The following is a 56,460-nucleotide window of genomic DNA, read 5'->3' as shown; positions in this document are numbered from 1 at the left end:
CGCTCCTGGAATCGTTGCGCTCGTCGCTGGACGCGGAGATTATCACGCGGCGAGGACAGACCGCGGCCGAGTACGTGTACGAACTCGGACCGACCATCGACTGCGCCGTCGCCCTCGACGGCGACGAGGAGATTCTCGACGTTCTCGTCGACGTGAGCGACGGTCTCCCGGTGTTGGTGTACGGAGAGACCACCGCCGAGGGTGTCTCCGAGGTCATCTCGCCTTCCGAGGGGGAGTCGAAACTCCTTCGTATTCTCTCGACGGTCGTCGAGTCCGACCGCGAACAGAACGAACTGCAGGAGGTGAACGCGAAACTCACCGCGCTGAGTCGGCACGCGAGCGCCATCACCGGATGCCAGACCGTCTCGGACGTCTGCGAAGAGACGCTCCGGGCCGCCGTCGACGCCCTCGCGTTCACCTTCTGTGTGGTCGCACTCGTCGAGGGCGACAGAATCGTCCCGCAAGCGACGACGCTCCGCCCCGAAGACCAACAGAGCTGTCACGTCAGCGAAGGGGTGGGGGGGCGAACGTACCGGACGGGCGAGACGCAGATAGTCGACGACGTTCACGCCGACGAGGACGCGTTGTTCCGAGAGCAGCGTCGTTCCGCGGTGAGCGTTCCGATCGGTTCCCACGGCATCATTCAGGTCGTCTCCGACTCGAAATGCGCGTTCACCGAACGCGACGCCGACTTCCTCGAGATACTCGCGGGCTACACGACGGAAGCGCTCTCTCGACTCGACCGCGAAGCGGCGTTACGAGGGGAACGCGACCGGTTGCACGCCTTCTTCGACAACCTTCCCGTACCGGCGGTGTACGTCGAAGAGCAACACTCCGGCGACATCGACTGCGAGGTCAACCACGCGTACGACGCGACGTTCGGTTCGACTCCGGACCGACACTGTTCGTCGCTCGAAGCGGCGTTTCCGACGGACGCCGAACGCGACCTGTTCGCCGAGCATCTCCGGGCCGACGAACCCGTCGTCGTAACCCTCGACCGGGAGACGGCGACGGGCGAGCGTCGACGGGTCGAACTGACGCTCGTCCCCATCCCCGGAACGGGTCCGACCGGGGCCGCATACGGCGTCTACAGTTGCGACGAAGCGAGACTCTCCGCGCGGAGCGAACTATCCTGAACTTCCGTTAGAGTCAAACGGGGCGGCGGCGAACCCACGGGCATGAGCGCCGACACGGACCGCGGCCAGCAACAGCGAAACATCCGTTGTCTCATCGCGAAGGTCGGATTAGATGGACACGACAGAGGGGCGCACGTCATCGCTCGCGCCTTCCGAGACGCCGGTTTCGAGGTGGTGTACTCCGGGCTCCACCGCGCGCCCGACGAAATCGTCCAGGCGGCCGTCCAAGAGGACGTCGACGTACTGGGAATCTCTATCCTCTCGGGAGCGCACAACACGCTCGTTCCGAAGATTATCGACGGTCTCAAAGAGTACGGCGCGTTCGAGGACACACTCATCCTCGTCGGCGGTATCGTCCCCGACGAGGACCGCGCGGAACTGAAAGAGATGGGCGTCTCCGAGGTGTTCGGCCCCGGCACGCCGATGAAAGAGACCATCGAGTTCGTCAGACAGAACGCGCCAGACCGCGACTGATGAGCCACGCCGAAGATACGACGTACGAAGACCGAAACCGCGAACTCGTCTCTGACCTGTTGGCGGGCGAGCACCGCGCACTCGCGAGAGTCATCACGAAGATAGAAAACCGTAGTCCAGGCTACCGTGACCTCATCTCCAGACTCCACGAACACACCGGTCACGCGGACGTCGTCGGCATCACGGGGAGTCCCGGCGCGGGGAAGTCCACGCTCGTCGACAAGGTGGCGAAGACCTACCGCGACGCCGGACTCACCGTCGGCGTCATCGCCGTCGACCCCTCTTCGCCGTACACCGGCGGGGCCGTCCTCGGCGACCGAATCCGGATGGCGTCGAACGTCGGCGACATGGACGTGTTCTTCCGGTCGATGAGCGCGCGCGGCCAACTCGGCGGCCTCTCCACCGCCACGGCGGACGCGGTGAAAGCGCTCGACGCGTTCGGCAAGGACGTGATACTCATCGAGACGGTGGGCGCGGGACAGAACGAGATAGATATCGTTCGCACCGCCGACACCGTCACCGTCCTCGTCCAACCGGGAAGCGGCGACGACGTGCAGATGCTGAAGGCGGGCATCCTCGAAATCGGCGACGTGTTCGTCGTCAACAAAGCCGACATGGACGGCGTGAACCGTACCGTCGCGGAGTTAGAGGAGATGATACACCTCCGAGACAACCCCGGTGCGAACCTCGACGTGGGCCACCACGGCGTCGACACGAGTCTCCCGGAGGGCGTCTCCGGCGGCAACGGGCGGGACCACGGCGACGACGCCGCGGACGACGACGGAGACGACGACGCCCCCGACTGGAAACCGACCATCGTCGAGACGGTGGCGACGACGGGCGACGGCGTGGACGAACTCGTCGAGACGCTCGCGGACCACGCGGACTACCTCGACGACTCCGGGATGCGCGCGGAGAAGGCGCGGATGCGCTACGCCGAGGAGATTCGACAACTGCTCCGGAGCGACGCGAACGAGTTGGTGAAAGCGGAACTGGACCGCCGCGGTGGCGTCGACGGCCTCGCGGCGGCCGTCGCCGACAGAGAGACCGACCCCTACGCCGTCGCCGAAGAGATACTCGAACCCATCCGCGAGTGCGTCGAAGACCGCGACGAGACCTGACTCGGCGACGGTTCGACCGCCCCCTCCGAAATCCCTGCCAGCCAACAGGATATAATATCGTCGCGGTCTTTCCTTCCGGTATGAAGCTCCGAACTCTCGCCGGTGGATTCGCCGTCGGTGCCGGTATCGTCGCCGCCGCGAACGCCGCCCTCTCCCGCCGGGCATCGCCGCTCGACCCCGCACTCTCCGGCGACCAGCGGACCTACCGCTGGCGCGGGATGGACGTCCAGTACACCGAGGCGGGCGACGCGGACGACCCGACGCTGATTCTCCTGCACGGCATCAACGCCGCCGGGTCCAGCGGCGAGTTCCGCGAGGTGTTCTCCGAACTCGCCGAGGACTACCACGTCGTCGCGCCCGACCTGCCGGGGTTCGGCACCTCCGACAGACCGCAACTGCGCTACTCGGCGGCGCTCTACGAGGACTTCGTCGGCGACTTCGTGAGCGAGTTCGACGACCCGGCCGTCGTCGCCTCTTCGCTCACGGCCGCCTACCTCGTCGCGGCCGACCCGGACGTCTCGCGGATGATTCTCGTCTGTCCGACCGAACGCGGCGGCCCCGAACCGAAGCAGTGGCTCCGCGAACTCCTCCGCTCGCCGTTCCTCGGCGAAGCGCTCTTCAACCTCGTCGGGTCGAAGCGCTCCATCCGCTACTTCAACGCCGACCACGGCTACGCGGACCCGAGTCGCGCGGGCGAGGAGTGGATGGAGTACGAGTGGCAGACCGCCCACCAAGAGAACGCTCGCTTCGCGCCCGCGTCGTTCGTCAGCGGCTACCTCAACTCCGAGATAGACCTCGCGTCGGCGCTGAGTGACGTCGACGTGCCCGTCACACTCGTCTGGGGTCGGGAGTCGGACCTCGTTCCGCTCAAACGCGGCCGCGAACTCGCCGAGGAGGCCGACTGCAAACTCGTCGTCTTCGACGACGCGAAACTCCTGCCGCACGTGGAGTTCCCCGACCAGTTCCTCTCGACGGTGCGCGAGGACCTGGGCGTGCCCGCGTAAGAAGGAGACGAGCGAAGGGGAGAACTAAACTACCGCGGTCGGAACACGAGCATCGTGTCGCCGGTGTCCGGGTTCTCCGCGGTCCCGACGTCAACCGAGTCGCCGACCGACGGATTCGGTCTCTCGTCGTCCGTCGCCCCGCGGAGGACGCCCGTGAGGCGGACCCGACCGAACGACGCGATGGCCGTGACGTACGGCGCTTGACTGGCGAAGTCGGGGCCGGCGACGTGGACTTCGGTGAACGTCTCGACGGTTCCGGAGTCGGGCAGTGGCTGTTCTTCTAACTCCATCGCGCCGCAGTGCGGACAGGTCCGCCGCGGCGGGAGCGACCCGTGACCGTCGGGGCAGGCGAGGTAGAACCCCTCGCCGTCGCCGACGGCCGAGAGCCACTCGTCGTAGCCGGCGTCCGTCATCGGTCCACCTCCAACACGTGGACGACGGCGCTGGCGACGGTGCCACCCGCGTTGTGCGTGACGCCGACCTTCGGGTTCGACAGGGCGTCGCTGTTGGCGTGGTCCCCGCGCAGCAGTTTCGTCATCTCGACTATCTGCGCGCCGCCCGTCGCGCCGACGGGATGTCCCTTCGCCTTCAGCCCACCGGAGAGGTTCACCGGGAGGCGTCCGTCCCGCGTCGTCACCCCCTCGCGGGCCGCGGAGATGGCCGCTCCCGGTTCGAAGAGACCGAGTCCTTCCAGCGCGAGCACTTCTGCGATGGTGAAACAGTCGTGGACTTCGGCGACGTCCACGTCGTCGGGGCCGATTCCGGCGTCGTCGTAGGCCGCCGTCGCCGCCTTCTCCGCCGCGGGCGTCTGCGAGAGCGACTCGCGGTCCTGTAGGGCGAGGTTGTCGCCGCCCTGTCCCGTCCCGGTGATGGAGACGGGGGCGTCGAGTCCGTGTTCGTCCGCGTAGTCGCCGCTGACGAGGACGACGGCGCTCGCGCCGTCCGTGATGGGGCAGGCGTCGAACAGGTGGAGTGGCGTGGCGATGGGTTGGCTGTTCAGGGCGTCCTCGACGGTCACCTCGCGGCGGTACTGCGCGTACTCGTTCGGGACGGCGTTGGCGTGGTTCTTCACCGCGATGTGCGCCAAATCCTCTCGAGAGCCGCCGTACTCCTCGAAGTAGGCGCGAGCCATGAGCGCGTACGCGCCGGGGAACGTCATCCCCGCGCGCACCTCGAACAGTTCGTCGGCGGCGATGGCGAGCGACTCGGTCACCTCCGTCGTCGGGAGGTTCGTCATACGCTCCATCCCGCCCGCGAGGAGGACGTCCTGTTCGCCCGCGCGGATGGCGTGGACGGCCTCTCTGACGGCCACGCCCGCGGAGGCGCAGGCGGACTCGTGGCGCGTGGCCGGGCAGTCGAGTCCGGCCGCCTCGGCCATCAGGGGCCCTTGGTGGCCCTGTCGCTCCGCGAGTGCGCCCATGAAGTTGCCGTAGTGGATTCCCTCGTACGCGTCGCGCGCGACGCCTGCTTCCTCACGGGCCGCGAGTGCGGCCTCCGCGAAGAGGTCACGGCCCGTTCGCTCCGGATGCCGTCCGAAGTGGGTGAGGCCGACGCCGGCGACTCGAACGTCGTTCATACACAAACGTACGTTACAAACAGTGTAATAACCTGCCGGAATCGGGAACCGGGTGCGCACGAACCGCACGGCGTGTGAACCACGCTCTGATGGGTGTGCGTGTCGATTCGTGCGTACGACCGGTCTGTCAGTCGTACCGGCCGGTCTCTTCGCCGCACTCGGCGCAGTAGAACACGACTTCCGTCGCACCCTCTTCGACCCTGACGGGCGTCCGTTCGTCGCAAGACGAGCACTCGCGACGGAGGTCCGTCGGTCCCGTCTCCCGAGGTGCCCCGAGTGCGAGGACGACGAGACGGTCGGCACCCCGGTTCCAGCCCTGTTGCCACTCTCCGGGAGCGAATCGGACGCACTCTCCCGACTCGACGACGACGGGACCGTCTTCGGTGTCGAACGTGGCCGTTCCAGAGAGCACGACGAACAGTTCCTCCTGTTCGTGGTGTCTGTGGTAGCAGTCGCCGATGCTCTCTCCCGGCGCGCGCTCGAAGTAGTTCAGCGCCACGTTCTCGGTTTCGAGGGGGTCGGAGAGTCCACGGAACACGCGGGCTTCGGTCTCATCGTCGGGGCTTGCTAACGGTACTTTTCTCATATGCCGTGTCGTTCGTTTGCACGACACATAGACGCACCGCACGCGCGTCCTCGGTCGCTCGGCGACATCGCGGGAGGGAGGAATTTCGACGTCGAAGAACCGGTGGACGGCGGGGGGCACCGTAACGGTTAGTGACCGGACGGTGGACGTTGGCACATGACCGATTGGATCGGTGAGACGTTCACCAGCGACTTCGGATGGGACCACCTCGAATCGCTCGTCGATATCGGCGACCGGATGGCCGGGTCGCCCGGCGAACGCGAGGCGATGGAACTGACGCGCGACGCCCTCGCCGAGGCGGGCGCGCGCGACGCCCGTATCGACACCTTCGACATCCAGGGCTGGGTTCGCGGCGACAGCACCGTCTACGCGGGCGACACCACGCAGGACTGCATCGCCCTCCCGCGCAGTCCCGCGGACACCGCCGCCGGCGAACTCGTGGACCTCGGGTACGGCCTCCCCGAAGACTTCGCAGAGGACCTCTCGGGGAAGGTCGTGATGGTCTCGTCGACGGTTCCGGACCACTACGAGCGGTTCATCCACCGCCGCGAGAAGTACTACCACGCCGTCGAGGCGGGCGCGGAGGCGTTCGTGTTCGCGAACCACGTCGAAGGCTGTCTCCCGCCGACGGGGAGCGTCGGCACCGAGGCGTCCCCGGTGGGCGACGTCCCGGCCGTCGGCGTCAGCAAAGAGGTCGGCGCCCGACTCGCTCGCCGATGCGAGAGCGAGGAGGTGACCGTCGAGGTGGACTGCGAGACGCCCGACGCCGAGAGCGGAAACGTGCACGCCGAACTCGGCCCCGACACGGAGGAAGAGGTACTCGTCACCAGCCACCTCGACGCGCACGACATCGCCGAGGGCGCGTGGGACAACGGGTCCGGCACCGCGATGGTCGTCGAACTCGCGCGCATCCTCGCCGAACGGGAGGACGAACTCGACACGCGCATCCGGTTCGTCGCGTTCGGGGCCGAAGAGGTCGGACTCGTCGGTTCCGCCCACGAGTCCGAGCGTCTCGGCGACGACAGAGCGAACGTGCGGGCCGTCGTGAACAACGACGCCGTCGTCTTCGGACGGACGCTGACGTTCCACACCCACGGCTTCGACGAACTCGGCGACGCCGTCGACGACGTGGCCGAGGCGTTCGACCACCCCGTCACGACCGTTCCCGAACTCGTGCCGCACAGCGACCACTGGCCGTTCACTCGCTGGGGCGTCCCCGGCTACATGGTCTCTGCGAGCGGTGAGGGCCGCGGACGCGGGTGGGGCCACACGTTCGCGGACACGCTCGACAAACTCGAAGTCCGCAACCTCCGCGAACAGGCCATCCTCTTGGCCGAACTGGTCGTCACGCTCGCCGACGCCGACACCGACGTCCCCCACAAGGACGAAGCCGAGATAATCGAGGCGCTGGAGGCCGAAGACCTGGCGGCCGGGATGAAGATAACCGGCGACTGGCCGTACTGAGTCCGACACGGTAACGGACGAGCCATCGACACGTCACCGACGCGAGAACCGCCCGACGCCGAACCGCCGGGTCTTTTACTGGTCCACGGCGTACCGAGAGACGATGTTCCGAAGAGGCGCGCCGGAGGCGAAATCGTGAGCGACGACGCGCCCGCCGTCGCCGTTCGCGGCGACGACGCCGGGGGAGTCGCCGAGTCGGTGGTCACCGCCGGCGGCGTCGTCGCCGACGCGCTCACCGACGCCGACGCCGTGTTCGCCGTCGGCGAGGACGCGCTCTTCTCGTTCGCCGAGGCGTCCTCACCCGCGCCGATTCTCCCCGTCGGTTGCAGCGTCGGCCACGACTCCATCGCTCCCGTCGCCGTCGGCGAGGCGGTGCGCGCTCTCGCGACGGGAGACACGAGGACCGTCTCCCACCCCGTTCTCACCGTCTCCGTGGGCGGCGAGCCTGTCGGGAACGCGCTGGCCGACGTGACGCTCATGACCGAGGAACCGGCGCGCATCTCGGAGTACGCCGTCGCCACGCCGACGGAACGCGTCGGTTCGTTCCGCGCCGACGGCGTCGTCGTCGCCACCCCACTCGGGAGCACCGGCTACGCCCGCGCCGTCGGTGGCTCCGTACTCGCACCGGGGACGGGCGTCGTCGCCGTTCCCATCTCGCCGTACACGACGCTTTCGAACTCGTGGGTGCTCGGGCTTCCGGTGACGCTCTCGGTCGAACGCGACGAGGCGGCCGTCTCGCTCGTCCTCGACGACGAGGTACGTCGAACCGTCCCGGCGGACGCGCCGGTGGAACTCGCCGTCGGCGGGTCGCGGTCGTTCCTTCGAATCCGCGGCGACGAGGGCGAGTCGACGCTGTAACGGCTTTTCTTCGGGTCTACGTCTTTCTCCGAGTCGTCGCTGGCGCGCGCGCACCGACCAGATAGCGGACGGTAACGGTCGGTAACGGTCGATAACAGACGGCAACAGACGAGAACGGACGATAGCGGCGTCGCTCGAAGCGGGGACGAGCGCGGCAAAAAAGTCGTAGAGAGGCGTTAGACGACGAGGTTCCAGTAGCCTTCGACGAGGAAGAACAGACTCTGGTAGGCGGCGTACATGAGGACGAGGACGGACGCGCCGAGCGCCGCCTTCGGGTACTCCAGTTCCAGGCCCTTCGAGCGCGCTTCGACGCGGCGAGACTCGTACTCGAAGACGTCGGCCAGGAAGAGACCGATGACGAGCGTCGAGAGCACCGTCCCCGCGTGCGGTTCGAAGACGAGCAGGAGGAACGACGCCAGGACGAGAAGCACCGTGGTGATGGAGTGCGGAAGGAACCGCGAGAGCGACTCGTCGCCGTCTCCGTCGCGAGCCTGTTTGACGTGCGAGCGGTGAGCGAGCAGTCGCGTCACCATGTTGACGAGGACGAGCGCCAAGATAACGTACTTGAGCACCGGTTCGATCCCCGCGAAGGCGTCGAGTGGGACGAGGAACTGTAGGGGTTGCATATGCTGTCTTGGGTGTAGCAGTCTTTAGAGTTTTTCCAATCCGCCGCGCCGTGGCCGGGCCTCGTCACCGACTCGGTGAGTTCGGAGAGACCGCAGAGAAGAGCCGAGTTACTGCGCGCGTCGGTCGCGGAGTGCGCCGCGGGCCTGTCGGCCCATCGGGATGAGGACCCAGAACGTGAGCGCGCCGAGAATCGTGAACCAGAACAGCCCGTTCATGAGCATCACGCCGAGAGCGTCGAACAGCGTGTCGCCCGCGGAGACGCTTTCTATGAGCTGTTGGCTGCTCTCGAAACTGCTCGTCCGGTACCAGGACGCCAGTACCATCCAGCCGAGACCGCCGGCGGTGAAGATACCGAGCCCCTTGATGAACTCGTCAGCCATTGTTGTCGGAGAGTTCGTCGGAGTCCTCTTGAGACTTTCCCATTCCCTGAGCGCGAAACCGGGTGCCGATAGTGTAGACGCCCGCTCCGAAACCGATGAGCGCGAGACCGAGGACGGCCAGCGCGGTGTTGACGATGCCGTCGGCGACGGAGACGCCGAGGGCCGCGAGCAGTCCCGTCACCAGCGCTCCGAGGAAACTGACGTTCAGGGTCGCCGCGTCCAAGAACATGAACCCGACGACGACGCCGACGACGGCGATGAGCGTCGAGAACACCGTCACTGTCTTGTACAACCGCATCGGGACGACGTGTTCACGGCGGCCGCCTCGCTCCGTACTCTCGGTCGTCTGTGTGGCGTCGGCGCTCGCCGTGCCGTCTCCGTCGGTCATCGTCGGCAGTTAGGGTGCGAAGGAAAAGGGCCTTTCCGTGTCGGCCGTCGGTTCGGGTCGGTTCGAGAGACGACCGACCGGGGTGGCAGTCGCGGTTACTTCGGCGGTCGGAGCCGGTAGTACCGCTTGTTCAGGTCGTACATGTACCCCTCACGCATCGTCTTCAGCACCGCGTAGGTGACGAAGCCGCCGACGATGGGTGCGAGGAACGTCAGGTCGAACAGGATGTCCGGGTTCCCCGGGTAGAGGTTCTTGACCGCCAGGATGCTGATGGTGAACGCAAACAGCACGCCCATCACACCGACGGCGGCCCAGAACGGTTGTTCGACCGGTCTGCGTGCGGACCCCTTGTTGAGGAACGGCACCATCGCGATGATGCCGACGACGACGCCGTTCGCGAGGACGCCGTACGTCCGGTCGGCCATCAGTTTCTGTCCGCCGAGGATGGCCAGTTCGGGGTTCAGCGGGTTGAGTTTGAGCAGGCCGAACGACCAGTAGAGATACCAGTCGGGCAGGATGATGGCCGGCGTGGAACTCGGGTTCGCGGGCGCGCCGATGTGCGGCGGCAGCGTCGCCGAGAGGAACAGGATCATCCCAGTGAAGAAACTCGCGATAGCGAGGTTTCGAATTATCTCGTGGGGCCACGTCGGGAAGGCGAGCACGTCGCGTTCGACGTAGTCGGACTCCTGCCGAAGGTCCTGGTCCTCGCGGCGGGAGCGCTCGAAGTACTCGTAGGTGAGTCGCGAGAGGCCCACCGAGCGCTCTTTACGCTCGCGCCACGTCGGTGTCTCGTCGTCCGGTGCGACGATACCGCTGCCGTCCGTCTGCACGTCTTCTGTGTTGGTGTCTTTGCTCATTGTACTAGTGTGGCTCCGCGATTCCCTGCACCCACACGATACCGATGTGGATGGCGATGAGCGTCGTCACGACGAACGGCAGCAGGAACACGTGGAGGATGTACATCCGCTGCAGCGTCGCTTGACTCAGGGTGAATCCGCCGAACAGGAGCTGTGCCACCCACTCGCCGATGAGGGGGACCGACAGCGACATCTCGACGCCGATTTGGCCGGCCCAGAAGGCCAGTTGGTCCCACGGGAGCAGGTAGCCGGTGTACCCGAACACCATCGTCAGGCTGATGAGGACGATGCCGAGCAGCCAGTTGAGTTCGCGCGGTTCCTTGTACGAACCGGTGAAGTAGACGCGGAGCATGTGGAGGAACACCGCGGCCACCATCACCTGCGCGGACCATCGGTGGATGGACCGGAGCATGAACCCGAACTGGAGTTCGGTCATGATGAACGTGATGGAACTGTACGCCGTCGTCGGGTCGCCCGTCGTCGCGGGCGAGTAGTAGAACCCGAGTAGCGCGCCGCTGATGGCGGCGACGACGTACGCGAGCGTCGAGAACAGTCCCAGCGTGTACAGGGGGTACCAGTACCAGAACTTGTTGTCGAGGTTGTACTGTTCGGTGTGGCTCTTCGGCATCTGGAGGTTGACCCGGTAGTAGAGGGTCTCCATCAGTTCCAGATAGTCGACGATGCGGAGTCGCTTGTCGAGCCAGATGAGCGTGACGAGGAACGTGGACTCCACCGGCGTGAGGTCCTTCTCCTTCATCCAGCCCTTGTGGTCGTATTCGTCTTTGCGTTCTAAGCTCATTGTTACCTCTTGTAGTACGGGTAGACGGCGCGTTTGACCTGGTCCCACGCGCCCGTCCCGAGTGTGACGCCGTCGACGTCCTCTTCACGGATGTAGAGGTCTTCCCACTTGCGACGGCGTTTCTTTACGATCATCACGTCCGGGAGGAACTCCTTGCGATAGAGCGCGAGGATGAACGCGAGGTCGACGAAGATGACGGCGAGGACGGCGCCGAGGAACATGTTCCCCGTGTCGGTCAGTCCCCACCCGGAGACGAGTCCGTAGCTGAACAGGAACACGAACACGACTTCGATAATCGTCAGGAGGACGATGGCTATCGCGGCCGCCGTGCTCTCTCGGGCCGGTTCGTACCGGTGGATGTCGCCGTACGTGTTGCCGCTAGAGGACATTATCCGTTCCTCCCCGTACCTGTGTGTGCGGACTCACCGTACTTCAAGATGTAGAACGTGAAGATGACCGTCACGATGATTCCGAGGATGGTCGCGGCGCCGACCCAGTGGGCCTGAATCGGAACGCCGAGTTCGTGGAGTTCCTTCTCGCCGCCGCCCCCGCCGGCGCCGGGATTCTCGGTGACGACGATGGTCGCCTCCATCCCGGCCGACTGGTGCGGTTGGCAGTAGTACGCGTACTCGCCGAGGGTCTCGAACGTGTAGCTGTACGTGAATCCGGTGTTTTCGAGGGGCTCGTGCCCTTCCCAGCCTCCGCCGTCGGGTTGACTGTCGACGACGATGTTGTGGTTGTCCGACTCCCAGACGAACTCGACCGTGGTGCCGGGGGCGATTTCGAGTGGTTCCTCGGTGCCCGGAGTGAACACGAGCGAGCCACCGGGGCCGACCTCGACCGTCTCGGTCGCGCCGCCGCCACCGCCGCCACCGCCGGACGTTCCCGTCCCGGTGCCGGTTCCTGTTCCTGCGCCCGTTCCGGTGGCGGTGCCAGTCCCGCCAGACGTGGAGGTGCCCGTCTCTTGGGCGGCGCCCACACCGGCGGCGGCAGAAGCCGTCGCGGTCGCGGCAGGGACGCTTGCCGCTCTCAGAAAGTCCCGCCTTTTCATACACGGAATTCTCAGGATGGAACGCGCTTAAACCCACCGACTCCCCCGCACCGGGCCGCTGTCGCCGTCTCAGGAACTGTCGGGACGACGCTCTCTCGCGGCGTCGTCGTCGCCCGCGCGAGATTCGAGTCGCGAACCACTCACCTCGTCCAACGGGATGAAGTCGGGCCGCCCGCCGTCGCGGACCGCACGGAGTCTCTCGCGGTACTCTTCGGCGCGGAACCGGTCCGAGAGACGGGCGTTCGCGACGACCACGAAGAGGAAGAAGCCGATGACGAGGAAAAAGCCCGCCGCGACGGGCGGGACGATGTTCACGTCCCCGTTCGAGGCGAACGGAATCAGGTCCGTCAGCAACCACAGACCGAGGAGGGTGAGGCCCCCGAGAATCTGCCCGGCGGCGATGACTTGCAGCATCGTGTTGCCGAGTTCGCTCGACTGTTCGACGACATCGTCGGGGTCCGGGAGCGCGAAGTTCTCCGGCGGTTCCTGCACCTCGAAGTCCTCCATCGAACAGAGGACGAGCGAGGGTTTCACGTCGCGGTAGACGGTGCCCTCGCCTTCGAGGTCACCGTCCGGCGAGACGAGCGCGTACCCCTCGTCGGAGTAGACGAGGACGTGCGGGACGCCGTCGACGGTGACGCGTTCGACGACGCCGAAAATCTCCCGTCTGGCGACCCTGCTCTTGAGTTCCTTCTCCAGTCGGGTGAGCAGTTCCTCGCCGACGACCCACGAGTCGGGGTCGAACGCCGCTTCCCACTCGTCGACGGTCATCTCCGCCATCTCTGCCGGCCCGAAGTTGTCGAAGTCGTACTTCTCTTCGACTTCGCGCCGCAGTGCCTCCAGTTCCGCGTCCTCGGCGTCGGAAACGTCGGCGGAATCCGGCTGGCGGTCGGGGGGTTCTTCCGAGGCGTCGGCCATCACCGGATATTCCGCCGCGACGCTGTTAAGCCCTCCGACAGGGACGCTCGACCGCTCGGAGGGGGCGTTCCGCACCGCGTCGGAGTCGGGCCATTTAGGCCCCCTCGCTCCCTAGCCTCGGCGATGGTATCCGAGACGGCCATCGCGACGGGTGCCGCGTTGATGGTCACGGTCAGCTTTCCGTTCTACCTCTACGGCGCGTGGATCATGATAGACGCCGAGACGGTGACGTGGGACGTCCTCGTCTACCACCTGAAGTTCATCGTCCCCGGCCTCGCGCTCAACACGATTCCGGTCGTCTTCTGGATGGCGCCGCGCCTCCTCCAGCAACTGGGCGGTCTCTCGGCCCTCCACGCGGTGCTCGGTCTGCAGGCGTACGCGATGCTCGTGTTCGCGCTCTCGGGAATCGTCCGTATCTTCCAGGCCAAGCGGAACGCCGACCTCTACCACAACCCCGACCGCGACGTGGACTTAGACGACTTACACGAGAACATGAGCGCGTGGCGCGGCCGCCTCCGAATCGGCGTCTTCGGCTACGTCGTCTTCTGGATACTCGCGTGGTTCCTCGGCGCGTACCAGTACGTCTCGTCGTACGTGCTGTAGTCGGCCGCTACCACGCCTCGCCGCTCGCTAAGTCCACGTCGTGGTCCGCCTTCGACGACGGACAGATATCTTCTAACACGCACGCAGAACAGTCCGGGTTGCGCGCGTCGCAGACGGCGCGGCCGTGGCTGATGAACAGGTGCGTCAGTTGCTGCCAGTCCTCCTCGGGGACGACGGGCATCAGGTCCGTCTCTATCTGCTCCGGGTACTCCTCGTCCGTGATTCCGAGGCGTTGCGAGAGGCGTTGGACGTGCGTGTCGACGACGATGCCCTCGACCACGTCGTGACCGTGTTGGAGGACGACGTTCGCCGTCTTCCGGCCGACGCCCGCCAGGTCGGTGAGTTCGCTCATCGTGTCGGGAACCTCGCCGTCGTGCGTCTCGACGATGTCCGAACAGGCCGACCGGATGTACTTCGCTTTGTTGTTGTAATAGGTGATAGAGGAGATGTCGTCCGCGAGTTCGTCTTGGTCGGCGGCGGCGAACTCCTCGGCCGAGCGGTACTTCTCGAACAGGTCGGCGGTCACTTTGTTCACCCGTTCGTCCGTGCACTGCGCGGACAGCACGACCGCGACGAGCAGTTCGAGTCGGGTCGAGAAGTTCAGAGAGATGGTCGTGTCCGGATACTCCTCGTAGAGTCTGTCGAGTATCTCTCGCACCTGCTCCTCGCGCGAATCGAGAGGGGTTCCCATGTCGATGCGATGGGACGACGGCGTGTTGAGTGATTCGGAGTCGGCGGGCTAACGTGTCGGAAAATTATTCTGTAGGGGCTTACTCCAAATCGGTCCCCAATATTGACAAATGTTTATCATAAGTGGGGCCGTTCCCCGAACGAGAGGCAGTATCTGGCTGTCGATTACGGAGAGCGACTGCTATGGACGACACACACACATCGACGGACCGAACCGGACTCACACGACGAACGTATCTGCGGGCACTCGTCGCCGGCGGGGTGCTCACCGGGAGCGGTGCGCTTACCGCGAGCGCGGCCGAAGACGCGGCCATCGAACAGATTGGCGCGGGCAGCATCGCACACGTCAAACCCGAGGCGGCGGGTGCACCGCCGCGGACGGTGTACGCGACGGACGACCTCGACGCACCGTACCCCTCGAACGACTGGTGGACGACGCTGCTGTGGCGTCCGCTGTCGGAGAACCTCTGGGTCCACCCGTTGGCGGCGCGGGTGACGGAGACCGGACTCGCCCTGAGCTATCCCGACGAGTGGCAGGTCCGCGACGCACCCTTCACGTCGGGGCCGCGCACCGACGACTTCGCCGAGATGGGGCCGAGCGACGAGCGACCCATCGACGCCGACCTCACGCTCTCTCACCCCGGCGTGAGCGACGGCACCGCGGCGCGGGTCGCCGACTACGGTGACTGGTCTGTCACTTATCGGCGGGCCGACGGCGCGGCCGGAATCGACGTGACCCTGACGCAGGGGTCGCCGTTCGTCTACTGTGAGACGGCGAACGGCGGCGTCGAGGTGGGTCTCGACGGCGACGCCTCGGTCTGGCACGAACGCGACCACGTGCTCGGTGTGACGGTGGACGGACACCACTACGGCTTGTTCGCGCCGCCGGGTGGCTCGTGGGACGTCGGCGACGACGGCACCGTCGCGTCCGACCTCGGCGGCGAGGGCTACGCGTCGGTCGCGCTCTTACCCGAGGCGTCGCCGAAGGTGCTCAACGAGTTCCGACGCCGAGCCTACGCGTTCGTCACCGACACGACTGTCACGTGGGAGTACGACGCCGACCGGTCGGTCGTCGTCACCGAGTACGACTTCGAGGTGGACGCAAAGCACGGCGACGCCGAGGAGACGCTGACGGCGCTCTATCCCCACCAGTCGCGGTGGGTCCGCGAGGACCTCACGGACTGGTCGTACGTCTCTCCGCGCGGTGAGATGTCCGTCCGCGCCGGGTCGGGATTCACGACGGAACATCCCTTCCGCGGCCTCCTGCCGTTCCTACCCGACGTGGCGGACGTCCCGAACCTCGCGGCCCACGTCGACGCCGTGGAGTCCGAGGAGACGCTCATCCGCGACTGGCAGGGCGAAGGCACCTACTGGACGGGGAAGAACTACGAGCGACTGCTCCAACTCGCCCCGATTGCCGAGCAGGTGGGCGACGCCGCCGCGGCCGAGACCTTCCGCGACGCGATGCGCGACGAACTGGAGACGTGGTTCTCCGCCGGAAGCGATGGGACGGTCGACGAGACGGACCTCTTCTGGTACGACGACGTGTGGGGCACGCTGAACGGGACGCCGATGGGGTTCGGCGCGGACGCCGACCTGAACGACCACCACTTCCACTACGGCTACTGGGTGAAGGCGGCGGCCGAACTCGCTCGCGTCGACCCCGAGTGGGCGGCCGAAGGGCAGTACGGCGGCGTCGTGAACCACCTCGTCCGCGACTACGCGAACCCGGACCGAAACGACGACCGGTATCCGTTCTTCCGGAACTTCAGCCCCTACGCCGGTCACTCGTGGGCGTCGGGAAGCGGCGAACTCCCGGCGGGGTGCAACCAAGAGTCCTCCTCGGAGGCCATCAACGCCTACGCCGCGCTTCTCCTCTGGGCGGAGGCGACGGGTGACGAAGAACTCCGCGACGCCGCCGTCTACCTCTACACGCACGAGATTCACGCCGCCCTGGAGTACTGGTTCGACGTCGCGGACGAGAACATCCCCGACGACTGGGGGTACGACTACGCCGCCATCGTGTGGGGGTCCGGCTACAAGTACGCCACGTGGTTCAATCAGGATGCCGAGTCCGTCCACGCCATCAACTACCTCCCGGTCGGCGGCCACTCGCTCTACCTCGGGTGGAACCGCGAGGCCGCGGCCGCGAACTGGCGGGAACTCGTAGAGAACGACGGCGGCGACGGCGAGTTCGACCTCGGCTGGTACACGGACGTGCTCTGGGAGTTCCGCGCGCTCTCGGACCCCGACGAGGCGCTGTCGTGGTACGAGAACGACTACACCGGCGGCGACTTCGCGGAATCGCGCGCGCACACGGCGCACTGGCTCTACACCCTCGACACCGCGGGGACGCCCGACGCGACCGTCTCGGCGAACACGCCGCTGTACGCCGTGTTCAACGACGGTCAGCGGCGCACCTACGTCGCCTACAACTTCGGCGACGACAGCGAGGCGGTGACGTTCTCCGACGGCGCGGAACTCGACGTGGGGCCGAACAGCATCGCGACGACGACTCGCCCCGTCGAGTCGAACCCGACGTTGTCGGGGGCGTTCCCGACAGTCGACGCCGAGGCGGGGGGAGGCAACGGCGAGAGCGACGACGACGAGAACGGCCGCGGGCAGAGGGGCGGTCGGGGCGACTGAGACGCGTCGGGTGCCAACAGTTAAGCGCGGCGCGCGGAATGCTGAGACTATGAACCTCCCCGGCACGTTCGACCACGACGCGTGGCGCACCGTCGCCGCCACCGGCGTCGGTTACGGTCTGCTACTCCTCGCGATGACGGTGGTCCTGTTCGTACTCCCGTACCTCGTCGTCTCGTCGTTCGCGTAGGGCGTTCCGCCGTTCGCGTCGCACGCTTCGTCGCTCTCGGCGGGTTCCGGAACGGAGCGGTTTCGGGCCGAAAGCCCGAATTCGGGGTCAGGACCCGGCGCCGTGGACCCACTACCTCTTATACTCCAGTTGCATAGAGGCGGCTAATGGAGCGGAGTCCCGTCGGGGGAGACGACGTCGGTTCCACCAACCCCGTCTTCGCCGAACCGGTGGAGATACTCGAGCGTATCTCCGACGCGTTCTACGCACTCGACGAGGAGTGGCAGTTCAGATACGTGAACGAGCGAGCGGAGACGCTCCTTCAGCGGTCCGAAGAGCGTCTCCTCGGACAGTCCATCTGGGACGCGTTTCCGGAGGCCAGAGACACCGCCGTCTGGGAGCGCTACCACGAGGCGATGCGGACCCAGGAGTCGGTCAGTTTCGAACTCTACTACGAACCGCTGGGCGGCCGATTCGAGGTCAACGCGCACCCGTCCGAGACCGGACTGTCGGTGTACTTCCGCGACGTGACCGAAGAGCGAGAACGGGAGCGACGCCTGAGAGAGTCGCAGCGACGGTACCAGACGCTCGTCGACAACGTCCCGAACGGTGCCGTCGTCCTCTTCGACCACGACCTTCGTTTTCTCGTCTCCGGCGGCGACGCGGACGACCTGGACGTTACCGAGACGGACACGCTGGAAGGACAGACGCTCACGGAGGCGCTGAGCGACGACGTCGCGGCCCTCGCGAAACCGCACTACGAAGCCGCCCTCCGCGGGGAGACTCGCGAGTTCCAACACACGCTCGACGGTCGAATCAGGCACGTCCACGTCGTTCCCGTTCGCGCCGAAGACGGCACGGTTCTCGCCGGGTTGGCCATCTCGCAGGACGTCACCGACCGCGTCCGTCCGCAGCGCGAACTGGAGAGTCGGACGCGACAACAGGAGATTATCGCCGAACTCGGACGGCTCGCGCTGAACAACCCACCCCTCGACGACCTGTTCGGCCAGACGACCGAAACCGTCGCCGAGGCGCTCGACGCCGACTACTGCGAACTCTTGGCGTTCGACCCCGAGGCGGGACGGTTCCACCTCCGGTCCGGCGTCGGATGGCGACCCGGGGCCGTCGGAGAGGCAACCGTTCCGGACGACGAACGTTCGCAGGCGGGCTACACGCTCCTCTCGTCGGACCCCGTCGTCGTCGAGAACCTCGGCGAAGAGACGCGCTTTTCGGATTTCGGACTGCTCGCAGACCACGACGTATCGAGCGGAATCACCACCATCGTCGGCCCCGTGGACGACCCGTGGGGTATCCTCGGCGTCCACGACACCGAACCGCGGTCGTTCACCGAACGCGACGTCGACTTCGTCCAGAGCGTCGCGAACGTCCTCGCGACCGCCATCGACCGGCACGAACGCGAGCGAGAACTGCGGTCGCAGCGCGAACGACTCCGCGCGTTGAACGACGTGAACTCGCTCGTCCAGCAGATATCCGAGTCGGTCGTCAAGGAGTCGAGCCGAGCGGAGATAGAGCGACTCGTCTGCGAGGAACTGGCCGCGTCGGACTCCTACGTCTTCGCGTGGGTCGGCGAAGCGGACGAGGAACGGGGCGAAGTCGTGCTCCGCGCGGAGGCGGGCGTCGAAGACTACCTGTCGGACATACATCTCGCCCTCGGCGAGGGTCCCGGAGAGTCCGGACCGACCGTTCGGGCACTTCGGACCGGGGAGATGCAGTCGGTCACGGACGTCCAGACGCACGAGGACTACGCACCGTGGCGCGACCACGCCGCCCGGTACGGCTACCGTTCTTCGGCCGCGATTCCCATCGCGTTCGACGGCACGCAGTACGGCGTGTTGAACGTCTACTCGGCGCGCCCGGCCGCGTTCGGCAGCGAGGAGCGGACGGCGTTCTCGCGACTCGGAACCATCGTCGGTCACGCGCTTCGGTCGGTCGAGCGAGACCGACAACTCCGCGACAGCGAGCGTCGTTACCGGACGCTCGCGGAGAACATCCCGAACGGCGCGGTGACGCTTCTCGACCGAGACCTCCGGTACGTCCTCGCGGCGGGTTCGAGTTTCGACAGCGTCGACCTCCAACCCGCGGACGTCGTCGGACGGCGCGTCGGCGAGTTGAACGCCGTGCCGAAACCGGTTCTCGACCAGGTCGAGGACGCTCTCCAACGAGCGCTCGACGGCGAGACGAACACCGTCGAGGTGGCGTACGACGGTCGCGTGTTCGAGTACCGGGCCGTGCCCGTGCGAGACGACGACGGAGTCTCCGCCGCGATGTCGCTCTCGCAGGACATCACAGACCGCGTCCGCCACGAAGAAGAACTCGAACACGAGCGCGAACGGCTCGAACTGATGAACCGACTCGTCCGCCACAACCTCCTGAACAGCCTCAACGTCGTCGACGCTCGATTGGAAATCGTCGCCGACGGCGTCGACGACGCCGTCGCGGGCCACCTCGAGACGGCCCGACGGCGGACCGACTCGATGGTCGAACTGGTCGAGACGATGCGCTCTCTGATGAAAGCGCTCGTCGAGACGGACGACGTCGTCCTCGAACCCGTCTCGCTCGACGGCGTCGTTCGGCGCGAACTGGCCGACGCGCGCGACGCGTTCCCCGAGGCGGTGTTCTCCTACGAGGAGTCGACGGACGCCACGGTCGAGGCGAACGAACTACTGGACGAACTCGTCGAGAATCTGTTGACGAACGCCGTCCAGCACAACGACGCCTCGACGCCCCGCGTGGTCGTCAGCGTCGACGCGGACGAGGACACGGTCACGCTTCGCGTCGCGGACAACGGCCCCGGCGTCGACCCCGAACAGGGGACGAAGATATTCGACAAGGGGACGAAAGGCTTCGAGAGCCCCGGTACCGGGTTCGGTCTCCACCTCGTCAGAGAGATTGCCGAGGCGTACGGCGGTGACGTCAGCGTCGAGAACGACGCGTCTTCGGACGGGCCGTCGGGCGCGACGTTCCGCGTCACACTGCCGCGGGCGCCGGACGAGTAGTTCGAGTCGAACACCCGACGCCGGCCGTCGCCGCCGTGACACCGCTCGTCGGGCGTCGTCGAAATCAAAAGGGTCGCGCGTCGTCCCGGAGAGACGGGACCGTCAGGCGAACGCGCGGGACGCGTCGCCTTCGTCTTCGGCCTCGGCCTGAATCTTCTCCCACGCGGAGACGAAGTCGTTCATGTATATCTCCGTGCGGTCGTCGCGGATGGCGAACATCCCGGCCTCGGTGCAGATAGCCTTCACGTCGGCACCGGACGCCTCGTCGGCCATCTCGGCGAGTGCGGCGAAGTCCACGTCGTCGGCGACGTTCATGTTGCGCGTGTGGATCTGGAAGATGATCTCGCGACCGTCTTCGTTGGGCTTCGGCACCTCGATGAGGCGGTCGAACCGGCCGGGGCGCAGGATGGCGGGGTCGAGCATGTCGAAGCGGTTCGTCGCCGCGATGATGCGGATGTCTCCGCGTTCGTCGAAGCCGTCCATCTCGGAGAGCAGTTGCATCATCGTCCGCTGGACCTCGGCGTCGCCGGACGTCTTCGAGTCCGTGCGCTTCGAGGCGATGGCGTCTATCTCGTCGATGAAGATGACGGCGGGTTCGTTCTCGCGGGCCACCTCGAACAGGTCGCGGACGAGTTTCGCCCCCTCGCCGATGAACTTGTGGACGAGTTCGGAGCCGGCCATCTTGATGAACGTCGCGTTCGTCTGGTTGGCGACGGCCTTCGCGAGCATCGTCTTCCCAGTGCCCGGCGGGCCGTAGAGGAGGACGCCGGACGGGGGTTGGATGCCCACTTGCTCGAACATCTCGGGCGCTTCGAGCGGCATCTCGACCGTCTCGCGCACTTCGTTCATCTGCTCTTCGAGTCCGCCGATGTCGGCGTAGGTCACGTCGGGACTGTGCTCGACTTGCATGACCCGCGCGCGAACGTCCGTCTCGTTGTCGAGACGCTTGACGATAGAGAGTGAGTTGTTGACGGCCACGCGAGCGTCGGGTTCTAAGTCCTCGCGTAGTTCGTCGGTGACCTCCGTGAGCGCTTCCTGGTTGTTGCCGTGCTGTTTGATGATGACGCCCTCGTCCGTAATCTCTTGGACGGTGGCGACGAACAGCGGCGACTGCTTGAGTTTCTTGTTCTCGTGTGTCAGTCGCTCTAGTTTCTGCTGATACTTGTTGTTCTCCGCGTTCGCATCCAGCAACTTGTCCCGCATCTCCTCGTTCTGGTTCTCGAGGATATCGAGGCGCTCTTGGAGTGCCTGTATTTTCTCCTGCTGCGACGCCGCATCCTCGTCGTACGGAAGGTCGACGTCGTCCACAGTGTCGGTCATCACCCGTCGTAGGGTAGCGTTTCATAAGAGGCTTCGGGTAAGCGGCCCATCTCACCGTCTCGCGGGGGATACCGTTCTGTCGCATCGACTGACAGTGGTGAACGGAAAATGTTTGAAAGTAATATTTTGATACAGCAAATATTATCACTCTACATCCTCCACGTAGGAGTACGAATGAGCACCACCGAGGTAGTCGGACGCGAAGAGGAGACCGTTGACCGTTGGGAACCCATCCGAGAGATGCCGCCGAGCGCCAAACTCGTCGCGAAGGTCCTCGACTACAACGAGACGCTGACGCAGAGCCAACTCGCGGAGGAGACGCTCCTCCCGCCTCGGACGGTTCGGTACGCGCTCTCGCGTCTCGAAGAAGCCGACGCCGTCGACTCGCGGTTCTCCTTCTCCGACGCCCGCAAGCGCCTCTACAAACTGAGCATTTAACTACGGTGACGGGGCCAGACGCTCCGTGACCGACGCACCGCCCACCGCCGACGCGGCACCGAACTCGGACGCACCAGCGAACGCCGACGCACCAGCGAACGCCGGCGCACCACCGCGCTCGGACGCGCCGCCGAACCCGGACGCCGTCCGCGACGCCCTCAGAGCGCTGGCGACGGGGTCGGCGTCAGCACAGACGGCGACGTTTCGAGTGACCATCGCCGACGCGGTGGCGGCGACAGCGTGCGCGGGAGACGCCGTCGCCTATCTCCGGCGCGGAGGGATTCCCGTCCTCGCACGGGCCGTCGCCGACGCGCGGGCGGCAGACGCGGCGGCAGTCGCTCGCGAGGGGACGGACGCGCTCGGGACGCTTCGACGACTCGACGCGGCTCTCGAGTCTCGTCGAGACGTCGACGCGGCCGCCGAGGAGGAACCCGACCACTTTCACCCCGCTCGCGGAACCGTTTTACCGGCGAGTGGCAAAACTCCGGGCAGATGACACGGGTGATACACACCGGCGACACCCACCTCGGGTACCAACAGTACCACTCGCCGGACCGACGCCGAGACTTCCTCGACGCGTTCGAACAGGTCGTCGACGACGCGGTGACCGACGGCGTCGACGCCGTCGTCCACGCGGGCGACCTGTTCCACGACCGACGACCGGAACTGCGCGACTTGCTCGGGACCATCTCGGTCCTCCGCGAGTTGGACGACGCGGGCATCCCCTTCCTCGCCGTCGTCGGCAACCACGAGTCAACGCGCGGCGGGCAGTGGTTGGATCTCTTCGAGAACCTCGGACTCGCCGAACGACTCGGCGACGAACCGCGCGTCGTCGGCGACACCGCGTTCTACGGACTCGACCACGTGCCGAAGTCGAAGCGCGAATCCCTAACGTACGACTTCGAACCGCACGACTGCGCCCACGCCGCCCTCGTCGGCCACGGCCTGTTCACGCCGTTCGCCCACGCCGACTGGGAGACGGAGACGGTCCTCGGCGAGTCGAACGTCGACTTCGACGCGTTCCTCGTCGGCGACAACCACGCGCCGGGGACCGAACGAGTGCTTGAGACGTGGGTGACCTACTGCGGGTCGACCGAACGCGCGAGCGCGGCGGAGGAGGACGCCCGCGGCTACAACCTCGTCACGTTCGACGGGGAGGTGGACATCCGCCGGCGGTCGCTCGACACGCGACCGTTCGTGTTCGTCTCCGTCGAACTCGCAGACGGGGAGGGCGCAGAACGCGTCCGCGAACAGGTCCGCCAACGCGACGTCACCGACGCCGTCGCCATCGTCGAGATGACGGGCGAGGGCGACCCCGTGACGCCCGCGTCGATAGAGGAGTTCCTCACAGAACGCGGCGCACTCGTCGCCCGCGTCACCGACCGCCGCGAGATGGCGACCGACGTGGAGATAGACGTGTCGTTCGCCGACCCCGACGACGCGGTGCGCGAACGCGTGTCCGGTCTCGGTCTGTCCGCGGCGGCCCTCGACGTGGACGAGACGGTCCGCGCGAGCAAGACCGCCGACTCGAACGTCCGCGAGGAGGTGAAGACGCGCGTCCAGTCGCTCCTCGACTCGGGCGACGTCGCGGCGTTCGACCCCGCCGGAAGCGACGGCGACGAACCCGCGTCCGAGGACGGGGCGGCGGACGCCCCGGCGACGAACGGGCGGACGAACGAGACGGCAGGCGAGGAGGCGACGAACACAGAGGCTACCGAGACGACCGCAGACGAGGAGGCGACGGACGGACCGACGACAGACGAGGAGGCGACTGCCGAGGCGACGAACGGTGCGTCCGACGAGAACGACCAGTTCACGATGGAGGACTTCTAGATGCGCTTCGACCGAATCAGACTCTCGAACTTCAAACCCTACGCGGAGACGGACCTCGAACTCACCGACGGCGTGACCGTCATCCACGGCCTGAACGGCAGCGGGAAGTCTTCGCTCCTCGAAGCCTGCTTCTTCGCGCTCTACGGGTCACACGCGTTGGACGAGAACCTCGGCGACGTGATGACGACCGGTGCGGAGGAGGCCGAGATAGAACTCTGGTTCACCCACGACGGCGCGTCCTACCACATCGAGCGTCGCCTCCGGAAGTCGGGCGACCGAGTGCAGACGGCCACGTGCGTCCTCGAAGGCCCGGACGTCTCCGTCGACGGCGCGCGCGACGTTCGCGGGTTCGTCGCGGACCTCCTCCGGATGGACGCCGAGGCGTTCGTCAACTGCGCGTACGTCCGGCAGGGAGAGGTGAACAAACTCATCAACGCCACGCCGAGTCAGCGACAGGACACGATAGACGACCTGCTCCAACTCGGAAAGCTAGAGGAGTACCGGGTCCGCGCGGGGAACGCTCGCCTCGGCGTCGAAGACGTGCTGACGGACCGCCGCGGAGCGCTCTCGAAGGTCGACTCCCAAATCGAGGCCAAGGAGGACGCGAACCTCCACGAGAAACTGAACGCCTTGGAGACGGAACTCGGCGAGGTCGACTCCCAGATAGAGCGGTACGAACAGCAGCGAGAGAAGGCCCAGGAGACGTTCGAGAACGCACAGGAGGTGTTGGAGACGTACCGAGAGCGCAGGGAGGAACTCGACGGACTCGACGCGGACGTCGCCGAACTCCGCGAGACCATCGCCGCGGACGAACAACAGCGAGACGAACTCCGAACCGAAGTCGACGAAAAGCGCGACCGAATCGACGAGCTTCGAACCGGAATCGACGGACTCCGCGCGGAGACGACGCTCGAAGAGGTGACGGCGGAGACGCTGTCGGCCCGGCGCGACGAACTCGGCGACAGGGAGGACGAGGTTCGAGAGCGTCTCACGGAGGCGCGCCAGCGGCGGACGATGCTGTCGAACCAAGCGGAGAAACTGGCCGAACGCGCCGAGGAGTTCTCGTCGCGGGCGACGGAAAAGCGAAGCCGTGCCGAAGAGTTGGACGCCGCCGCCGAGGAGGCGGAGACGCAACTCGCGGAGCGACGAGAGCGACTGGAGACGCTGGAGGCCGAACTCGACGAGGCGACGGCGACGTTCGCGGACGCACCCGTCGAACTCGGAGAGGCGTCGGCGTACCGAGACGACCTCAGAGAGACGCTGACCGAGGTTCGTTCGAAGCTCACGGAGACGAAGACGGAGGTCGGAAACGTCCGTGACCGCCTCGACGAAGCGGAGTCGCTGCGCGACGCGGGCAAGTGTCCGGAGTGCGGGCAACCCGTCGAAGACTCCCCGCACGTGGACGCCATCGGCGAGTACGAGACGCGAATCGAGGCGCTGACCGAGGAACTGGCGGACCTCCGAGAGCGGCGCGAGACGCTGGAGTCCCGCCTCGAACGAGCGGAGACGCTCGTCGAGACGGAGAGTCGCGTCGAGGAACTCCGCAACAGCAGGGAGCTGTTCGAAGAGCGCATCGAAGACGCGCGCGAGACGGTCGAGGAACGGCGCGAGGAGGCCGAGACGCTCCGCGGGGAGGCGGACGAACTGGCGGCGGACGCCGAGGAGAAACGCGAGGCGGCCGCGACGCAGTCGGAGGCGGCCGAGGAGGCGGCCGACACCGTCTCGGAACTCGAATCCGACCTCGAGTCCGTCGTCGCCGCCGAAGACCGTCTGGACACCCTGTCGGAACGGCTCTCGGCGTTGGAGACGGCGGAGTCGGCCGTCGAGCGATTGGAAGACCGACGCGAGAACATCGCGGAGTTGAACGACGAACGCCGCGAGCGACTGGCGGAGAAACGAGCGCGGCGCGAGACGCTGGCCGAAGAGGTGGACGAGTCCACCGTCGAGGAGGCGAGAGACAAAAAGCAGCGCGCGGCACAGTACGTCGAACAGGTCGACGAGGAGTTGGCGACGCTCCGCGAGAAACGCGACGGGCTTCAGAGCGACATCGGGGGCGTGAACGGCGAACTGAAGCAGTTGCGAGAACTCCGCGAGGACCGAGAGGAACTCGCCGCCCGCGTCGACGCCCTCGAATCGCTCCACGCGGAGACCGAGGAGCTAGAGGCGATGTACGGCGACCTGCGCGCGGAACTCCGCCAGCGAAACGTCGAGAGCCTCGAACGGATGCTGAACGAGACGTTCGACCTCGTGTACGGCAACGACGCCTACTCGCGCATCCGACTGGACGGCGAGTACGAACTGACCGTGTTCCAGAAGGACGGCACCGCTCTCGACCCCGAACAGCTCTCCGGCGGCGAACGCGCCCTGTTCAACCTCTCGCTCCGGTGCGCTATCTATCGCCTCCTCGCCGAGGGCATCGACGGGGCCGCGCCGATGCCGCCGCTCATCCTCGACGAACCGACGGTGTTCCTCGACTCGGGACACGTCTCGCGCCTCGTCGACCTGGTGGCCGAGATGCGCGAACTCGGCGTGCGCCAGATAATCATCGTCAGCCACGACGACGAACTCGTCGGCGCGGCGGACGAACTCGTCACGGTGGAGAAAGACCCGACGAGCAACCGGTCGTCGGTCCGGCACGAGGACCCCGCGGCGCTCCTCGCGGCGGAGTCGCTCGCGGACGACTAGTCCCGACGCTCGTCGCCGCGGAGTGCGGCGACCGCTTCTCTCGTCGTCTCGGTGGCGGCGTAGCCTCGTTCGCCGTGGACCGTCGTCTCCGTCAGAAGGCCGGCCGCGCGGAACTCGCCGAGGAGGCCGTGGAGGTCGGACTCACAGAGGTCGTAGGCGTCCAATAACTCGACGACCGAGAGGGCGTCTCGGTCAGCGAGTTCGAAGAGGAGACCGAGCGAGCGGTCGTCGTGGACGGCGGTGACGACTCGTCTGACGGCCTCGGGAACGCCCGACGCCGCCGCGACGAGCGGTGAGACGCCGTCGGCGGTCAACTCGTCGTTCGGGAGGTAGCGTTCCGCGCCCGTCTCCGGGTCGCGGACGCGACTCGACTCGCCGGAGCGTTTGACGAGGAGGTAGCGCTTGCCGTCGTCGTCGTGGACGGTCTGCATAGATGCGGGAACGCGCGAGAGACGAATAGGGGTTTCCGTCGCGGTTCAGTCGTCGTCCTCGTCGCTGTCGTCGTTGCTGTCAGCGTCATCGCTGTCGTCGTTGCTGTCAGCGTCATCGCTGTCGTCGTTGCGGTCGCCGTCTTCGTCGGCACTGTCGCCGTCGTTGCTCTTCTGAAACTCCCGATAGAAGTAGTACGCGCGGGCGAACGCCAACGCGCCGACGAGCATCGCGCCGCCGCCGACGAGGAGTTGGCCGCGGAAGTACAGCAGCATCGCGCCGAGACTGATGCCGGCGACGGCGACGTTCACGAGGACGACGGTGGCCCAGAACGCCCGCTGGAGTTCCTCGTCCACGTCGGTGACTTCGGTGGGTTCGCTGCTGGGGAGTTCGACCGCGGGAACGTTCACCAGGTCGCGTTCGGGGTCGCCCCAGCGGTCCTCGGGGTTCTCTTCGTCGGGTTCGTCGGGCCAGTCGTCGAACTCCCGGGACACGTGTTCGGGAACGGCCGAGGGAACGAAAAGCAGTTCGTTTCGGGTCCTCGGAGGGCCCGGTTAGCAGTTATCTTTCAGCGTGATGGTTCGAGTCGTCTCGACCCACGCGAGCGGATTCTGCGGGTCGTAGAACACGACCCCTCCGTCGACGTCGTAGGACTCGACGTCGTCGAGTCCGTGCGCTTCGCCTGCCGGAGACTGCGTGGCAGGCGACCGATCCGTCCGCTCAGAGTTTGCGTGGTCGGTCATTGTCGCAATGCATGGTATGTTCTATCACACTAAATGTGTTGTGGAAAGACACCTTATCGTTTTGATACCTAATAGGTCGCTAACTACGTCGGTTCGGCGCGACGAGTGAGGGGCGAAAAGCCGAGGTTTTTAGCCGGGAGTGCCGAACGCTCCGCCATGAAGCAGGCAGGGCTCACAGACGCCAAGTGGGGGGGTGACGACGACGCCCGACCCGAGGCGGAGGCCGAACACGTCGCGGGCAACGGAAGCCAGCACGTCTCGGACGTCGTCGACGCCGAGGACATCAAGTTCCCCGACGCGGACGGCACCGTCGAACTCGCGGTGACGCAGGTGGACTACACCATCGAGGGAAGCGGCCGCAACGAGTATCCCGTCGTCCACGTGTTCGGTCGCACCCGGGAGAACGAGACCGAACACGTTCGCGTCCTCGGGTTGGAGCCCTACTTCTACGCCCCCACGGACAGCCTCGACGACGAACTCCTCGATAAGGAGGTCATCACGCGGACCGAACCGGGCTACGAGAGCATCCGTGGCGAGGAACTGACGAAGATTTGCACGCGCACGCCGCGCGACGTGGGACAGATACGCGACGAGTTCGACCACTACGAAGCGGACATCCTCTTTCCGAACCGCCTCCTCATCGACAAAGACATCGAGAGCGGCATCTGCGTCCCCGCGCGCCGACTCGACGACGGGGACGGGACGGTACAGGTGCCGCACGACGAAGTCGTCCCCATCGACGTGGACGCCGACCTGCGCGTGAACACGTTCGACATCGAGGTGAACGACCGGGCCGGCTTCCCCGAAGAGGGCGAAGAGCCCATCGTCTGCCTCACCTCGCACGACTCGTATCGAGACGAGTACGTCGCGTGGCTCTACAACGCGCCCGAGGCGGGCGACGGCGTCGACGCCCCGACTGATTTGGGCGACTACGAACCGCTCCAGTCGGACACCGACGTGGAGATTCGCGCGTTCGACCGCGAGGACGAGATGCTGAACGCGTTCGTCGAGTACATCGTCGAGACGGACCCCGACGTGCTCACCGGCTGGAACTTCGACGACTTCGACATGCCGTACTTCCTCGACCGGTTGGACGTGGTGAACCCCACGTCGGACTACGACTTGGACCCGAACCGACTCTCTCGCGTCGGCGAGGTGTGGCGAAGCGGGTGGGGCGGCCCCGACGTGAAGGGTCGCGTCGTGTTCGACCTGTTGTACGCCTACAAGCGCACGCAGTTCACCGAGTTGGAGTCATATCGCTTGGACGCCGTCGGCGAACTCGAACTCGACGTGGGCAAAGAGCGGTACTCGGGCAGTATCGGCGACCTGTGGGAAGAAGACCCCCAGCGACTGTTGGAGTACAACGTCCGCGACGTGGAACTCTGCGTCGAGATAGACAGAAAACAGGACGTCATCGCCTTCTGGGACGAGGTGCGGACGTTCGTCGGATGTAAGTTAGAGGACGCACCCACCCCCGGCGACACCGTCGACATCTACGTCCTCCACAAGGTCCACGGCGAGTTCGCGCTCCCCTCGAAGGGTCAGCAGGAATCCGAGGACTACGAGGGCGGGGCCGTCTTCGACCCCATCACCGGCGTCAAAGAGAACGTCACCGTCCTCGACCTGAAGTCGCTGTATCCGATGTGCATGGTGACCATCAACGCGTCGCCGGAGACGAAGGTGGACCCCGAGGCGTACGACGGCGACACGTTCCGCGCGCCCAACGGGACGCACTTCCGGAAGGAACCGGACGGCATCATCCGGGAGATGGTGGACGAACTCCTCGAAGAACGCGAGGAGAAGAAACGCCTCCGCAACGACAACGAACCCGGCACGCCCGCGTACGAACAGTTCGACCGACAGCAGGGCGCGGTGAAGGTCATCATGAACTCGCTGTACGGCGTGCTGGGCTGGGACCGCTTCCGCCTGTACGACAAGGAGATGGGCGCGGCGGTCACCGCGACGGGTCGGGAGGTCATCGACTTCACCGACGAGACGGCCAGCGAGATGGGGTATTCTGTCGCATATGGAGACACAGATTCCGTCATGCTCGAACTCGGCCCCGACGTGACGAAGGAGGAGGCGATCGAGCAGTCGTTCGAGATAGAGGAGTACATCAACGCCGCCTACGACGACTTCGCGCGCGAGGAACTCGGCGTCGACGTCGCGGACGGCGAGGAGCACCGCTTCCAGATAGAGTTCGAGAAACTGTATCGGAGATTCTTCCAGGCGGGCAAGAAGAAGCGGTACGCCGGACACATCGTCTGGAAGGAGGGCAAGGACGTCGACGACATCGACATCACCGGCTTCGAGTACAAGCGGTCCGACATCGCCCAGATAACGAAGCAGGTGCAGAAGAACGTCATCGAGATGATCGTCTACGGTGAGGACGACGACGACATCAAAGAGTACGTCCACGACGTCATCGCCGACTTCCAAGAGGGGAACCTCCCGCTGGACGAAATCGGCATCCCCGGCGGCATCGGCAAGCGACTGGAGGCGTACGACACCGCGACGGCGCAGGTGCGCGGCGCGATGTACGCCAACGCCTTCCTCGGGACGAACTTCGGCCGCGGGTCGAAGCCGAAACGACTCTACCTCGCGAAGGTCCACCCGTCGTGGTTCCGTCAGATGGAGTCCGAGGAAGGGTTCGACCCCCAGCGAGACGAACTGTACGGGCAGTTCAAGCGCGACCCGGACGTCATCTGCTTCGAGTACGACGACCAGGTCCCCGAGGCGTTCGAGGTGGACTGGGACGTCATGTTGGAGAAGACGCTGAAGGGCCCAATCGCCCGAATCATCGAAGCACTGGGCATGTCGTGGGACGAAGTGAAGTCGGGACAGGAACAGACTGGTCTCGGAAGCTTCATGTAACGGCCGCTGACGTCCCGAGAAGACGATAGGCCGCCGTTTCGAGCGACCGTCGATAGGCGGCAGGTTCGTCCGGTCTCCCGAAGAGCACCTTTCTGAAAAGCAAATATATTTTCTCTCCAGTAAAGCGTCCGGTGGCGAATGCGTAACCATTATGGGTGGCACAACCCTCGGTTCTCGTACGAGGCAACGAGACACAATGGCTACACTCGAAATCAAGAACCTCCACGCGAAGGTCGCGGAGGAGGACGGCGAGCAGATTCTTCGTGGCGTCGACTTGGAAGTGAAATCCGGGGAGATTCACGCACTGATGGGGCCGAACGGCTCCGGGAAGTCGACCACCTCGAAGGTCATCGCCGGGCACCCCGCCTACGAAGTGACCGACGGAGAGATTCTCCTCCACCTCGAGGACGGCGACTTCGGCGACGAGTTCGAGATTCCCGACGACAAGCGCACGTGGAATCTCCTCGACTTGGAGCCGAACGAGCGCGCGGCGCTCGGTATCTTCCTCGGCTTCCAGTACCCCGCCGAGATAGAGGGTGTGACGATGACGAACTTCCTCCGCACGGCGCTCAACGCCAAACTCGAAGAGCGCGAGGAACTGTTCGAGGACGAGGACGAAGCCGAGGAGGCCGACGAGGACGACTCCGGCTACGAGACGTCGCCGATGGAAGGCCCCGCCGACGACGGCGAGGTCGGCGTCGCGGAGTTCCAGAAGCTCCTGAAAGAGAAGATGGAACTGCTCGACATGGACGAGAAGTTCGCCCAGCGCTACCTCAACGCCGGCTTCTCCGGCGGGGAGAAAAAGCAGAACGAAGTGCTGCAGGCCGCCATCCTCGAACCGTCCATCGCGGTGCTCGACGAGATCGACTCCGGTCTCGACATCGACCGCCTGCAGGACGTCTCGAACGGCATCAACGCCCTCCGCGACGAACAGGGAACGGGCATCCTCCAGATCACCCACTACCAGCGTATCCTCGAGTACGTCGAACCCGACCACGTCCACATCATGCTGGACGGCGAAGTCGTCAAGAGCGGCGACGCGACCCTCGCCGAGCAACTCGAAGACAAGGGATACGACTGGGTCCGTGACGAGGTTTACGGGACAGCCTGATACGTACAGAGTCCGACTGCCAAACTAGATACAACATGAGCTCAGACCAAGACCACCTCAAAGAAACCGACACCGAAGCTCGCTTCGAGTTCAAGAAGGAGCAGAAGTCGTCGTTCCAGGCCGACAAGGGCCTCACCGAGGAGACGATTCGCGTCATCTCCGAGGACAAAGACGAGCCCGAATGGATGCTCCAGCGCCGTCTGCGCGCGCTGAAGCAGTTCCAGGAGATGCCGATGCCGACCGACTGGCCCGGCCAGCCCGACCTCTCCGAGGTCGACGTGAACGAGATCGTCCCGTACATCCGACCCGACGTGGAGACCCGCGGCGGCGTCGACGACTGGACGGACCTCCCGGACGACATCAAAGACACCTTCGACAAACTGGGCATTCCGGAAGCCGAGAAGAACGCGCTCTCCGGCGTCGGTGCGCAGTACGAGTCCGAAGTCGTCTACCAGAACATGCAGGAGCGCTGGGAGGAGAAGGGCGTCGTCTTCATGAACATGGACCAGGCGGTCCAGGAGCACGAAGACATCGTCAAAGAGTACTTCATGACGAAGTGCGTCCCCCCGTCCGACAACAAGTTCGCCGCACTCCACGGGGCCATCTGGTCCGGCGGGTCGTTCGTCTACGTCCCCGAGGACACGACGGTCGACATGCCCGTGCAGGCGTACTTCCGCATGAACTCCGAGGGAATGGGCCAGTTCGAACACACCCTCATCGTCGCCGAAGAGGGTTCGGAAGTCCACTACATCGAGGGCTGTTCGGCACCGAAGTACTCCGCGTTCAACCTCCACTCCGGCGGCGTCGAAGTGTTCGTCGGCGAGGACGCGCACGTGCAGTACTCCACGGTCCAGAACTGGTCGAAGAACACCTACAACCTCAACACCAAGCGCGCCATCGTCGAGAAGGGTGGCCGCATGGAGTGGATTTCGGGGTCGATGGGTTCGAAGGCGACGATGCTCTACCCGGCCTCCATCCTGAAGGGTCGCGGCGCATCGGACAACCACATCACCATCGCGTTCGCGGGCGAGGGCCAGAACATCGACACCGGTGCGAAGGTCTACCACAACGCCCCGAACACGAAGTCTACCATCGAGTCGAAGTCGATATCGAAGGACGGCGGCCGCACGAACTACCGCGGCCTCGTCCACATCTCCGAGGGCGCGACGAACTCCTCCACCGCGGTCGAGTGCGACGCGCTCATGTTCGACAACGAGTCCACCTCGGACACGATGCCGTACATGGAGATCAACGAGTCGAAGGTCGACGTCGCCCACGAGGCGACCGTCGGAAAGATCGGCGACGAGGACATCTTCTACCTCCAGTCGCGCGGTCTGGACGACGACGACGCGAAGCAGATGATCGTCTCGGGCTTCATCGAACCCATCACGGAAGAACTGCCGATCGAGTACGCGGTGGAACTCAACCGCCTCGTCGAACTCGAGATGGAGGGCAGCCTCGGATAACATGAGCAGCGCAACACTCCCAGCGAACCTGTCCGAAGAGACGGTTCGAGAGATTTCCGAGCGGCGAGACGAACCGGAGTGGATGCTCCAGCGTCGTCTCGACGCGCTCGACGCACTGGACGACGTCGACCTGCCGGACGTCATTCAGACGCCTGGTCGACGGTGGACGAACCTCGAAGCGCTCGATTTCGAGGAGCTCGTCGACCCGCTGAACCAGTCCGACGAGACCGAACGCGTCACCGACGAAGGCGTCCACGTCCTCCCGTTCACGGAGGCGTTCGACGAGTTCGACGACGTGCTCGAAGCGAACTTCGGGAAGACGGTCGACCCCGAGTCGAACTACCTGACCGCCCTCTCGGCGGCACTGTTCACGACGGGCACGTTCATCTACGTCCCCGAGGGCGTCGACGCGAAGGACGTGAAGGTCCGCGCGAAGATGAACTCGAAGTCGCTGTTCAGCCACACGCTCGTCGTCACCGAGGACTCCTCCTCGGCGACGATTCTGGAGCGAATCGACAGCGGTGACGACGTGGAGGGCGACCGGTACTTCTCGAACCTCGTGGAGGTCACGACGGGCGAGAACTCCTACGTCCAGTACGGGTCGCTGCAGAACCTCGACGAGGACACGTACCACTACACGTTCAAGCGCGGCGACGCCGACGTCTACGGCACCATCAACTGGATCGAGGGCAACATCGGCTCTCGACTCACGCGCTCGGACGTGGAGACGGAACTCAACGGCGACTCCTCGGAGACGAAGATCGTCGGCGCGTTCTTCGGCCACAACGACCAGCACCTCGACATCAACGCGCGAGTCTGGCATCAGGCCGAGAACACGACCGCAGACCTCGTCACCCGCGGCGTCCTCGACGACGACGCACGCTCCGTGTACGAGGGCGTCCAGGACGTGGGCCGCGACGCGTGGAACACGTCGTCGTACCAGCGTGAGAACACGCTGATGCTCTCGGACGAGTCCGAGGCCGACGCGTCCCCGAAACTCATCATTCACAACCACGACACCGAGGCGTCGCACTCGGCGACGGTCGGACAGGTCGACGAAGAAGACCTGTTCTACATGACCTCTCGCTCGGTGCCGCCGCTACAGGCCCGCAACATGCTCGTCGAGGGTTTCTTCGTGCCCGTCCTCGAAGAGATTGCCGTCGACGAGTTCCGCGAGGACCTCGAAGAACTCATCGCCGAGCGTCTGCGGTAGACGTCACCGGCGGTCTTCTCTCCCTCTCTCGTTCGTCGCTTCTCTCAGTTCGGACCTCGAGCGCGGTCACCGTGGCGGTGACCATGACCGTGACTGGACCGACACCGGATCCGCGGAGGGAACCGCTTAAGTCGGCTACGACCCTGCGAACGTGTATGAACGACAGGGTATCGCACACAGCGGAGGTGCCGTCGTGAGCGTCGGTCACCGCGTGACCTCCGACCACCAACTCGCCCGTCTCCTCCAGATCGGCATCGTGTTAGAGGAGGTGGTCGAGGCGCGAGCGTACCACCACTACCAGTCGCTCGCGGACGAGGACCGCGAACTCGACGCGGAGATAGAGGACCTCCTCGAACACGCCGCAGAAGAGTCCGCGGAACACCGTGAGCGCTTAGAGAGCATCGTCGACCAACTCGACGCCGAGAGCATCCCGTTCGAGGACATCGAGACGCTCGTCGAAGCGCAGTACGGCAAGACGAAACCGGACGACTTCGACGGCGTCCTCTACGACCAACTCTGCAACGAGGAGACGGCGTACAAGTTCTACGACGACCTCATCGAGGCCGTCGACGCCAGCGACACGGAGTTCAGCGTCGACCGAGCGGAACTCCTCTCGCTTCTCACCGAGATTCGAGACGAAGAGGCCGAAGGCGTCGAAGCAGTCACCCGAATCATGGAGACACGCGAATGAACCGACGGCAGTCGAGCGGAGGACTGAGATGAACACCGCAGACCAGTACGTGAAAGCTATCTACCTCCTACAGGAGATGGAAGACGGACCGGCGGCGACGGGCGCACTCGCGGACATGCTCGACGTGAGTCCGGCGAGTGCGAACGAGATGATCGGCAAACTGGAGGGACGCGGCCTCGCCGAACACGAGAAGTACAAGGGCGTCCGTCTGACCGACGAGGGTATCGTCCGCGCCCGCGACGCCCTCCAGACGTACTGCATCATCGAACGGTTCCTCGCGAACGTCTTAGACGTCGAGGAGTTCCGCGCGGAGGCGCGCGAACTCGAACCGGTCATCGACGACACCGTCGCCGAACGCCTCGACACCATCATCGACCGCAACAGCGAGTGCCCGGACTGCTTCGACCCCGAGACGGACGCCTGTTGCTATCTCGAAATCGCGAGCGAAGTCGAGGAGAACCCCGCCGACTGAGGTTCGGGGGGGACACACCCGGTTACGTTGTGCTTATCCAACACGTCTCGGCCGGCAGATAGTCCGTAACAGTGACTAAGCGTTAAGTCGGTGTCCCGTGAGACCGTGGTATGGTAGGAGCAGCGACGATAACACGTCTCCTTCGTCTCGCGGGCGTCGAACCCGGTGACCGAAGCGAGGCGTCGGAGACGTCGGAGTTTCCGTACGTCTGTCGCGGATGCGGGAGCGCCTACGACGTCCAGTATCACGTCTGCCCCGACTGCGGCGGGTTCTCCGTCGACCGCCGGTTGTCGGCCGCCGACGGAACCGACTGACGCCGAGTGGCACGGCGATTCGAACCCGATGGCTTTTCAAAGGTCGCACCACGAGTAGAGGATACAGTCCCGTGGTGGTGAGCGATTCGACGGAATCGCACGCTATACGGGACGAACGGAGTGAAGTCCCGTGGTGGTGAGCAGTTCCGAAGGAACTGCGAGGTACACGGGACGAAGAGCGAAGCGATGAGTCCCGTGGTGTAGCGGCCAATCATAATGGCCTTTGGAGCCATTGACGGCGGTTCGAATCCGCCCGGGACTACTTTCTGCGAGCCTCAGCGTGCAGTGATAGTTACAACTCGGATTCGAGCCCAGAAGACGAGAGGATTCGAGTCTTCGCGGTTCGAATCCGCCCGGGACTACTGATTCTGTGGCGAGTCGTACGGCGAGTCACGAATCCGTCCGAGACTTCCGGTCCGCGAACCGACGAAAGCTCCGTGCTCTCACACCTTCAGTCGCCGCCTCGCGCCGCTCTCGTCTCCGCACCACCGTCAAACACGTCCGTCTCGAAGTACACGAGTTCGACGGCGACGACGACGGCGCTGATGGCGGCGACGGTGTAGAACACCGCTCGCTGGGAACTGAACAGGTGCCAGACCATCATCGGGAGGAACGTCACCGTCCCGACGAGGCCGATGGCGGGCGGAATCGCCGAGACGTCCTCGTGGTCGCGTTGCTGAAGCGCGAGATAGCTCATCGCGCCGAAGACGACGATGAACGTGAGCGACGCGAACGACGTGATGCCTTCGAGACTGCCGACGAGCGTGAACCCGGCGGTGAGGACGCCGAGGATGAGGATGATTCGCTTCGGGAGGCCGCCCGAGTCGCCGTCGTCGGGGTCGAGTCGCTGCGGGAGCAGGTCGTTCTCGATGAGTCGGTCGGAGAACTGCGCGCTGGTGAAGAGCGTCGCGTTGATGGCGCTTGCCGTCGAGAGCAGCGCCGACACCGAGATGACGAGGTGGCCCCACCGGCCGCCGAACTGCGCGGACGCCGTCGCGAGTGCGACTTCGGGATGTTTCGACACCATCGCCACGCCGACGATGCTCGTCGTCACGATGGCGACGCCGATGTAGATGAGCACGGCCGTCGGAATCGAGATGTAGATGGCAGTCGGATTGGTGTCGCTGTGGTCTTCGATGGTACTCTGTGAGTACATGAGCAACTGCCAGCCTTGGAACGCCACGAACGACATCGCGGCGGCCATGATGGGTTCGAAGCCCAGCGAGTCGAGACCGGTCTGGATACCGCCGTTCGACGACCCGTACCACAACCCGACGACGACGAAGCCGACGAGGACGGCTATCTTCGCGACGACGAGGACGATTTCGACCCATCCGGACTCCTCGACGCCGACGAAGTTGAGCGCGACGAACGCGCCGATGATGGCCAGCGAGAGTACGGCGCGGAACGGGAAGCCGAAGACCTGTTCGACGCCCGTGAGGTCGACGAAGTAACTCCCGAACGCGTAGGCGTACATCGCCATCGACCCGACGTAGCCGAAGAGCAGTGTCCATCCCGCCATCCCGGCGAGCGTGGAACTGTCGGCGAACCACTCCAGATAGGTCGGCGACGCCCCTTCGGGGTCGCTCAACTGATTCAGCTTGACGTACGAGTAGCCCGCACAGAGGGCGACGAGTCCGGCGAGGACGAACGAGAACCACGACAACGCACCGGAGATGCTCACGACGACGCCGAGAACGGCGTAGATGCCGCCGCCAATCATCCCCCCGAGCGCCATCGAAATCGCACCCGTGAGTCCGAGGTCACCGCCCGAGACGTTTTCTGTCATCTCCGGAGCGTAGTGGCGGGGGCCTTTTCAATTTTTTAGCCGGATATACGACGTTGTGATAATCAAACCAGACGATGAATATACGCCGAATCGGATAGATTGTTAGGCGTCGGCCGTCTGCGAGATGGTATGAACCGGTCGAGGGAGCTCACCCGAGACGAACCGGTGGCGGGCGCGATGCCGCAGACGGACGGGCCGCGGTGGGTCATCGTCAACCCCGTCAGTGGCACCGCCGACCACGCAGAACGCGTTCGAGAACTCGCGGGGATGCGCGGCTACCGCGTCGAGGAGACCGACCACGCCGGTCACGCGGTCGAACTCGCCAAGGACGCGGCGGCGAACGGAGCGACGTTGGTCGCCGTCGCGGGTGGCGACGGGACGCTGAACGAAGTCGTCCGCGGACTCGACAGCGAGGGCGCGTTAGACCGCACGACGCTCGTCCCGGTACCCGTCGGTACGGAGAACCTCGTCGCGACGAACCTCGGTATCGAGAGCATCGAAGACGCGTTCGACGTGGTCGAGACGGGTGCGCGCCGCCGAATCGACCTCGGCGTCGCGGACGGCGAACCGTTCGTGATGTCGTGTATCGCCGGACTCATCGCCGACGCGAGCATCGCCACCTCCGACGAGTTGAAAGAGCGGTTCGGGTCGTTGGCGTTCGTCGTCGCCGGCGTCCAGGAGATGGCGTCGTTCGACGGCTTGCACGTCGACCTCACCGCCATCTCGGACGGTGAGGAGCGGTCGTGGTCCGGCGAGGCCATCTGCGTCCTCGTCGGGAACGTCCGCCGGTTCGCGCGGGAGGGCGGCCAGGCCGACGTCGAAGACGGGGAGTTAGACGTCGTCGTCATCGAGCAGATGCCCACCGGCGACATGGTCCTCGAAGCCATCGCACAGCGTCTCTTCGGCGAAGAGACGGACAACGTCTACCACGTCCGCGCCAGCGAACTGGAGATACGCGTCGCCGACGGGGAGACCATCGAGTTCAGCCTCGACGGCGAACCGCACGCCGACAGCGACTTGGAGATTCACACTCGACCGTTCGCCCTCCGGGTGTGCGTCGGCCCCGACTACGACCCGTCGCCGCTCGGCTCCTGATTCCCGACTCCCGACGCGCGGTGAGCGTCACCCTCGCGCGGCCGGCACCGAAACGCCGATGCTCGCTCGCGTCGTCCACCCGAGCGATGCCCGCCGACGCACCGTCTCTCGGTTCGCGCCTCCGGTGGCGACTGCGTCGGCCGTTCTACGCCGCCTACTACGCGGTCAGTCGCGCGAACCACGAGCGCGAACTCTTCGCGACGCGAAAGCGCGTCGGCGGCGCGACGTTCCGAAGCTACGAACCGTTGCTCCGCCACGGTGACGACGCCCTCCTCCGACGACTGCTCGCGGCCGTCGGTCCGGCCGACACCGTGTACGACGTGGGCGCGAACACCGGTGTCTACACGCTCGCTGTCGCCGCGAAACACCCCGACGCACGCGTCGTCGCCTTCGAACCGGACCCCGGCGTCCGGTCGCACCTCGCGGCGAACGTCCGCGCGAACGACTTCGACAACGTCGACGTCCGCGGCGACGGCGTCGGTGCCCGGTCGGGAACGCTCACCTTCTACCGCTCCACGTACGACGAACTCGGGTCGTTCCGCGAGGACCGCGCCGCCGCGTGGGAGGCCCGCGTCCGCGACGCCGTCGAGGTGCCCGTCGTCGCCCTCGACGACGTCGTCGCCGCCGGGACGGCCCCGCCGGACCACCTGAAGATAGACGTCGAGGGCGGTGGCGACGCCGTCGTCGCCGGCGCGCGCGACGTCCTCGACACCGCCCGGCCGACGGTCTACTTCGAACCGCACGGCGAAGACGAACGGCGGGCGGTCGCGTCGCTACTCACGGAACTCGACTACGAGATTCGGACGCAACCCGACGGATGGGTCTGCGTCCCGACCGACGACTCCGCCGGGCGTCAGTCGAGGTAGAACGCGTCCGCGCCGTGGTCGTCGCGCCACGCGAACGCGAACAGGCGACGAATCGGGAGTCTGTCGAGCGTCCGCCCGTCTTCACTGCGCCCCGTCGACCACGTCCAGACGGTGCCGTCGCCGACAAACGCGCCGTCATCGTCCGGTTCGGCCTCGACCTCGAACTCGGGTGCCTCGAACGCGTGGAGTCCGTCCGAAGCGGCGACGACGAGGGCGTCCGCGCCGCCGACGGCGACGCGAACGAGGCCGCCGGCCGACTCCACGACCGGGAGGGGAACGCCGAGGACGTCGTCGCCGCGTTCGAGGCCGACGACCACCGTCTTCGGGTCGACACCGGCGTCGGCCAGTTCCGTCGGCCAGTCGTCGCGGCCGCCTGTCCCGCGGTGCGCGCCGAGGCCGTACCCCGGCGTCTCGAAGTACGACTCGTACGGTTCGGCGTCGTAGTCGACGGGGACGGGGTCGTCAGAATCGCTTCCGGCCTCGCTCTCGCCGCCGGGCGGGCGCAGTATCGTGCCCGTCGGGTGGTCGTCGACGAACGCCCTCACCGTCGTCGTCGCCGCGGGACGCACCGCCAGTCGGCGGCCGTCGTGGACGCCCGCGAGACAGACGCCGCTGGATTGCTTCCACTCGGACCCCGTCTCCCGGTCGTACATCACCAGGTCGTCGTCGGCCAGTTTCCCCGAGACGCCGAGTTCGAGGACGTGGTCGTCGGCGCCGGTCGATACGCCGCCGGTGTCGTCTCCGCCGTCGCCGTCGACGGCCAGCGATTCGCTCACTCGGCGGTCGTAGACGACGGCGCTCCCGCAGAGCGGACACCACGTCACCGCCACCGGGACGTCGCCGAACTCGTCGTTCACGACCTCGTGGTAGTGGAGGTATCGCAGGGGGTACGCGCGGGCCTCCCCGCGGCGTTCGACGACCACCACGTCGTCCGTCTCCGCGCCGTCGTACGCCGACGGCGGCCCGAACGCGGGGTCGTCGACGCTCGGAATCGCGTCGGGCGGGAGGACCTGCCGGACGTCGTGATTCCGGGTCGAGTCCGTCATCGGAGGACGAACTCCACGCGTTCCTCTTCTGCGCCCTGCGTCCGGCGGCCGGTTATCTCGACGTCGCCGACGTCGGCGGTGTTCGCGACGTGCGTGCCGGCGCAGGCGGTTCGGTCGAACGGGTCGGCCCCCGCCTCGCCCGCCTCGCCGTCGTCCACCCCGTCTTCGCCCGCAATCTCGACGATTCGGACCTCGGTGATGGAGTCGGGGAGGAGGTGAATCCGCGTCCGCGACTCGTCCAGCGAGGCCTCGGCGGCCTCGCGGTCCATCGTGTACCACTCCACGCCGCGCGCGTCGGCGACGAGTGCGTTCATCCGACGCTCGATGGCGTTGAGGTCGGACGCCTCGAAGCGGTCGTACGCGCAGTCGAGGTGGGCGTGGTCGTCGTAGAGTTGGTTGCCCGTCGTCTCGGCGTCGTACTCCGCCAAGAGGACCGCAGAGAGGAGGTGCTGGGCCGTGTGGTACCGCATGTGCGCGAAGCGACGCTCCCAGTCGAGTTCGCCGGTCACGACGGTTCCGGGGTTCGGCGGGTCGCCGTCGACGGTGTGGAGGACGTCACCCTTCTTCGTCACCTCGGTGACGCGCCACTCGGCTCCCTCGTCGGTCCGGAGGGTGCCGGTGTCGTGCGGTTGTCCCCCGCCCGTGGGGTAGAAACAGGTCCGGTCGAGGACGACGCGGTCACCGGCGACGGAGTCGACCGTCGCCTCGAACGACCGGCGGGTCGTCTCCTCCAGGTAGAGCGGTTCGCTCGACATGTGATACCGTGACGTGCGGCGGATGCGAGTTGAGCGCTTCGGTTTTCGAGCGACCCGCCGCGTGGACCGAGTCGGGGTGGGGGATTCTCACTCGTCGTAACGCCTAAGAGCGGAACAACCATTGATTCGGGTAATGACCACGAACGCGAACGTTCGAACCTCCCTTTCTTACGACCAACGGGGGTGGCATTGTGGGCGTTGAAATCAAAGAGTCGCCCGTCTCCGCCGAAGAGTTCGAGACGATGCAGCGATTCGTCCGCGATTACCTCGCCGCCAGCGTCGAGAACGAAGAGGACGGCGGGCGGATGCGGTGGTACCCCTGGCACAGCGCCGAGTACCGGTTCAACCACATCCTCAACGTCGTCGACCTCGCCTCGAAGATAGCCGACCGCGAGGGCGCGGACGTCGACGTCGTCCGCGTCGCGGCCCTGTTCCACGACATCGCGAAACTGGAGGCCGACCAAGACGTCCACGCCGAAGAGGGGGCGCGCGTCGCCCGCGAGTATCTGACCACCCACGGCGACTTTCCGCAGTCGTTCGTCGAACAGGTGTGTCAGGTCGTCGCCGACCACTCGTATCAGGGGCCGCTCACGGACGTGTCGTTGGAGACGCGGTGTCTCATCGAGGCGGACATCCTCGACAAAATCGGGGCGAACGGCACCGTGTTGATGCTCCTGCGGATGGGGTACGAGGCGCGGACACACATGGACGCCTCCGAGATGGTCGAACGCGTCCTCGAACGCGGCCGCGCCGCGACTGACAGAATCGAGAGCGACGCCGCCGAGAGCATCGCCTACCAGCGTCTCAAGCGGGTCAAGTGGTTCCGCGAGTGGTTGGAAGACGAGGTCCCCGGCATGGACCACGACGAGTTCAGCGGCCTCTAAGACGACGCCGCTCCGAACTTCGACGCCGTATACTACAGCGTATCGAGTATCTCCAGCACCGACTCCTCGGCGTCGCGGCCGGGGTCCCACTCCGACCCGTCGCGGTCGGACGCGCGGTAGTCTCGGACGGACTCGCGCATCGCCTCCGCTATCGGCGTCGACTCCCAGCCTAACGCGGCGAGTTTGTTCGTGTCGAGGACGTGCGGGTAGTCGCGGTAGAGGATGAAGTCGTCGAGCGAGAGGCCCGCGGCCGCGAGTTCTCGTTCCCCGGCGTGGACGACTTCGACGGACGCGTCCGCGGCGTCGGCGGCGAGTTCGACCATCTCTTCGAGCGTCACCAGTCGCCGGTCACCGACGTTGTACGCCTCGCCGGGTTCGCCCTCCTCGGCGACGATTCGGAGCGCGCTCGCGACGTCCTCCACGTACGCGCGGTGCCAGATGTTCGTTCCGTCGCCGGGGACGACGACTCGGTCGTAGGTGTCGACTCTGTCGAGCCAGTAGTCCAGTCGCTCCGTGTAGTCGTCGGGGCCGTAGACGATGCACGGACGGACCGACATCGCGTTCACGCCGTTCTCGGCGGCGTCGAAGACGATGCGGTCGCCCTCGGCTTTTCGCGGGCCGTACGAGTCGCTGTCGTCGGACTCCGCTTGCTCGGGCGTGCAGTCACACAGCGGCGTCTCGCCTTCGCGCTTCGGAATCTCCTCGCGGCCGTAGGCGGCCCCGCTGGAGATGTAGACGTAGCCGTCGACGTCGGAGAATATCTCGACCGCTCGCTCCACGTCCGCCGGGTGGTAGGCCACGCAGTCGATGACGACGTCGGGGTCGGCGGCCGATTTGGCCGCTTCGAGGGCGCTGTCGTCCGTCCTGTCGCCTTCGACGTGCGTGACTCGGTCGTCGTCGGCGAACGGGTTCTCGTGGTTCCCGCGGTTGAAGATGGTGACCTCGTAGTCGTTGTCGAGCAAGTCCTCGACGGTGTGGCGTCCGATGAAGCGCGTCCCGCCGATGACGAGTGCGGAGTCGGTCATACCTCGCACTCGGAGACAGGACGTGAAAAGTGTGGGAGAACCCGGTACGGGCTACCGGGAGTCTCCGCGTTCGGTCGTCGTCCGAGTCAGTCGTCGCTCGTCTGCGCCATCGTCTCGGACTCGCCGCCCGCGGCGACGGCGGACGCCGACTCGGGCAGTTCGCGACGCACGTCGGCCTCTTCGCGTTCCTCGATGATGCCCGCGTAGGCGTCGGGCATCACCTTCACGAAGTCGTCGACGACGCTCGCCCACTCTTCGAGGAGTGCGGCGGCGCGGTCGGAGTCGGTGTACTCGGCGTGGTTCTCCACGAGGCGGCGGAGCATCGCCTCGTCGGAATCGTCCAATTCGTCGGAGAGCGACACCATGCCCGTGTTCGCCTGCGCCCCGAACGCGTCGTCGGGGTCGTAGACGTAGGCGACGCCGCCGGACATCCCCGCGGCGAAGTTCCGGCCGGTGTCGCCGAGGACGGCGACGACGCCGCCGGTCATGTACTCACAGCCGTGGTCGCCGACGCCCTCTACGACCGCTTTCACGCCGGAGTTGCGGACGCAGAATCGCTCGCCCGCGACGCCGTTGATGTACGCCTCGCCCTGCGTCGCGCCGTAGAAGGCGACGTTGCCGATGAGGACGTTCTCGTGAGCTTCGTAGGCGGCCGTCTTCGGCGTCGTGACGACGATTTTCCCGCCGGAGAGGCCCTTGCCGACGTAGTCGTTCGACGCGCCGGAGAGGCGCATCGTCACGCCGTTCGCGAGGAACGCGCCGAACGACTGGCCGGCGACGCCGGAGAACTCACACTGGATGGTGTCGTCCGCGAGTCCCTCGCCGCCGTAGCGCGTCGATATCTCGTTCGACAGCATCGCGCCGACGGCTCTGTCGACGTTCGACAGTTCGCGCCGAATCTGGACGGGTTCGCCGCGTTCGAGCGCGGGTTCGGCCTCCGAGATGAGGTCGTAGTCCACCGACGCGGCCACGTCCGAGTGGTCCTGCGACTCGGTCTGGTAGCGCGCGCCCGAGGCGGGTTCGGCGACGACGGCCGAGAGGTCGAGATGCTTCGCCTTCTCGTGGTCCGTCTCTCGCTGGGCGAGAAGCGAGGGCCGACCGACCATCTCGTCTATCGAGGTGAAGCCGAGTTCGGCCATTATCTCGCGCAGTTCCTGCGCCATGAACGCCATGTAGTTGATGACGTGGTCGGGTTGGCCGGGGAAGCGGTTTCTGAGGTCCTCGCGCTGGGTGGCGACGCCGACCGGACAGGTGTTCTCGTGGCACTGTCGGGCCATCACGCATCCCGACGTGACCAGCGACGCCGTGCCGAACACGTACTCTTCGGCGCCGAGGAGCGCCGCGATGGCGACGTCGCGTCCGGTCTTCATCCCGCCGTCGGCGGTGACGCGGATGCGAGAGCGGAGGTTCGTCGCGCGGAGCATCTGGTTCGCCTCCGCGAGGCCGAGTTCCCACGGCAGACCGGCGTTCTTGATGGACGTCTTCGGCGACGCCCCCGTCCCGCCGTCGTGACCCGAGATGTGGACGACGTCGGCGTTCGCCTTCGCGACGCCGGCGGCGATGGTACCGATACCGGCCTCGGAGACGAGTTTCACGTTGATGTCGGCGTCCGGGTTCGCCGTCTTCAGGTCGTGGATGAGCTGTTTCAGGTCCTCGATGGAGTAGATGTCGTGCAGCGGCGGCGGCGAGATGAGGCCGACGCCCGGCGTCGCGAAGCGGACGTGCGCTATCATCTCGTTGACCTTCATGCCGGGCAGGTGGCCGCCCTCGCCGGGTTTCGACCCCTGCGCCATCTTGATCTGAATCTCCTCGGCCGAGGAGAGGTAGTGGCTGGTGACGCCGAACCGACCCGACGCCACCTGCTTTACGTTACACTCCTTCTCGGTGCCGAAGCGCTCCGGCGGTTCGCCGCCCTCGCCGGAGTTGGACTTCCCGCCGATGCGGTTCATCGCGATGGAGTTGTTCTCGTGGGCTTCCGGCGAGAGGCTCCCGAGCGACATCGCGGCCGTCGAGAACCGTTTGACGATGTCCTCGACGGGTTCGACGTCGTCGATGTCGACCGGGTCGCGGTCGGAGTCGAACTCCAGGAGGCCGCGAAGCGTCTGGAGTTCCTCCGACTGGTCGTTGACCAACTCGGCGAACTCCTCGTACTTCTCGTAGTTGCCCGAGCGTACCGCCTGTTGGAGCGTTCCGACCGTCTTCGGGTTCCACTGGTGGTGGATGCCGCTGGAGCGGTGTTCGTACTCGCCCTGGTGTTCGAGTTCGGGGTCCGCGCCGTAGGCGACGGCGTGGCGGGTCAGGAGGTCCTGTTCTATCACCCCGATGTCGATACCCTCGGTCCGAATCTCGGTCCCCTCGAAGTACTCGGCGACGAAGTCCGAGTCGAGGCCGACCGCCTCGAATATCTGCGCCCCCTGGTAGGAGGCGACGGTGGAGATACCCATCTTCGCCATCGTCTTCAGCAGGCCGTCTTCGAGCGCCTTCGTGTAGGCCGCGATGGCGTCGTCCTCGTCCGCGCCGTCCGGTCCGGCGACGATGTCGCCGATGGTCTGGTAGGCGAGGTAGGGGTTCACCGCGCCCGCGCCGTAGCCGACGAGCGTGGCGACGTGGTGGACTTCGCTCGGTTCGCCCGACTCCACGACGAGGCCCGCGTGGTTGCGCAGGCCGTTCCGGACGAGACTGTGGTGGACCGCACCGGTCGCGAGCAGACTCGGGACGGCGGCGCGTTCGGGGCCGAGGTTCCGGTCCGAGAGGACGACGACGTCCGCGCCGTCCTCGATGGCGGCCTTCGCGTCCGCTCGGACGCGCTCGACGGCGTCGCGCAGCGACGTGTCCGTCTCGAACGTGGTGTCGACGACGGCGGACCGCATCCGGCCGTCGAGTTCCTTTATCGCCTCCGTCTCGGCGTCGGAGACGACGGGCGAGTCGAGGACGAGTTGGCGGGCGTGTTCGGGCGTCTCGTCGAGGAGGTTCCGCTGGGCACCGAGACGGGACTCCAGAGACGTGACGAGTTCCTCGCGGATGTAGTCGAGCGGCGGGTTCGTCACCTGTGCGAACAACTGCTTGAAGTAGGTGAAGAGCGGTCGGTCGAAGTCCGAGAGGACCGACAGCGGCGTGTCGTCGCCCATCGACCCGACGGGGTCTTTGCCCTGTTCGGCCATCGGTTCGATGAGGTGGTTCAGTTGGTCCTGCGTGTAGCCGAAGGCCGCCTGTCTGGCGCGTAAGTCGTCGACGACGCCGCGCGGCGCGTAGTCGTCTTCGTCCGCCAGTTCGTCCAACTGCGATTGCTCCTCTCTGACCCACTCGCCGTACTTCTCGTCGGTCAGCGAGTCGAACACCTCTTCGTCGGGGACGACCCGTCCCTCCTCGGGGTCGGCGACGAACAGTTGGCCGGGTTGCAGACGGCCGCGTTCGCGAATCTCCGAGGGGTCCGTGTCGAGTGCGCCGACTTCGGAGGCCATGATGAGGCGGTTGTCCGTCGTCACGTCGTAGCGGCACGGACGCAGGCCGTTTCGGTCGAGGACGGCCGCCACGCGGTCACCGTCCGTGGCGGTGACGAGGGCGGGACCGTCCCACGGTTCGACCAGCGAGGCGTGGTAGTCGTACCACTCGCGCCGTTCGGGGGCCATCGCCTCGTCGTCGCGGTACGCCTCGGGGATGAGCATCCGAAGGACGTGCGGCAGGTCGCGGCCGCCCTGCAACAGGAGTTCGACGGCGTCGTCGACGGACGCCGTGTCGGACTGGTCCGCCTTCGTGATGGGTTTGATCTTCTCGATATCGTCGCCGAAGGCCGGATGTTGGATGTCCGTCTCCCGCGCGCGCATCCAGTTGACGTTGCCCCGGATGGTGTTTATCTCGCCGTTGTGGACGATGTTGCGGTACGGGTGCGCGAGGTGCCACGCGCCCAGGGTGTTCGTCGAGAAGCGTTCGTGGACGAGCGTGAACGTCGTCTGGAGTCGCTCGTCCTGTAAGTCGGGGTAGTAGTCGGCGAGTTGCTCGCCCTTCAAGAGGCCCTTGTAGACGAGCGTCTTCCGCGAGAGCGAACAGACGTAGAACCGCGCCGCCTCCTTCGCGTCGAGTTCGTCGACGGCGTTCTCGACGGCGCGACGGCCGACGTACAGCGCACGGTCGAACTCGTCGTCGTCCATCTTCGTTGCGGGGACGACGAACGCCTGCCAGACGTCCGGTTCCGAGTCGAGTGCGGTCTGGCCGAGGTCCGAGTTGTCCGTGGGAACGTCGCGCCACGCGAGGACGTCGAGGCCGTTGGCGGCGAGTTCTCGCTCGAACACGTCGACGAGCGTCTCTCGTGCCGCCTCGTCGGTCGGCATGAACACCGACCCGACGGCGTACTCCTCGGGGAGTTCCACGTCGACGACGGCGTCGAAGAACCCGTCCGGTCGCTGGATCATGATACCCGCACCGTCGCCCGTGTCTTCCTCCGCACCGGTCGTCCCGCGGTGTTCGAGGTTGACGAGGAGTTCGAGTCCGTCCGCGATAGTTTCGTGGCTGGTTCCCCCGTCGAGGTCGATTACGGCTCCGACCCCGCAGTTCGAGCGCTCGTCGGTCGGGTCGGCGAGGCCGTCCGACTGCGCAGGGGTGTCTCTATGTGGCTTGGTCATGTGTCTCACCTCGAACTGCCCCTTTAAACTCGTTATCCTGAAAGCATAAGGGCTTGTTTATCACATATTAGGAGATATAATGTGGTAGTATTTCTCTCACGTGGTGGAGACGAATCTCTCGGGGGGAGGCGACGGACGACAGAAAAAAGCGAAGACGGGGACCGGTCGGCGGTTTCAGTGGTGGCGTCGGAGTCGGACTCGGTCGTCGTCGTAGGAGTCGACGTGGTCGCTGTCCAGTTCGTTGGAGTCGTCGTCGTCCCAACCGAGCATGTCTTTTATCTTGTCAGTGATGCCACCGTCGTCGTCGTCTCTGTCGACCGTCGCACGGCCGTCTCGAACGTCGTTGATGGTGCCGATTCGGTCGCCGTCGGCGGTGACGACTTCTTTGTTGCGGTCTTCCTCACTGAATTTTCGTGCCATTGCGTCTGAACTATTTCGCGGCACTCGTAAGGGTCTACTGGCTGCACAGGCGCTCTGATACTCGAATTCGTGTCTTTCAGCACATATCGAAAAGAACGATCTCCCGACTCTCCGGCGACGCGACGATTCACTCTCGCTGTCGGTTCGCGGACCGTCGTTGGCCGCCGGCGACCGCGCCCGCGAGCGACAGGACGCTCGCGCCGACGAGGACGACGCCGGCGAGGAGGACGACGGCCGACTCGGTTCCGAGGTCGGTCACGGCCAGGCCGCCGCCCGCCTGCGCGGCCAACACGCCGCAGACGACGGCGTAGCCCACGCCGACGACCACGAGCGTCCGGAATCGCCGTCGCTCGGACCAGTCGACCGTCGCGGCGACCAGCGCGAACGCCGGGAACAACTGGGCGGCGTGGAGCGTGGCGGCGTGGACGAGTTTGAGGTCGCCCGCCGGTTCGACCACCGCCGCCCGTTCGAACCGTTCGTCCGGAGACATGGTGTCTGCGTTCTGGACGATGGCCGCGCCGGTGACCTGCCCGGCCAGCAGTGCGAAGAACGCGAGACGGACCGCCAAGCGGAGACTCGACGACCCCTCGGTGCCCACGAGTGAGACGATGGTGAACACGAGGATACAGAGACCGACGACGCCGATGAGCGCCCCCATCGCCGTCCAGACGGTGGCGTCGAACGGCGTCGCCTCGTTGAAGTGCGAGGGGACACCCCGCCACCGCTGGAGGGTCGCGCCGGCGACTTCCCCGGCGCAGGCGACGGCGAGTGCGACCAGAGTCGCATCGACGAGTCGGGGCACGCGCGAGAGGAACGTCCGCAGGAACGTCACCGTCAGGAGCGTCGCACCGAACGAGAGGCCGAACGTCGTCGGCTTACGCCACGAGACCGCGCCGGCCCACGGCGTCCCACTCGCGAGGTGTATCCCGAGGTGGACGAGTCCGCTCGTGACGAGAACCGCACCGACGCCGTACCCGATTCGCTGACTCCTCGTCGCGTTCTCCCAGTGTCGTCGGCCACGAGAGCGCGCGGCCGACTGGAGCGTTCCACCGCCACCCTCCGCCCACCCCACGCTAACGTCTCGCATAGGTCCAGTACGCGTCTCGTGCGTATAATCGTAGACGGCGGGAGAAGAGAGAGTCGCGCTCGTTCAGTAGGACTTCGCGAAGTAGGCCGTCTCCTCGGCGTCGTCGTCGCAGATGGCGCACGTCTCGCCGCCGTGAATCTCGGCGTCCTCGTCGTCGAGGGGGACCATCACGATTTCGGCGGCTATCTGGTCTTTGATCTCCGTCTCACACGCTTCGTCGCCGCACCACGGCGCTTTCACGTAGCCGCCGTGCTGACCGATGGTCCCGAGGATGTCCGCGCGTGAGTCGGCCTCGCGGACGTTCTCTTCGAGGTTCTCCTCGGCGGCGGCGTACAGTTTCGCGTACACCTCGTCGAACTGTTCCTGCACCGTCTCGGCGATGTTCTCGCGGTCGACTTCCCGGGACTCGCCGTCGGGTCGGTGAACCACCGTCACCACGTCGTCGTCGACTTCGTTCGGCCCGATTTCGAAGCGGACGGGGACGCCTTTCAGTTCCCACTCGTTGAACTTGAAGCCGGGATTGCGCTCGTCGCGGTCGTCGAGGTGGACGCGGACACCCGCGGATTCGAGTTCCTCGGTAATCTCCTCGGCGTAGTCGAGCACTTTCTCTTGGGTGTCGGCCTGCCAGATGGGGACGACGACGACTTGTTCGGGGGCGACGGTGTGCGGGAGAACGAGTCCCTGGTCGTCGGAGTGGGTCATGATGAGTGCGCCGAGTGCGCGCCACGAGAGACCCCACGACGTGGTGTGTGCGACCTGAGCGTCCTCGCCCTCGTCGGTGTAGGTGATGTCGAACGCCTCGGCGAACGACGTCCCGAGGTGGTGCGACGTCGCGCTCTGGACGGACTTGCCGTCGGGCATGAGGGCCTCGACGGTCGTCGTCGTCTTCGCGCCCGGGAACTTGTCGTGTTCGGGTTTCGCCCCGCGGAGCACCGGCATCGCGAGGAGGTCCTCGTACACCGACTCGTACTGGTCGAGTCGGAGCATCGTCTCCGTCCACGCGTCGTCGTCGGTCGCGTGCGCGGTGTGGCCCTCCTGCCAGAGGAACTCTTTCGTCCGGAAGAACGGCTTCGTCTCCGTCGCCTCCCACCGGACGACGGACGACCACTGGTTCACTCGCAGGGGGAGGTCACGGTGACTGCGGACCCACTGGGCCATGTACGGCGCGATGATGGACTCGGAGGTGGGGCGGACGGCGAGGCGCTCTTCGAGTTCCTGCTGACCCGCATGCGTGACCCACGCCACCTCGGGGTCGAAGCCTTCGACGATGTCTTTCTCGCGTTCGAGGTAGCTCTCGGGGATAAACACCGGGAAGTAGGCGTTCTGGACGCCCGTGTCTTTGAACTTCGCGTCGAGGAAGCCCTGCACGCGCTCCCAGAGGGCGTACGCGCGCGGGCGGGTGATGATGAATCCGCTCATCCCTTCGGGACCGTAGTTCGCCAGACCAGCCTTCTGGACGACCTCCGCGTACCACTCGCCGGTGTTGTACTGCTTGGACTCGGTTATCCCGAGTTCCTGTTCGTCGCTCATTACCGCTATTTCACCGCACTGCGGCCTTAAATCTCCTGAAGCGTCGCCTCCTCCCCGACGCGCTCCATCGCGTGCGGGTGTCCGTCGCCGTGACTGATTCGCACTCCGGAGAGTTCACTCAGATGTGAGGAAGGATTAGCTACAAATCGTCGGACGTCGTAGGTCACATGGAGGGCGCAAACATGATAGCACACGACACACATCGGTCGGCACGGTGGAGTCGAGAAGCGACGGGAGAAGAGACGGACACAGAGACCGTGAACACGCGCGTCGAGTTGTGGTGTGAGGCGAGCCACACCGGCGGACGCGGCGAGTTCGACCGCGTCGCAGAGCGCCTGCGTGAACTCGACGCGCGGGGTGACGTGGACGCCTCGGCGGTCGAGACGTGGGAACGATTCGTCGACGTCTCGGGGGGCTACCCGGCGGACGAACGGCCGAGAGAGACGCTGGACCGCCTCGGACGACTGCAGCGTTGGTCTTGGCAACACAGTGACACCTCGTCGCTGGACGCGACGACACGCCTCGTCGGTCAGGGGCGACTCGGCCCCGAGAAGAAGGTCGTTCGGACCCCGCGTGCGGCACTCGTCGAGTTCGAGAACGGTATCGTCACGAACGTCACCTGCGCCGACGAGCGAACCGGCTGTCTCACCGCCCGTCTCGAACGCATCGCGGAGCGAGAGCAGACGAACAGCGTGGAACGCGACGACGAACGAGAGAGACCGCGGGAGTCGAGAGAGCGGCTTCGGCTCTAGTCGCGCGTGACGGCGAACGGGCTCTCTCCCTCGCGCCACGCCCAGCCCGGAAGCCGCGTCTGGAACCCGGCGGCGAGTGCGGCGTCCAAGTCGTCCGCGCCCGCGACCCCCGTAGTGTGCGTCCTCACGTCGGCGAGGTGGAACGTCGCCTGCGCGAGGAGCGACAGCGGTTGCCCCCCGGCGATGGTCGCGGCGAGTTCGCGGCCGAGCATCTCGTCGACGACGAACCCCGGATAGTCGTCCGCGACGTCTAACTCCCGGAGGAGACAGACGTAGCCGGCGACGTTCACCGCGACTTCGCCGTCCGCGAAGACGACGCCGACTTCCTCCCGGTACGCCGACTCGGTCACCGTCCCCACCTCCGTGTCGAACAGCGCACCGAGTCTGTCTCGCGTCTCGTTCAGCAGTGGGACGACCACGGACGCGCGGTCTGCGACCCAACGAGCCTCTCGTTCGACGACACTCGGAGTGACTTCCATACGTCGCTCACAGCCCCGAACGGCTTCGACTTTGCGAAGGCTTTTATACCGCGGCAAGGATACGTCCGAGTAAGCGGGTTTTCCCTGCCTCTTCCCGCAGTCAGGATAGCCGAAGATAGCGATTCGATCGCATCCGTTACCTATGCTCTCTCACGATTACATCCAATGCGACCATGCGGCCGTAGTCGCCGTCTTCTCGATTGACGTCGACGAAGTCCGTTCGCCGAGTCCTCGGACGCGGTTCGGCAGCGGTTCCCGAGGCAGTGACCCGACTCCGCTACCGTCCGTCACGACACGGACGAGTGGTACTCACTTATGAGTTCAGTAGACAAGCAGCTCGAGGAATTGCAAGCAGAGATTACGAAAGAACTCCCATCGGACATCTCCGTCTCCGACGTCAAGTACGAGGGGCCCGAACTCGTCGTCTACACGCGCGACCCGAAGAAGTTCGCGCAGAACGGCGACCTCATCCGGAAGCTCGCGAGCAAACTCCGGAAACGAATCACGGTCCGTCCCGCGCCGGAAGTCCTCTCTCCTCCGCGCGAAGCAGAAGAGCAGGTCATGAGCGTCATCCCCGAAGAGGCCGGCGTCACGGACTTGGACTTCCACGAGGACACGGGCGAAGTCGTCATCGAGGCGGCCAAGCCGGGGATGGTCATCGGACGCCACGGTTCGACGCTCCGAAAGATTACCCAAGAAGTCGGCTGGACGCCCGAAGTCGTCCGCACGCCGCCCATCGAGTCCTCGACGGTCTCGAACGTCCGGAACTTCCTGAAACAGGAACGCGACGAGCGTCGCCAGATTCTCGAACGCGTCGGTCGGCAGATTCACCGCCAGCAACTGTCCGACGACGAGTGGGTCCGCATCTCGACGCTCGGGTGCTGTCGCGAGGTCGGACGCGCCTCGTTCATCCTCTCGACGCCCGAGACGCGCATCCTCATCGACTGTGGTGACAAGCCGGGGTCCGACGACGTGCCGTACCTCCAGGTGCCCGAAGCGCTCGGTTCCGGCGCGAACTCGCTGGACGCCGTCGTCCTCACGCACGCTCACCTGGACCACTCCGCGCTCGTCCCCCTGCTGTTCAAGTACGGCTACGACGGCCCCATCTACACGACGGAACCGTCGCGCGACCTGATGGGACTTCTCACCCTCGACTACCTCGACGTCGCGTCGAAGGAGGGGCGGACGCCGCCGTACGAGTCCGAGATGGTCCGCGAAGCCATCAAGCACACCATCCCCCTCGAATACGGCGACGTGACCGACATCGCGCCCGACGTGAAGCTCACGTTCCACAACGCGGGTCACATCCTCGGCTCCGCGGTGTCGCACTTCCACATCGGCGACGGCCTCTACAACGTGGCGTTCTCCGGTGACATCCACTACGAGGACACCCGCCTGTTCAACGGCGCGGTCAACGACTTCCCGCGCGTCGAGACGCTGGTTCTGGAGTCGACGTACGGCGGTCGGAACGACTACCAGACCGACCAGGAGGACTCCGAACAGACGCTCATCGACGTCATCAACGAGACGCACGACCAGGGCGGGAAAGTCCTCATCCCCGCGTTCGCCGTCGGTCGGTCCCAAGAGATCATGCTCGTCCTCGAAGAGGCGATGCGGTCGGGGAAGATTCCGAGCATGCCCGTCCACTTAGACGGTATGATCTGGGAGGCGACGGCCATCCACACGACGTATCCGGAGTACCTCCGCGACGACCTGCGCGACCGCATCTTCCACGAGGACGAGAACCCGTTCCTCGCGGAGGAGTTCAACCACATCGACGGCGGCGAAGAGGAACGCCAAGACGTCGCGGACGGCGGCCCGGCCATCATCCTCTCGACCTCCGGGATGGTCACCGGCGGCCCCATCATGTCGTGGCTCCGCCACGTCGGCCCCGACCCGAACTCGAACCTCGTCTTCGTCGGCTACCAGGCGCAGGGAACGCTCGGTCGCCGTATCCAGAACGGCTGGGACGAGATTCCGGTCAACGACCGCGACAACATGGGTCGCTCGAACACGCTCACGCTGAAGATGGGCGTGGAGACGGTCGACGGGTTCTCCGGACACGCCGACCGCGCGGGCCTGGAGAACTTCGTGAAGACGATGAACCCACGCCCCGAGAAGGTTCTCTGTGTCCACGGCGACGAACGCTCCGTACAGGACCTCTCCTCGGCGCTGTACCACAACTACAACATGCGGACGTTCGCGCCGAAGAACCTCGAGACGTTCCGCTTCAAGTAGTCGCGGCCGCGGAACGCCGCCGATGAACCCGTCGCTCGACTGCACACCTTCTTACACCTGCCCGGTGCAGGCACAGACATGCGTCTCGCACTCATCGCGCACGACGAGAAGAAACCGGACCTGATGGAGTTCGCGCAGAACCGCCGGGACGACCTCGAACACTTCGACCTGATGGCCACCGGGACGACCGGCAAGCGCCTCATCGAGGCGACCGGACTCGACGTCGAGCGCAAACAGTCGGGACCGCTCGGCGGCGACATGCAGATCGGCGCGGAAATAGCCAGCGAGGACTGCCACGGCGTCGTCTTCCTCCGAGACCCGCTCACGGCCCAACCGCACGAACCCGACATCACGGCACTGCTCCGCATCTGCGACGTGCACAACGTACCCCTCGCGACGAACCTCGCCAGCGCCGACGCCGTCCTCGACGAACTGATGGACCAACTCGACGGCGACTTCGCCCACCGAGCGTAGTTCTCCGTTCTGATAACTCGCCCGAACGTTCAAGTCTGATTCCGGTGACACTCTTTCTATGCGACAGCCCTCTCGCGTCGTCTCCGTCGCCCTCGTCGTTCTCCTTCTCGTCGCAAGCGTTGCGCCCGTCACCGCGCAGTCGAACGAGACGGACGGTGAGGCGGGCGACGGACGGTGCTTCCCACCCGGCGGGCACGAGTTGGGAATCGGGACCGAAGGCCCCGGGATTCGGGTGACGATTCACACCTCCCTCTTCACGAATCTCAGCGGCCCGGGCGCACTCGGAATCGAAGCCAGCGGGTCGGCGCTGGACACGACCATCCTCGAACTCCGCACGGGCGTCGTCTTCGACGGGACGGGCCCCGTGCTCGACTTCCTCGCGAACCCGTTCTCGCGGTTCGCGGTCCTGTTCGACTACGGGTTCGAGTTGCCGATGTTCGACGGGATGGTCGAAGAATCGCGGTACGAGTCCGACGAGTCGCCGGTGACGGGCGTGGAATCGCGGAGTTGCCGGGCCTAATCGCGAACGGGGGGCCGACTCAGTCCGCCTCGGCGGGGTCGACGACCGATTCGTCCAGTTCGTCCACGCCGACTCTGTCGCACAGGTCGTACAGCGGACACGCTTCGGGACCGTCGAGACACGCCGGTTTCCTGGCCGTACAGTACTCGCGGCCGAACTGAATCATCGCCGTGTGGCCGAAGCCGCACTTCTCGGCGGGCACGTCGCGTTCGAGGTGTTCTCTGACGGCTTCGTGGTCGGCGTCGGCGGGCGCGAGACCCATCCGGCGGGCGATGCGGTGGACGTGCGTGTCGACGGGGAAGACGCCGCCGCGACCACCGGCGAACAGGAGGACGCAGTCCGCCGTCTTCGGCCCGACGCCGTGGATGTCGAGCAGTCGTTCCCGGACCGTCGCGGGGTCTTCGTCCCTCACGAACGCGTCGAAGCCGTCCGCGCCGCCGAACTCCTCGCGGATTCGCTCGGCCGCGCCCTGTATCATCTCGGACTTCTGGTTGTACAGACCCGCACCGGAGATGGTCTCTGCGAGTTCTGACTGCTCGGCGTCGGCGAGTGCGGCGGCCAAGTCTCCGCTCCCGCCGTACCGGTCCATCAGCGCATCGTGCGCCGGTTGGCTGGCTTTGTCGCTCGTGTTCTGGCTCAGAATCGTGCGGACGAGACACTCGAAGGCGTCCTGCCCGCCGTAGGCTTTCCGCCAGTACATCCGACCGAGTTCGTCCACCACCGCCTCCGCGCGTGTGTCGGCCTCGCTGGGGTCGAACGCCGCGGCGGTGCCGCCGCCCCCGTCGCCGCCGCTGATGTTCTCCGCCGGTTCGTCGGGCATGGCTCCGTGTTGGGAGTTCGCGAGCAAAAGCAGTCGGGCCGTCGTCGCCGTCTCACTCCACGCGGAGCGTGAACGTCACCTCGCCGCCGTCGGCGAGGGCCGAGACGATGT

At 65.8% G+C, this 56,460-nt stretch carries 55 protein-coding genes and 1 tRNA gene (2 of these 56 running past the window's edge); 29 read left to right on the top strand and 27 right to left on the bottom strand.

Going from position 1 to position 56,460, the window contains the following annotated elements; all coding sequences use genetic code 11:
- From BM282_RS08595 to BM282_RS08580, 4 genes are all read left to right on the top strand, one after another.
- A protein-coding gene (locus BM282_RS08595) for a GAF domain-containing protein (RefSeq protein WP_089879321.1) crosses the window boundary here: on the top strand, positions 1-1,136 show its 3' portion. Its footprint begins 70 nt before the window's first position; the window shows 1,136 of its 1,206 coding nt (coding positions 71-1,206); its start codon lies off the left edge, out of view; its stop codon occupies positions 1,134-1,136.
- A 42-nt stretch (positions 1,137-1,178) separates the two neighbouring features.
- Positions 1,179-1,610 carry a cobalamin B12-binding domain-containing protein gene (locus BM282_RS08590; protein WP_089879317.1) on the top strand — a complete coding sequence of 144 codons (432 nt, stop codon included), beginning with the start codon at positions 1,179-1,181 and terminating at the stop codon, positions 1,608-1,610.
- Positions 1,610-2,731: a methylmalonyl Co-A mutase-associated GTPase MeaB gene (gene meaB, locus BM282_RS08585; RefSeq protein WP_089879315.1), complete on the top strand. Its 1,122-nt coding sequence runs from the start codon at positions 1,610-1,612 to the stop codon at positions 2,729-2,731. The genes BM282_RS08590 and meaB overlap by 1 nt, the downstream gene beginning before the upstream one ends.
- Before the next feature lie 80 nt (positions 2,732-2,811).
- Positions 2,812-3,735, top strand: a complete 924-nt coding sequence (locus BM282_RS08580) for an alpha/beta fold hydrolase (protein ID WP_089879312.1) — start codon at positions 2,812-2,814, stop codon at positions 3,733-3,735.
- A 29-nt stretch (positions 3,736-3,764) separates the two neighbouring features.
- Here BM282_RS08580 and BM282_RS08575 read toward each other — a convergent pair whose 3' ends face one another.
- The 3 genes from BM282_RS08575 to BM282_RS08565 all read right to left on the bottom strand — a co-directional run bounded on the left by BM282_RS08575 (position 3,765) and on the right by BM282_RS08565 (position 5,897).
- The gene (locus tag BM282_RS08575; protein ID WP_089879310.1) at positions 3,765-4,148 is read right to left on the bottom strand and encodes a Zn-ribbon domain-containing OB-fold protein; all 384 of its coding nucleotides are present in this window, start codon (positions 4,146-4,148) and stop codon (positions 3,765-3,767) included.
- Positions 4,145-5,311, bottom strand: coding sequence for a thiolase domain-containing protein (locus BM282_RS08570; protein ID WP_089879307.1), 1,167 nt, complete (start codon positions 5,309-5,311; stop codon positions 4,145-4,147). Before BM282_RS08570 ends, BM282_RS08575 begins: the two co-directional genes overlap by 4 nt.
- 127 nt (positions 5,312-5,438) lie before the next feature.
- A complete protein-coding gene (locus tag BM282_RS08565) occupies positions 5,439-5,897 on the bottom strand; it encodes a cupin domain-containing protein (protein ID WP_089879305.1) in 459 nt (152 codons plus the stop codon).
- A gap of 156 nt (positions 5,898-6,053) precedes the next feature.
- On the opposite strand from BM282_RS08565, the gene BM282_RS08560 reads away from it, so the two are divergent.
- Complete coding sequence (locus BM282_RS08560; protein ID WP_089879301.1) at positions 6,054-7,361, top strand: M28 family peptidase; 1,308 nt, start codon at positions 6,054-6,056, stop codon at positions 7,359-7,361.
- A 135-nt stretch (positions 7,362-7,496) separates the two neighbouring features.
- Positions 7,497-8,219, top strand: coding sequence for an NAD(+)/NADH kinase (locus tag BM282_RS08555; RefSeq protein WP_089879298.1), 723 nt, complete (start codon positions 7,497-7,499; stop codon positions 8,217-8,219).
- 176 nt (positions 8,220-8,395) lie between these two features.
- Here the strand turns inward: BM282_RS08555 and BM282_RS08550 are convergent, their stop codons facing one another.
- From BM282_RS08550 to BM282_RS08515, 8 genes are all read right to left on the bottom strand, one after another.
- On the bottom strand, positions 8,396-8,845 hold the full coding sequence (locus tag BM282_RS08550) for a DUF7313 family protein (protein WP_089879295.1): 450 nt from the start codon (positions 8,843-8,845) through the stop codon (positions 8,396-8,398).
- Between the two features lie 108 nt (positions 8,846-8,953).
- Positions 8,954-9,226: a DUF7314 family protein gene (locus BM282_RS08545; RefSeq protein WP_089879293.1), complete on the bottom strand. Its 273-nt coding sequence runs from the start codon at positions 9,224-9,226 to the stop codon at positions 8,954-8,956.
- Positions 9,219-9,614 carry a DUF7315 family membrane protein gene (locus tag BM282_RS08540; RefSeq protein WP_089879290.1) on the bottom strand — a complete coding sequence of 132 codons (396 nt, stop codon included), beginning with the start codon at positions 9,612-9,614 and terminating at the stop codon, positions 9,219-9,221. The genes BM282_RS08545 and BM282_RS08540 overlap by 8 nt, the downstream gene beginning before the upstream one ends.
- A 95-nt stretch (positions 9,615-9,709) precedes the next feature.
- Entirely contained in the window at positions 9,710-10,471 is a 762-nt protein-coding gene (locus BM282_RS08535) for a cytochrome bc complex cytochrome b subunit (RefSeq protein ID WP_089879287.1), read from the bottom strand.
- 4 nt (positions 10,472-10,475) lie between these two features.
- A complete protein-coding gene (locus BM282_RS08530; RefSeq protein ID WP_089879284.1) occupies positions 10,476-11,270 on the bottom strand; it encodes a cytochrome b in 795 nt (264 codons plus the stop codon).
- A 2-nt stretch (positions 11,271-11,272) separates the two neighbouring features.
- Entirely contained in the window at positions 11,273-11,659 is a 387-nt protein-coding gene (locus tag BM282_RS08525; protein WP_089879281.1) for a DUF7318 family protein, read from the bottom strand.
- Positions 11,659-12,321: a plastocyanin/azurin family copper-binding protein gene (locus tag BM282_RS08520; protein WP_089879279.1), complete on the bottom strand. Its 663-nt coding sequence runs from the start codon at positions 12,319-12,321 to the stop codon at positions 11,659-11,661. The genes BM282_RS08525 and BM282_RS08520 overlap by 1 nt, the downstream gene beginning before the upstream one ends.
- A gap of 69 nt (positions 12,322-12,390) precedes the next feature.
- Positions 12,391-13,239 (bottom strand): DUF7319 domain-containing protein, encoded by an 849-nt coding sequence (locus BM282_RS08515; RefSeq protein WP_089879276.1) that lies wholly within the window; start codon positions 13,237-13,239, stop codon positions 12,391-12,393.
- Positions 13,240-13,362: 123 nt separating this feature from the next.
- On the opposite strand from BM282_RS08515, the gene BM282_RS08510 reads away from it, so the two are divergent.
- Positions 13,363-13,842 (top strand): DUF7321 family protein, encoded by a 480-nt coding sequence (locus tag BM282_RS08510; protein WP_089879273.1) that lies wholly within the window; start codon positions 13,363-13,365, stop codon positions 13,840-13,842.
- A 7-nt stretch (positions 13,843-13,849) separates the two neighbouring features.
- Here BM282_RS08510 and nth read toward each other — a convergent pair whose 3' ends face one another.
- Entirely contained in the window at positions 13,850-14,533 is a 684-nt protein-coding gene (gene nth, locus BM282_RS08505; protein ID WP_089879270.1) for an endonuclease III, read from the bottom strand.
- A gap of 182 nt (positions 14,534-14,715) precedes the next feature.
- On the opposite strand from nth, the gene BM282_RS08500 reads away from it, so the two are divergent.
- The 3 genes from BM282_RS08500 (at position 14,716) to BM282_RS08495 (ending at position 20,361) form a co-directional block, all read left to right on the top strand.
- Complete coding sequence (locus tag BM282_RS08500) at positions 14,716-17,178, top strand: glycosyl hydrolase (protein ID WP_089879267.1); 2,463 nt, start codon at positions 14,716-14,718, stop codon at positions 17,176-17,178.
- 49 nt (positions 17,179-17,227) lie between these two features.
- Positions 17,228-17,365, top strand: coding sequence for a hypothetical protein (locus BM282_RS18485; RefSeq protein ID WP_175501433.1), 138 nt, complete (start codon positions 17,228-17,230; stop codon positions 17,363-17,365).
- A 146-nt stretch (positions 17,366-17,511) separates the two neighbouring features.
- A complete protein-coding gene (locus tag BM282_RS08495) occupies positions 17,512-20,361 on the top strand; it encodes a PAS domain-containing protein (protein WP_089879264.1) in 2,850 nt (949 codons plus the stop codon).
- A 102-nt stretch (positions 20,362-20,463) separates the two neighbouring features.
- Here the strand turns inward: BM282_RS08495 and pan1 are convergent, their stop codons facing one another.
- The gene (pan1, locus tag BM282_RS08490) at positions 20,464-21,681 is read right to left on the bottom strand and encodes a proteasome-activating nucleotidase Pan1 (RefSeq protein WP_089879261.1); all 1,218 of its coding nucleotides are present in this window, start codon (positions 21,679-21,681) and stop codon (positions 20,464-20,466) included.
- A gap of 174 nt (positions 21,682-21,855) precedes the next feature.
- Between pan1 and BM282_RS08485 the strand changes: the two genes are divergently transcribed.
- Genes BM282_RS08485 through rad50 form a run of 4 tightly spaced genes read left to right on the top strand, consistent with a single transcriptional unit; the run spans position 21,856 to position 26,637 of the window.
- On the top strand, positions 21,856-22,119 hold the full coding sequence (locus tag BM282_RS08485) for a MarR family transcriptional regulator (protein ID WP_089879257.1): 264 nt from the start codon (positions 21,856-21,858) through the stop codon (positions 22,117-22,119).
- Between the two features lie 25 nt (positions 22,120-22,144).
- Entirely contained in the window at positions 22,145-22,615 is a 471-nt protein-coding gene (locus BM282_RS18480) for a hypothetical protein (protein ID WP_175501431.1), read from the top strand.
- Positions 22,612-23,952, top strand: a complete 1,341-nt coding sequence (gene mre11 / locus BM282_RS08475) for a DNA double-strand break repair protein Mre11 (RefSeq protein ID WP_089879254.1) — start codon at positions 22,612-22,614, stop codon at positions 23,950-23,952. The genes BM282_RS18480 and mre11 overlap by 4 nt, the downstream gene beginning before the upstream one ends.
- Positions 23,953-26,637 (top strand): DNA double-strand break repair ATPase Rad50, encoded by a 2,685-nt coding sequence (gene rad50 / locus BM282_RS08470; protein WP_089879252.1) that lies wholly within the window; start codon positions 23,953-23,955, stop codon positions 26,635-26,637.
- Here rad50 and BM282_RS08465 read toward each other — a convergent pair.
- From BM282_RS08465 to BM282_RS08455, 3 genes are read right to left on the bottom strand one after another with little or no spacing between them, the layout of a single operon-like run.
- Positions 26,634-27,068, bottom strand: a complete 435-nt coding sequence (locus BM282_RS08465; RefSeq protein WP_089879249.1) for a DUF7346 family protein — start codon at positions 27,066-27,068, stop codon at positions 26,634-26,636. The genes rad50 and BM282_RS08465 overlap by 4 nt on opposite strands.
- A gap of 45 nt (positions 27,069-27,113) precedes the next feature.
- Entirely contained in the window at positions 27,114-27,560 is a 447-nt protein-coding gene (locus BM282_RS08460; RefSeq protein ID WP_175501429.1) for a DUF7322 domain-containing protein, read from the bottom strand.
- Between the two features lie 60 nt (positions 27,561-27,620).
- Complete coding sequence (locus tag BM282_RS08455) at positions 27,621-27,809, bottom strand: DUF7331 family protein (RefSeq protein WP_089879245.1); 189 nt, start codon at positions 27,807-27,809, stop codon at positions 27,621-27,623.
- A gap of 156 nt (positions 27,810-27,965) precedes the next feature.
- Here BM282_RS08455 and BM282_RS08450 point away from each other — a divergent pair, with 156 nt between their 5' ends.
- From BM282_RS08450 to BM282_RS08415, 8 genes are all read left to right on the top strand, one after another.
- Entirely contained in the window at positions 27,966-30,683 is a 2,718-nt protein-coding gene (locus BM282_RS08450) for a DNA-directed DNA polymerase (protein WP_089879241.1), read from the top strand.
- A gap of 196 nt (positions 30,684-30,879) precedes the next feature.
- Positions 30,880-31,794 (top strand): Fe-S cluster assembly ATPase SufC, encoded by a 915-nt coding sequence (sufC, locus tag BM282_RS08445; RefSeq protein WP_089879238.1) that lies wholly within the window; start codon positions 30,880-30,882, stop codon positions 31,792-31,794.
- A 35-nt stretch (positions 31,795-31,829) separates the two neighbouring features.
- Positions 31,830-33,260, top strand: a complete 1,431-nt coding sequence (gene sufB, locus BM282_RS08440; RefSeq protein ID WP_089879235.1) for a Fe-S cluster assembly protein SufB — start codon at positions 31,830-31,832, stop codon at positions 33,258-33,260.
- A 1-nt stretch (position 33,261) separates the two neighbouring features.
- Positions 33,262-34,473 (top strand): Fe-S cluster assembly protein SufD, encoded by a 1,212-nt coding sequence (gene sufD, locus BM282_RS08435; RefSeq protein ID WP_089879232.1) that lies wholly within the window; start codon positions 33,262-33,264, stop codon positions 34,471-34,473.
- 193 nt (positions 34,474-34,666) lie between these two features.
- The gene (locus tag BM282_RS08430; RefSeq protein ID WP_089879525.1) at positions 34,667-35,164 is read left to right on the top strand and encodes a rubrerythrin; all 498 of its coding nucleotides are present in this window, start codon (positions 34,667-34,669) and stop codon (positions 35,162-35,164) included.
- A 28-nt stretch (positions 35,165-35,192) separates the two neighbouring features.
- Entirely contained in the window at positions 35,193-35,636 is a 444-nt protein-coding gene (locus BM282_RS08425; protein ID WP_089879229.1) for a metal-dependent transcriptional regulator, read from the top strand.
- 110 nt (positions 35,637-35,746) lie between these two features.
- On the top strand, positions 35,747-35,950 hold the full coding sequence (locus BM282_RS08420; RefSeq protein WP_217642692.1) for a hypothetical protein: 204 nt from the start codon (positions 35,747-35,749) through the stop codon (positions 35,948-35,950).
- Positions 35,951-36,139: 189 nt separating this feature from the next.
- Positions 36,140-36,212 (top strand) — tRNA-Gln (locus tag BM282_RS08415).
- Positions 36,213-36,401: 189 nt separating this feature from the next.
- Here BM282_RS08415 and BM282_RS08410 read toward each other — a convergent pair.
- Complete coding sequence (locus tag BM282_RS08410) at positions 36,402-37,739, bottom strand: APC family permease (protein ID WP_089879226.1); 1,338 nt, start codon at positions 37,737-37,739, stop codon at positions 36,402-36,404.
- A gap of 129 nt (positions 37,740-37,868) precedes the next feature.
- Between BM282_RS08410 and BM282_RS08405 the strand changes: the two genes are divergently transcribed.
- Both BM282_RS08405 and BM282_RS08400 read left to right on the top strand, forming a co-directional pair.
- Positions 37,869-38,834, top strand: coding sequence for a diacylglycerol/lipid kinase family protein (locus BM282_RS08405; RefSeq protein WP_089879224.1), 966 nt, complete (start codon positions 37,869-37,871; stop codon positions 38,832-38,834).
- Positions 38,835-38,920: 86 nt separating this feature from the next.
- The gene (locus tag BM282_RS08400; protein ID WP_089879221.1) at positions 38,921-39,700 is read left to right on the top strand and encodes an FkbM family methyltransferase; all 780 of its coding nucleotides are present in this window, start codon (positions 38,921-38,923) and stop codon (positions 39,698-39,700) included.
- On the opposite strand, the gene BM282_RS08395 is transcribed toward BM282_RS08400, so the two are convergent.
- Both BM282_RS08395 and BM282_RS08390 read right to left on the bottom strand, forming a co-directional pair.
- The gene (locus BM282_RS08395; RefSeq protein WP_089879218.1) at positions 39,688-40,746 is read right to left on the bottom strand and encodes a DUF3179 domain-containing protein; all 1,059 of its coding nucleotides are present in this window, start codon (positions 40,744-40,746) and stop codon (positions 39,688-39,690) included. The two genes, BM282_RS08400 and BM282_RS08395, sit on opposite strands and share 13 nt — an antisense overlap.
- Positions 40,743-41,501, bottom strand: a complete 759-nt coding sequence (locus BM282_RS08390) for an alanyl-tRNA editing protein (protein WP_089879215.1) — start codon at positions 41,499-41,501, stop codon at positions 40,743-40,745. Before BM282_RS08390 ends, BM282_RS08395 begins: the two co-directional genes overlap by 4 nt.
- A 191-nt stretch (positions 41,502-41,692) precedes the next feature.
- On the opposite strand from BM282_RS08390, the gene BM282_RS08385 reads away from it, so the two are divergent.
- Positions 41,693-42,385 carry an HD domain-containing protein gene (locus BM282_RS08385; RefSeq protein ID WP_089879212.1) on the top strand — a complete coding sequence of 231 codons (693 nt, stop codon included), beginning with the start codon at positions 41,693-41,695 and terminating at the stop codon, positions 42,383-42,385.
- Between the two features lie 32 nt (positions 42,386-42,417).
- Here the strand turns inward: BM282_RS08385 and BM282_RS08380 are convergent, their stop codons facing one another.
- The 5 genes from BM282_RS08380 to proS form a co-directional block, all read right to left on the bottom strand.
- Positions 42,418-43,410 (bottom strand): NAD-dependent epimerase/dehydratase family protein, encoded by a 993-nt coding sequence (locus tag BM282_RS08380; RefSeq protein ID WP_089879210.1) that lies wholly within the window; start codon positions 43,408-43,410, stop codon positions 42,418-42,420.
- An 86-nt stretch (positions 43,411-43,496) separates the two neighbouring features.
- Complete coding sequence (gene gltB / locus BM282_RS08375) at positions 43,497-48,029, bottom strand: glutamate synthase large subunit (protein WP_089879207.1); 4,533 nt, start codon at positions 48,027-48,029, stop codon at positions 43,497-43,499.
- Positions 48,030-48,203: 174 nt separating this feature from the next.
- Positions 48,204-48,449, bottom strand: coding sequence for a hypothetical protein (locus tag BM282_RS08370; RefSeq protein WP_089879204.1), 246 nt, complete (start codon positions 48,447-48,449; stop codon positions 48,204-48,206).
- A 127-nt stretch (positions 48,450-48,576) separates the two neighbouring features.
- Complete coding sequence (locus BM282_RS18475) at positions 48,577-49,536, bottom strand: hypothetical protein (protein WP_089879202.1); 960 nt, start codon at positions 49,534-49,536, stop codon at positions 48,577-48,579.
- 63 nt (positions 49,537-49,599) lie between these two features.
- Positions 49,600-51,066, bottom strand: a complete 1,467-nt coding sequence (gene proS / locus BM282_RS08360) for a proline--tRNA ligase (protein WP_089879199.1) — start codon at positions 51,064-51,066, stop codon at positions 49,600-49,602.
- Between the two features lie 182 nt (positions 51,067-51,248).
- Between proS and BM282_RS08355 the strand changes: the two genes are divergently transcribed.
- Positions 51,249-51,818 carry an HTH domain-containing protein gene (locus BM282_RS08355; RefSeq protein ID WP_089879520.1) on the top strand — a complete coding sequence of 190 codons (570 nt, stop codon included), beginning with the start codon at positions 51,249-51,251 and terminating at the stop codon, positions 51,816-51,818.
- On the opposite strand, the gene BM282_RS08350 is transcribed toward BM282_RS08355, so the two are convergent.
- A complete protein-coding gene (locus BM282_RS08350; protein ID WP_089879197.1) occupies positions 51,815-52,297 on the bottom strand; it encodes a hypothetical protein in 483 nt (160 codons plus the stop codon). The genes BM282_RS08355 and BM282_RS08350 overlap by 4 nt on opposite strands.
- Positions 52,298-52,612: 315 nt before the next feature.
- On the opposite strand from BM282_RS08350, the gene BM282_RS08345 reads away from it, so the two are divergent.
- The 3 genes from BM282_RS08345 to BM282_RS08335 all read left to right on the top strand — a co-directional run bounded on the left by BM282_RS08345 (position 52,613) and on the right by BM282_RS08335 (position 55,529).
- Complete coding sequence (locus BM282_RS08345; protein WP_089879194.1) at positions 52,613-54,535, top strand: beta-CASP ribonuclease aCPSF1; 1,923 nt, start codon at positions 52,613-52,615, stop codon at positions 54,533-54,535.
- 78 nt (positions 54,536-54,613) lie between these two features.
- A complete protein-coding gene (locus tag BM282_RS08340) occupies positions 54,614-55,009 on the top strand; it encodes a methylglyoxal synthase (RefSeq protein WP_089879191.1) in 396 nt (131 codons plus the stop codon).
- A 58-nt stretch (positions 55,010-55,067) separates the two neighbouring features.
- The gene (locus tag BM282_RS08335) at positions 55,068-55,529 is read left to right on the top strand and encodes a DUF7332 family protein (RefSeq protein WP_089879188.1); all 462 of its coding nucleotides are present in this window, start codon (positions 55,068-55,070) and stop codon (positions 55,527-55,529) included.
- A gap of 19 nt (positions 55,530-55,548) precedes the next feature.
- On the opposite strand, the gene BM282_RS08330 is transcribed toward BM282_RS08335, so the two are convergent.
- Positions 55,549-56,349, bottom strand: coding sequence for an endonuclease III domain-containing protein (locus BM282_RS08330; protein WP_089879185.1), 801 nt, complete (start codon positions 56,347-56,349; stop codon positions 55,549-55,551).
- A 52-nt stretch (positions 56,350-56,401) separates the two neighbouring features.
- Positions 56,402-56,460: the 3' end of a DUF371 domain-containing protein gene (locus BM282_RS08325; RefSeq protein WP_089879182.1), read on the bottom strand. Its footprint extends 373 nt past the window's final position; only the last 59 of its 432 coding nucleotides appear in the window; its start codon lies beyond the right edge, outside the window — the gene reads right to left on this strand; its stop codon occupies positions 56,402-56,404.

It is taken from the genome of Halogeometricum limi (genome assembly GCF_900115785.1).
GTDB lineage: Archaea > Halobacteriota > Halobacteria > Halobacteriales > Haloferacaceae > Halogeometricum > Halogeometricum limi.
Note: the sequence above shows the minus strand (reverse complement) of the source record. Positions and strands in the feature narration are given on the sequence as shown.

Coding starts and splice junctions, on each gene's coding strand:
- BM282_RS08510 (WP_089879273.1), top strand. CDS start 13,363: ATGGTATCCGAGACGGCCATCGCGACGGGTGCCGCGTTGATGGTCACG.
- BM282_RS08590 (WP_089879317.1), top strand. CDS start 1,179: ATGAGCGCCGACACGGACCGCGGCCAGCAACAGCGAAACATCCGTTGT.
- BM282_RS08520 (WP_089879279.1), bottom strand. CDS start 12,321: ATGAAAAGGCGGGACTTTCTGAGAGCGGCAAGCGTCCCTGCCGCGACC.
- BM282_RS08395 (WP_089879218.1), bottom strand. CDS start 40,746: ATGACGGACTCGACCCGGAATCACGACGTCCGGCAGGTCCTCCCGCCC.
- BM282_RS08535 (WP_089879287.1), bottom strand. CDS start 10,471: ATGAGCAAAGACACCAACACAGAAGACGTGCAGACGGACGGCAGCGGT.
- BM282_RS08450 (WP_089879241.1), top strand. CDS start 27,966: ATGAAGCAGGCAGGGCTCACAGACGCCAAGTGGGGGGGTGACGACGAC.
- pan1 (WP_089879261.1), bottom strand. CDS start 21,681: ATGACCGACACTGTGGACGACGTCGACCTTCCGTACGACGAGGATGCG.
- BM282_RS08495 (WP_089879264.1), top strand. CDS start 17,512: ATGGAGCGGAGTCCCGTCGGGGGAGACGACGTCGGTTCCACCAACCCC.
- BM282_RS08340 (WP_089879191.1), top strand. CDS start 54,614: ATGCGTCTCGCACTCATCGCGCACGACGAGAAGAAACCGGACCTGATG.
- BM282_RS08530 (WP_089879284.1), bottom strand. CDS start 11,270: ATGAGCTTAGAACGCAAAGACGAATACGACCACAAGGGCTGGATGAAG.
- BM282_RS08405 (WP_089879224.1), top strand. CDS start 37,869: ATGAACCGGTCGAGGGAGCTCACCCGAGACGAACCGGTGGCGGGCGCG.
- sufC (WP_089879238.1), top strand. CDS start 30,880: ATGGCTACACTCGAAATCAAGAACCTCCACGCGAAGGTCGCGGAGGAG.
- BM282_RS08350 (WP_089879197.1), bottom strand. CDS start 52,297: ATGGAAGTCACTCCGAGTGTCGTCGAACGAGAGGCTCGTTGGGTCGCA.
- BM282_RS08525 (WP_089879281.1), bottom strand. CDS start 11,659: ATGTCCTCTAGCGGCAACACGTACGGCGACATCCACCGGTACGAACCG.
- BM282_RS08580 (WP_089879312.1), top strand. CDS start 2,812: ATGAAGCTCCGAACTCTCGCCGGTGGATTCGCCGTCGGTGCCGGTATC.
- sufB (WP_089879235.1), top strand. CDS start 31,830: ATGAGCTCAGACCAAGACCACCTCAAAGAAACCGACACCGAAGCTCGC.
- BM282_RS08425 (WP_089879229.1), top strand. CDS start 35,193: ATGAACACCGCAGACCAGTACGTGAAAGCTATCTACCTCCTACAGGAG.
- meaB (WP_089879315.1), top strand. CDS start 1,610: ATGAGCCACGCCGAAGATACGACGTACGAAGACCGAAACCGCGAACTC.
- BM282_RS08355 (WP_089879520.1), top strand. CDS start 51,249: ATGATAGCACACGACACACATCGGTCGGCACGGTGGAGTCGAGAAGCG.
- BM282_RS08455 (WP_089879245.1), bottom strand. CDS start 27,809: ATGACCGACCACGCAAACTCTGAGCGGACGGATCGGTCGCCTGCCACG.
- rad50 (WP_089879252.1), top strand. CDS start 23,953: ATGCGCTTCGACCGAATCAGACTCTCGAACTTCAAACCCTACGCGGAG.
- sufD (WP_089879232.1), top strand. CDS start 33,262: ATGAGCAGCGCAACACTCCCAGCGAACCTGTCCGAAGAGACGGTTCGA.
- proS (WP_089879199.1), bottom strand. CDS start 51,066: ATGAGCGACGAACAGGAACTCGGGATAACCGAGTCCAAGCAGTACAAC.
- gltB (WP_089879207.1), bottom strand. CDS start 48,029: ATGACCAAGCCACATAGAGACACCCCTGCGCAGTCGGACGGCCTCGCC.
- BM282_RS08380 (WP_089879210.1), bottom strand. CDS start 43,410: ATGACCGACTCCGCACTCGTCATCGGCGGGACGCGCTTCATCGGACGC.
- BM282_RS08545 (WP_089879293.1), bottom strand. CDS start 9,226: ATGGCTGACGAGTTCATCAAGGGGCTCGGTATCTTCACCGCCGGCGGT.
- BM282_RS08370 (WP_089879204.1), bottom strand. CDS start 48,449: ATGGCACGAAAATTCAGTGAGGAAGACCGCAACAAAGAAGTCGTCACC.
- mre11 (WP_089879254.1), top strand. CDS start 22,612: ATGACACGGGTGATACACACCGGCGACACCCACCTCGGGTACCAACAG.
- BM282_RS08330 (WP_089879185.1), bottom strand. CDS start 56,349: ATGCCCGACGAACCGGCGGAGAACATCAGCGGCGGCGACGGGGGCGGC.
- BM282_RS08410 (WP_089879226.1), bottom strand. CDS start 37,739: ATGACAGAAAACGTCTCGGGCGGTGACCTCGGACTCACGGGTGCGATT.
- BM282_RS08560 (WP_089879301.1), top strand. CDS start 6,054: ATGACCGATTGGATCGGTGAGACGTTCACCAGCGACTTCGGATGGGAC.
- BM282_RS08400 (WP_089879221.1), top strand. CDS start 38,921: ATGCCCGCCGACGCACCGTCTCTCGGTTCGCGCCTCCGGTGGCGACTG.
- BM282_RS08515 (WP_089879276.1), bottom strand. CDS start 13,239: ATGGCCGACGCCTCGGAAGAACCCCCCGACCGCCAGCCGGATTCCGCC.
- BM282_RS08485 (WP_089879257.1), top strand. CDS start 21,856: ATGAGCACCACCGAGGTAGTCGGACGCGAAGAGGAGACCGTTGACCGT.
- BM282_RS08550 (WP_089879295.1), bottom strand. CDS start 8,845: ATGCAACCCCTACAGTTCCTCGTCCCACTCGACGCCTTCGCGGGGATC.
- BM282_RS08335 (WP_089879188.1), top strand. CDS start 55,068: ATGCGACAGCCCTCTCGCGTCGTCTCCGTCGCCCTCGTCGTTCTCCTT.
- BM282_RS18475 (WP_089879202.1), bottom strand. CDS start 49,536: ATGCGAGACGTTAGCGTGGGGTGGGCGGAGGGTGGCGGTGGAACGCTC.
- nth (WP_089879270.1), bottom strand. CDS start 14,533: ATGGGAACCCCTCTCGATTCGCGCGAGGAGCAGGTGCGAGAGATACTC.
- BM282_RS08420 (WP_217642692.1), top strand. CDS start 35,747: ATGGTAGGAGCAGCGACGATAACACGTCTCCTTCGTCTCGCGGGCGTC.
- BM282_RS08575 (WP_089879310.1), bottom strand. CDS start 4,148: ATGACGGACGCCGGCTACGACGAGTGGCTCTCGGCCGTCGGCGACGGC.
- BM282_RS08565 (WP_089879305.1), bottom strand. CDS start 5,897: ATGAGAAAAGTACCGTTAGCAAGCCCCGACGATGAGACCGAAGCCCGC.
- BM282_RS08345 (WP_089879194.1), top strand. CDS start 52,613: ATGAGTTCAGTAGACAAGCAGCTCGAGGAATTGCAAGCAGAGATTACG.
- BM282_RS08390 (WP_089879215.1), bottom strand. CDS start 41,501: ATGTCGAGCGAACCGCTCTACCTGGAGGAGACGACCCGCCGGTCGTTC.
- BM282_RS18485 (WP_175501433.1), top strand. CDS start 17,228: ATGAACCTCCCCGGCACGTTCGACCACGACGCGTGGCGCACCGTCGCC.
- BM282_RS08465 (WP_089879249.1), bottom strand. CDS start 27,068: ATGCAGACCGTCCACGACGACGACGGCAAGCGCTACCTCCTCGTCAAA.
- BM282_RS08540 (WP_089879290.1), bottom strand. CDS start 9,614: ATGACCGACGGAGACGGCACGGCGAGCGCCGACGCCACACAGACGACC.
- BM282_RS08500 (WP_089879267.1), top strand. CDS start 14,716: ATGGACGACACACACACATCGACGGACCGAACCGGACTCACACGACGA.
- BM282_RS08570 (WP_089879307.1), bottom strand. CDS start 5,311: ATGAACGACGTTCGAGTCGCCGGCGTCGGCCTCACCCACTTCGGACGG.